The organism is Nonomuraea sp. B5E05 (assembly GCF_039880665.1).
In the GTDB taxonomy this organism is placed as follows: domain Bacteria; phylum Actinomycetota; class Actinomycetes; order Streptosporangiales; family Streptosporangiaceae; genus Nonomuraea.
Genome location: NZ_JBDPMJ010000016.1, coordinates 110848 through 167645 on the forward strand (window position 1 = coordinate 110848; position 56798 = coordinate 167645).

At 69.7% G+C, this 56798-nt stretch carries 57 protein-coding genes (2 of these 57 only partly in view); 47 read left to right on the plus strand and 10 right to left on the minus strand.

Annotation, left to right across the window (positions count from 1 at the left end; translation table 11 throughout):
- The 15 genes from ABGB01_RS27725 to ABGB01_RS27795 all read left to right on the plus strand — a co-directional run.
- Positions 1–179, plus strand: partial view of an NADH-quinone oxidoreductase subunit A gene (locus tag ABGB01_RS27725; RefSeq protein ID WP_132592415.1) — the 3' end only. The gene continues 217 nt to the left of window position 1, outside the view; 179 of the gene's 396 nt are visible here — the last part of the coding sequence; its start codon lies beyond the left edge, outside the window; the stop codon is at positions 177–179.
- Between the two features lie 2 nt (positions 180–181).
- On the plus strand, positions 182–733 hold the full coding sequence (locus ABGB01_RS27730; protein WP_347776454.1) for an NADH-quinone oxidoreductase subunit B family protein: 552 nt from the start codon (positions 182–184) through the stop codon (positions 731–733).
- Complete coding sequence (locus tag ABGB01_RS27735) at positions 730–1434, plus strand: NADH-quinone oxidoreductase subunit C (RefSeq protein WP_347776455.1); 705 nt, start codon at positions 730–732, stop codon at positions 1432–1434. Before ABGB01_RS27730 ends, ABGB01_RS27735 begins: the two co-directional genes overlap by 4 nt.
- Positions 1431–2756, plus strand: a complete 1326-nt coding sequence (locus ABGB01_RS27740; RefSeq protein ID WP_347617216.1) for an NADH-quinone oxidoreductase subunit D — start codon at positions 1431–1433, stop codon at positions 2754–2756. The genes ABGB01_RS27735 and ABGB01_RS27740 overlap by 4 nt, the downstream gene beginning before the upstream one ends.
- A gap of 64 nt (positions 2757–2820) precedes the next feature.
- A complete protein-coding gene (nuoE, locus tag ABGB01_RS27745) occupies positions 2821–3477 on the plus strand; it encodes an NADH-quinone oxidoreductase subunit NuoE (RefSeq protein ID WP_347776456.1) in 657 nt (218 codons plus the stop codon).
- Positions 3474–4763, plus strand: a complete 1290-nt coding sequence (nuoF, locus tag ABGB01_RS27750) for an NADH-quinone oxidoreductase subunit NuoF (protein WP_347776457.1) — start codon at positions 3474–3476, stop codon at positions 4761–4763. The genes nuoE and nuoF overlap by 4 nt, the downstream gene beginning before the upstream one ends.
- Positions 4760–7147 carry an NADH-quinone oxidoreductase subunit G gene (locus ABGB01_RS27755; protein ID WP_347776458.1) on the plus strand — a complete coding sequence of 796 codons (2388 nt, stop codon included), beginning with the start codon at positions 4760–4762 and terminating at the stop codon, positions 7145–7147. Before nuoF ends, ABGB01_RS27755 begins: the two co-directional genes overlap by 4 nt.
- Positions 7144–8445: an NADH-quinone oxidoreductase subunit NuoH gene (gene nuoH / locus ABGB01_RS27760; protein ID WP_347776459.1), complete on the plus strand. Its 1302-nt coding sequence runs from the start codon at positions 7144–7146 to the stop codon at positions 8443–8445. Before ABGB01_RS27755 ends, nuoH begins: the two co-directional genes overlap by 4 nt.
- Complete coding sequence (gene nuoI / locus ABGB01_RS27765) at positions 8432–8947, plus strand: NADH-quinone oxidoreductase subunit NuoI (protein WP_173523209.1); 516 nt, start codon at positions 8432–8434, stop codon at positions 8945–8947. Before nuoH ends, nuoI begins: the two co-directional genes overlap by 14 nt.
- Positions 8940–9734 (plus strand): NADH-quinone oxidoreductase subunit J, encoded by a 795-nt coding sequence (locus tag ABGB01_RS27770; protein WP_347776460.1) that lies wholly within the window; start codon positions 8940–8942, stop codon positions 9732–9734. Before nuoI ends, ABGB01_RS27770 begins: the two co-directional genes overlap by 8 nt.
- The gene (nuoK, locus tag ABGB01_RS27775; RefSeq protein ID WP_132329277.1) at positions 9731–10027 is read left to right on the plus strand and encodes an NADH-quinone oxidoreductase subunit NuoK; all 297 of its coding nucleotides are present in this window, start codon (positions 9731–9733) and stop codon (positions 10025–10027) included. Before ABGB01_RS27770 ends, nuoK begins: the two co-directional genes overlap by 4 nt.
- Positions 10028–10100: 73 nt before the next feature.
- Entirely contained in the window at positions 10101–11948 is a 1848-nt protein-coding gene (gene nuoL / locus ABGB01_RS27780) for an NADH-quinone oxidoreductase subunit L (protein WP_347776551.1), read from the plus strand.
- Positions 11948–13507, plus strand: a complete 1560-nt coding sequence (locus ABGB01_RS27785; RefSeq protein ID WP_347617209.1) for an NADH-quinone oxidoreductase subunit M — start codon at positions 11948–11950, stop codon at positions 13505–13507. Before nuoL ends, ABGB01_RS27785 begins: the two co-directional genes overlap by 1 nt.
- Positions 13504–15087 carry an NADH-quinone oxidoreductase subunit NuoN gene (gene nuoN / locus ABGB01_RS27790; RefSeq protein WP_347776461.1) on the plus strand — a complete coding sequence of 528 codons (1584 nt, stop codon included), beginning with the start codon at positions 13504–13506 and terminating at the stop codon, positions 15085–15087. The genes ABGB01_RS27785 and nuoN overlap by 4 nt, the downstream gene beginning before the upstream one ends.
- Positions 15088–15098: 11 nt before the next feature.
- The gene (locus ABGB01_RS27795; protein WP_347776462.1) at positions 15099–16088 is read left to right on the plus strand and encodes a polyprenyl synthetase family protein; all 990 of its coding nucleotides are present in this window, start codon (positions 15099–15101) and stop codon (positions 16086–16088) included.
- On the opposite strand, the gene rarD is transcribed toward ABGB01_RS27795, so the two are convergent.
- On the minus strand, positions 16064–17035 hold the full coding sequence (gene rarD, locus ABGB01_RS27800; RefSeq protein ID WP_347776463.1) for an EamA family transporter RarD: 972 nt from the start codon (positions 17033–17035) through the stop codon (positions 16064–16066). The two genes, ABGB01_RS27795 and rarD, sit on opposite strands and share 25 nt — an antisense overlap.
- 121 nt (positions 17036–17156) lie before the next feature.
- Between rarD and msrA the strand changes: the two genes are divergently transcribed.
- From msrA to ABGB01_RS27825, 5 genes are all read left to right on the plus strand, one after another.
- Complete coding sequence (gene msrA, locus ABGB01_RS27805; protein WP_347776464.1) at positions 17157–17819, plus strand: peptide-methionine (S)-S-oxide reductase MsrA; 663 nt, start codon at positions 17157–17159, stop codon at positions 17817–17819.
- A 637-nt stretch (positions 17820–18456) separates the two neighbouring features.
- Positions 18457–19554 carry an XRE family transcriptional regulator gene (locus tag ABGB01_RS27810; protein ID WP_347776465.1) on the plus strand — a complete coding sequence of 366 codons (1098 nt, stop codon included), beginning with the start codon at positions 18457–18459 and terminating at the stop codon, positions 19552–19554.
- Positions 19551–19952: a hypothetical protein gene (locus ABGB01_RS27815; RefSeq protein ID WP_347776466.1), complete on the plus strand. Its 402-nt coding sequence runs from the start codon at positions 19551–19553 to the stop codon at positions 19950–19952. Before ABGB01_RS27810 ends, ABGB01_RS27815 begins: the two co-directional genes overlap by 4 nt.
- Before the next feature lie 826 nt (positions 19953–20778).
- Entirely contained in the window at positions 20779–21801 is a 1023-nt protein-coding gene (locus tag ABGB01_RS27820; protein ID WP_347776467.1) for a PqqD family peptide modification chaperone, read from the plus strand.
- Positions 21780–23090, plus strand: coding sequence for a hypothetical protein (locus ABGB01_RS27825; RefSeq protein ID WP_347776468.1), 1311 nt, complete (start codon positions 21780–21782; stop codon positions 23088–23090). Before ABGB01_RS27820 ends, ABGB01_RS27825 begins: the two co-directional genes overlap by 22 nt.
- Before the next feature lie 18 nt (positions 23091–23108).
- Here the strand turns inward: ABGB01_RS27825 and ABGB01_RS27830 are convergent, their stop codons facing one another.
- Together ABGB01_RS27830 and ABGB01_RS27835 are read right to left on the minus strand one after the other, a co-directional pair.
- Positions 23109–24407, minus strand: coding sequence for an aspartyl protease family protein (locus ABGB01_RS27830; protein WP_347776469.1), 1299 nt, complete (start codon positions 24405–24407; stop codon positions 23109–23111).
- Between the two features lie 395 nt (positions 24408–24802).
- Positions 24803–25996 (minus strand): ROK family transcriptional regulator, encoded by a 1194-nt coding sequence (locus tag ABGB01_RS27835; protein ID WP_347776470.1) that lies wholly within the window; start codon positions 25994–25996, stop codon positions 24803–24805.
- A gap of 171 nt (positions 25997–26167) precedes the next feature.
- Here ABGB01_RS27835 and ABGB01_RS27840 point away from each other — a divergent pair, with 171 nt between their 5' ends.
- Complete coding sequence (locus tag ABGB01_RS27840; RefSeq protein WP_347776471.1) at positions 26168–26800, plus strand: TetR/AcrR family transcriptional regulator; 633 nt, start codon at positions 26168–26170, stop codon at positions 26798–26800.
- A gap of 2 nt (positions 26801–26802) precedes the next feature.
- The gene (locus ABGB01_RS27845) at positions 26803–27240 is read left to right on the plus strand and encodes a thioesterase family protein (RefSeq protein ID WP_347776472.1); all 438 of its coding nucleotides are present in this window, start codon (positions 26803–26805) and stop codon (positions 27238–27240) included.
- A gap of 368 nt (positions 27241–27608) precedes the next feature.
- Here ABGB01_RS27845 and ABGB01_RS27850 read toward each other — a convergent pair whose 3' ends face one another.
- Positions 27609–28235 carry a helix-turn-helix domain-containing protein gene (locus ABGB01_RS27850; RefSeq protein ID WP_347776473.1) on the minus strand — a complete coding sequence of 209 codons (627 nt, stop codon included), beginning with the start codon at positions 28233–28235 and terminating at the stop codon, positions 27609–27611.
- Between the two features lie 76 nt (positions 28236–28311).
- Here ABGB01_RS27850 and ABGB01_RS27855 point away from each other — a divergent pair, with 76 nt between their 5' ends.
- From ABGB01_RS27855 to rfbD, 13 genes are all read left to right on the plus strand, one after another.
- A complete protein-coding gene (locus tag ABGB01_RS27855; protein WP_347776474.1) occupies positions 28312–29523 on the plus strand; it encodes a cytochrome P450 in 1212 nt (403 codons plus the stop codon).
- Between the two features lie 123 nt (positions 29524–29646).
- Positions 29647–30417 (plus strand): class I SAM-dependent methyltransferase, encoded by a 771-nt coding sequence (locus ABGB01_RS27860; RefSeq protein WP_347776475.1) that lies wholly within the window; start codon positions 29647–29649, stop codon positions 30415–30417.
- Positions 30418–30795: 378 nt separating this feature from the next.
- The gene (locus tag ABGB01_RS27865) at positions 30796–31215 is read left to right on the plus strand and encodes a VOC family protein (RefSeq protein WP_347776476.1); all 420 of its coding nucleotides are present in this window, start codon (positions 30796–30798) and stop codon (positions 31213–31215) included.
- Between the two features lie 77 nt (positions 31216–31292).
- Positions 31293–31664, plus strand: a complete 372-nt coding sequence (locus ABGB01_RS27870; RefSeq protein WP_347776477.1) for an MmcQ/YjbR family DNA-binding protein — start codon at positions 31293–31295, stop codon at positions 31662–31664.
- Between the two features lie 11 nt (positions 31665–31675).
- Positions 31676–32170, plus strand: coding sequence for a GNAT family protein (locus ABGB01_RS27875; protein WP_347776478.1), 495 nt, complete (start codon positions 31676–31678; stop codon positions 32168–32170).
- A 61-nt stretch (positions 32171–32231) separates the two neighbouring features.
- Entirely contained in the window at positions 32232–32609 is a 378-nt protein-coding gene (locus tag ABGB01_RS27880; RefSeq protein ID WP_347776479.1) for a hypothetical protein, read from the plus strand.
- Positions 32610–32638: 29 nt separating this feature from the next.
- A complete protein-coding gene (locus ABGB01_RS27885) occupies positions 32639–33511 on the plus strand; it encodes an EamA family transporter (protein WP_347776480.1) in 873 nt (290 codons plus the stop codon).
- Positions 33508–34137 (plus strand): GntR family transcriptional regulator, encoded by a 630-nt coding sequence (locus tag ABGB01_RS27890; RefSeq protein ID WP_347776481.1) that lies wholly within the window; start codon positions 33508–33510, stop codon positions 34135–34137. Before ABGB01_RS27885 ends, ABGB01_RS27890 begins: the two co-directional genes overlap by 4 nt.
- Positions 34138–34231: 94 nt before the next feature.
- Positions 34232–34618, plus strand: a complete 387-nt coding sequence (locus ABGB01_RS27895; RefSeq protein WP_347776482.1) for a hypothetical protein — start codon at positions 34232–34234, stop codon at positions 34616–34618.
- Positions 34619–34959: 341 nt separating this feature from the next.
- Positions 34960–36414 carry a sugar transferase gene (locus ABGB01_RS27900; protein WP_347776483.1) on the plus strand — a complete coding sequence of 485 codons (1455 nt, stop codon included), beginning with the start codon at positions 34960–34962 and terminating at the stop codon, positions 36412–36414.
- Positions 36415–36416: 2 nt separating this feature from the next.
- A complete protein-coding gene (locus ABGB01_RS27905) occupies positions 36417–37484 on the plus strand; it encodes a glucose-1-phosphate thymidylyltransferase (protein ID WP_347776484.1) in 1068 nt (355 codons plus the stop codon).
- The gene (rfbB, locus tag ABGB01_RS27910; protein WP_347776486.1) at positions 37481–38404 is read left to right on the plus strand and encodes a dTDP-glucose 4,6-dehydratase; all 924 of its coding nucleotides are present in this window, start codon (positions 37481–37483) and stop codon (positions 38402–38404) included. The genes ABGB01_RS27905 and rfbB overlap by 4 nt, the downstream gene beginning before the upstream one ends.
- An 11-nt stretch (positions 38405–38415) precedes the next feature.
- On the plus strand, positions 38416–39273 hold the full coding sequence (gene rfbD, locus ABGB01_RS27915) for a dTDP-4-dehydrorhamnose reductase (RefSeq protein WP_347776487.1): 858 nt from the start codon (positions 38416–38418) through the stop codon (positions 39271–39273).
- On the opposite strand, the gene rfbC is transcribed toward rfbD, so the two are convergent.
- A complete protein-coding gene (gene rfbC / locus ABGB01_RS27920; RefSeq protein WP_347776488.1) occupies positions 39255–39833 on the minus strand; it encodes a dTDP-4-dehydrorhamnose 3,5-epimerase in 579 nt (192 codons plus the stop codon). The two genes, rfbD and rfbC, sit on opposite strands and share 19 nt — an antisense overlap.
- A 47-nt stretch (positions 39834–39880) precedes the next feature.
- Here rfbC and ABGB01_RS27925 point away from each other — a divergent pair, with 47 nt between their 5' ends.
- The 9 genes from ABGB01_RS27925 (at position 39881) to ABGB01_RS27965 (ending at position 49089) form a co-directional block, all read left to right on the plus strand.
- Positions 39881–41092 (plus strand): class I SAM-dependent methyltransferase, encoded by a 1212-nt coding sequence (locus tag ABGB01_RS27925; protein ID WP_347776552.1) that lies wholly within the window; start codon positions 39881–39883, stop codon positions 41090–41092.
- Entirely contained in the window at positions 41089–41868 is a 780-nt protein-coding gene (locus tag ABGB01_RS27930) for a glucose-1-phosphate cytidylyltransferase (protein WP_347776489.1), read from the plus strand. Before ABGB01_RS27925 ends, ABGB01_RS27930 begins: the two co-directional genes overlap by 4 nt.
- Positions 41865–42515, plus strand: coding sequence for a PIG-L family deacetylase (locus ABGB01_RS27935; RefSeq protein ID WP_347776490.1), 651 nt, complete (start codon positions 41865–41867; stop codon positions 42513–42515). The genes ABGB01_RS27930 and ABGB01_RS27935 overlap by 4 nt, the downstream gene beginning before the upstream one ends.
- A 6-nt stretch (positions 42516–42521) precedes the next feature.
- Positions 42522–43541, plus strand: a complete 1020-nt coding sequence (locus ABGB01_RS27940) for an SDR family oxidoreductase (protein WP_347776491.1) — start codon at positions 42522–42524, stop codon at positions 43539–43541.
- Complete coding sequence (locus ABGB01_RS27945; RefSeq protein WP_347776492.1) at positions 43538–44803, plus strand: DUF4910 domain-containing protein; 1266 nt, start codon at positions 43538–43540, stop codon at positions 44801–44803. Before ABGB01_RS27940 ends, ABGB01_RS27945 begins: the two co-directional genes overlap by 4 nt.
- On the plus strand, positions 44800–45768 hold the full coding sequence (locus ABGB01_RS27950) for a hypothetical protein (protein ID WP_347776493.1): 969 nt from the start codon (positions 44800–44802) through the stop codon (positions 45766–45768). The genes ABGB01_RS27945 and ABGB01_RS27950 overlap by 4 nt, the downstream gene beginning before the upstream one ends.
- Before the next feature lie 22 nt (positions 45769–45790).
- Positions 45791–47239 carry an oligosaccharide flippase family protein gene (locus tag ABGB01_RS27955; protein WP_347776494.1) on the plus strand — a complete coding sequence of 483 codons (1449 nt, stop codon included), beginning with the start codon at positions 45791–45793 and terminating at the stop codon, positions 47237–47239.
- Positions 47226–48101 (plus strand): glycosyltransferase family 2 protein, encoded by an 876-nt coding sequence (locus ABGB01_RS27960; protein ID WP_347776495.1) that lies wholly within the window; start codon positions 47226–47228, stop codon positions 48099–48101. The genes ABGB01_RS27955 and ABGB01_RS27960 overlap by 14 nt, the downstream gene beginning before the upstream one ends.
- A gap of 64 nt (positions 48102–48165) precedes the next feature.
- Complete coding sequence (locus tag ABGB01_RS27965; RefSeq protein WP_347776496.1) at positions 48166–49089, plus strand: hypothetical protein; 924 nt, start codon at positions 48166–48168, stop codon at positions 49087–49089.
- On the opposite strand, the gene ABGB01_RS27970 is transcribed toward ABGB01_RS27965, so the two are convergent.
- Positions 49068–49940, minus strand: a complete 873-nt coding sequence (locus ABGB01_RS27970) for a DUF6492 family protein (protein WP_347776497.1) — start codon at positions 49938–49940, stop codon at positions 49068–49070. The two genes, ABGB01_RS27965 and ABGB01_RS27970, sit on opposite strands and share 22 nt — an antisense overlap.
- A gap of 130 nt (positions 49941–50070) precedes the next feature.
- On the opposite strand from ABGB01_RS27970, the gene ABGB01_RS27975 reads away from it, so the two are divergent.
- Positions 50071–50814, plus strand: a complete 744-nt coding sequence (locus ABGB01_RS27975) for a hypothetical protein (RefSeq protein WP_347776498.1) — start codon at positions 50071–50073, stop codon at positions 50812–50814.
- 3 nt (positions 50815–50817) lie between these two features.
- On the plus strand, positions 50818–52164 hold the full coding sequence (locus ABGB01_RS27980; protein ID WP_347776499.1) for an O-antigen ligase family protein: 1347 nt from the start codon (positions 50818–50820) through the stop codon (positions 52162–52164).
- On the opposite strand, the gene ABGB01_RS27985 is transcribed toward ABGB01_RS27980, so the two are convergent.
- On the minus strand, positions 52113–53024 hold the full coding sequence (locus ABGB01_RS27985; RefSeq protein ID WP_347776500.1) for a hypothetical protein: 912 nt from the start codon (positions 53022–53024) through the stop codon (positions 52113–52115). The two genes, ABGB01_RS27980 and ABGB01_RS27985, sit on opposite strands and share 52 nt — an antisense overlap.
- Positions 53025–53027: 3 nt before the next feature.
- Positions 53028–53576 carry a dTDP-4-dehydrorhamnose 3,5-epimerase family protein gene (locus ABGB01_RS27990; protein WP_347776501.1) on the minus strand — a complete coding sequence of 183 codons (549 nt, stop codon included), beginning with the start codon at positions 53574–53576 and terminating at the stop codon, positions 53028–53030.
- 26 nt (positions 53577–53602) lie between these two features.
- On the opposite strand from ABGB01_RS27990, the gene ABGB01_RS27995 reads away from it, so the two are divergent.
- Entirely contained in the window at positions 53603–54448 is an 846-nt protein-coding gene (locus ABGB01_RS27995) for a glycosyltransferase (RefSeq protein WP_347776502.1), read from the plus strand.
- Here ABGB01_RS27995 and ABGB01_RS28000 read toward each other — a convergent pair.
- Both ABGB01_RS28000 and ABGB01_RS28005 read right to left on the minus strand, forming a co-directional pair.
- Positions 54421–55605 (minus strand): glycosyltransferase family 4 protein, encoded by a 1185-nt coding sequence (locus tag ABGB01_RS28000; RefSeq protein ID WP_347776503.1) that lies wholly within the window; start codon positions 55603–55605, stop codon positions 54421–54423. The genes ABGB01_RS27995 and ABGB01_RS28000 overlap by 28 nt on opposite strands.
- A protein-coding gene (locus ABGB01_RS28005) for a nucleotide sugar dehydrogenase (RefSeq protein ID WP_347776504.1) crosses the window boundary here: on the minus strand, positions 55595–56798 show its 3' portion. The gene runs 104 nt beyond the window's last position; 1204 of the gene's 1308 nt are visible here — the last part of the coding sequence; its start codon lies beyond the right edge, outside the window — the gene reads right to left on this strand; the stop codon is at positions 55595–55597. The genes ABGB01_RS28000 and ABGB01_RS28005 overlap by 11 nt, the downstream gene beginning before the upstream one ends.

The window sequence follows — 56798 nt, forward strand, 5'->3', positions numbered from 1 at the left end:
TCGAGATCATCTTCCTCTATCCGTGGGCGGTCTCGTTCGCGCCGGAGCTGAACGACGCGGGCCAGGCGATCGCCCCGGGCCTGGGGCTGTTCGCCCTGGTGGAGATGCTGCTGTTCATCGTCACCGTGCTCGCCGCCTACGCGTACGTGTGGCGCCGCAAGGGTCTGGACTGGGACTGAAAATGGGACTTGAAGAGAAACTCCCCAGCGGGTTCATCCTCAGCACCGTCGAGGCGGCCGCCGGATGGGCGCGTAAGAGCTCCGTGTGGCCGGCCACGTTCGGCCTCGCCTGTTGCGCCATCGAGCTGATGGCCACCGGTGGCCCCCACTACGACCTGGCGCGCTTCGGCATGGAGCGCGCTTCGGCGTCTCCTCGCCAGGCCGACCTCATGATCGTCGCCGGGCGGGTCTCGCAGAAGATGGCTCCCGTGCTGCGCCAGATCTACGACCAGATGGCGGAGCCCAAGTGGGTCATCTCCATGGGCGTGTGCGCCTCCAGCGGCGGCATGTTCAACAACTACGCCATCGTGCAGGGCGTCGACCACATCGTTCCGGTCGACATCTACCTGCCCGGCTGCCCGCCGCGGCCCGAGATGCTGATCGACGCGATCGTGAAGCTGCACGACAAGATCCAGAACACGAAGTTCGGCGCGCACCGCGCCAAGCAGATCGACGAGCTCGAGCTGCAGGCGCTGCGTACGCTGCCGCTGATCGACCAGGGGGCATCGAAGTGACTTCGCCCGACAACCTCCCTGGCAGCCCGGACAGCGGGCAGACGCCTGAGGCCCAGGTCCCCGCGGTGCCCGAGACGCCCGTCGCCAGGCGCGGCATGTTCGGGGCCGCGGACACCGGCGACACCTCCGGCTACGGCGGCCTCGTCGTACGCCGGCAGCCTCAGATCTCGACGCCCCGCCCGTACGGCGGCTACTTCGACGAGATCGTCGACGCGCTCGCGCTCGACGACGCGATCGAGCGGGTCGTCGTCGACCGCGGCGAGCTCACCCTGCACGTCAAGCGGGAGCGGCTGGTCGAGGTGTGCCAGAAGCTGCGTGACGACCCGGCGCTGCGCTTCGAGCTCTCGCTCGGCGTGTCCGGCGTGCACTACCCGCACCTGACGGGCGAGGAACTGCACTCGGTCATCCACCTGTGCTCGATCACCCACAACAGGCGCGTACGCGTCGAGGCCGCCTGCCCCGACGACGACCCGCACATTCCATCCACCGTAGGCGTTTACCCTGGTCATGACTGGCATGAGCGGGAGACGTACGACTTCTTCGGCATCATCTATGACGGCCATCCGGGCCTGACCCGGATCATGATGCCGGACGACTGGGACGGCCACCCGCAGCGCAAGGACTACCCGCTGGGCGGCATCCCCGTGGAATACCGGGGCGCCACCATTCCCTCGCCCGATCACAGGAGGTCGTACGCGTGAGCACGGCTTATGACGAGGCGACCGAGGGCAAGGTCTACTCGGTCACCGGGGCCGACTGGGACCAGGTCGTGTCCGGCGTGCGCGACTCGCAGGACGAGCGCCTGGTCGTCAACATGGGCCCGCAGCACCCGTCCACGCACGGCGTGCTGCGGCTGGTCCTGACCCTCGACGGTGAGACGGTCACCGAGGCGCGCGGCGTCATCGGCTACCTGCACACCGGCATCGAGAAGAACATGGAATACCGGACGTGGACGCAGGGCACCACGTTCGTGACCCGCATGGACTACCTCTCGCCGATCTTCAACGAGACCGCCTACTGCCTGGGCGTGGAGAAGCTGCTCGGCGTCGAGGACCGCATCCCTGACCGGGCGCAGGCCATCCGCGTGATGATGATGGAGCTCAACCGCATCGCCTCGCACCTGGTGGCCATGGGCACGTTCGGCATGGAGCTGGGCGCGACCACGCCGTTCCTGTTCGGCTACCGTGACCGCGAAATGGTCATGGACCTGTTCGAGTACATCACCGGCCTGCGCATGAACCACGCCTACATCCGGCCGGGCGGCGTGAGCGTCGACCTGCCAGCGGGCGCGGTCGACAAGGTCGGCGAGTTCCTCAAGGAGATGCCCAAGCGGATCAAGGACATCCGCAAGCTCCTCGACGAGAACCCGGTCTACGTCCGCCGCACCCAGGACGTCGCCTACCTCGACCTGACCGGCTGCATGGCGCTGGGCATCACCGGCCCGATCCTGCGCGCCGCGGGCCTGCCGTGGGACCTGCGCAAGTCGCAGCCCTACTGCGGCTACGAGACGTACGAGTTCGACGTCCCCACCGAGCGTGGGTGCGACGTCTACTCGCGCTATCTCGTCCGGATGAAGGAGATGGAGGAGTCCCTCAAGATCGTCGAGCAGGCGCTCGACCGCATCGCGGGGCCGCTCAAGGGCGACCCGGTGATGATCGAGGACAAGAAGATCGGCTGGCCCGCGCAGCTCGCGCTCGGCCCCGACGGGTTCGGCAACTCGCCCGACCACATCGCCCACATCATGGGCACCTCGATGGAGGCCCTCATCCACCACTTCAAGCTGGTGACCGAGGGCTTCAGGGTGCCGGCCGGGCAGGCGTACGCCAGCATCGAGTCGCCGAAGGGCGAGCTCGGCGCGCACGTGGTCAGCGACGGCGGCACGCGCCCCTACCGCGTGCACTTCCGCGAGCCGTCCTTCTGCAACCTGCAGGGCTTCCCCGCGATGGCCGAGGGCGGCCAGGTCGCCGACGTGATCGCCGCGGTGGCATCTATCGACCCTGTCATGGGAGGTGTGGACAGGTGAGTGAGCGCAGCGAACGAACAATGGGACACAGCACGTATGTCACGTGTCCGACGGAGGAGGACGCGTGACCTACTCACCGGATGTCCGTGAGCGTCTCGAACGGGACGCCAAGGAGATCATCGGGCGCTACCCGAAGACGCGGTCGGCGCTGCTGCCGCTGCTCCACCTCGTGCAGTCGGAGGACGGCTACGTCTCCGACCACGGGCAGGAGTTCTGTGCCGAGATGCTCGGCATCAGCAAGGCCGAGGTCACCGGCGTCGCGACCTTCTACACCATGTACAAGCGCAAGCCGGCCGGCGACTATCACGTCGGCGTCTGCATCAACGCGCTGTGCGCGGTCATGGGCGGCGACCAGATCTGGGAGGAGCTGTCGGAGCACGTCGGCGTCGGCCACGACGAGGCGACCCCCGACGGCAAGGTCTCGCTGGAGCGCCTCGAGTGCAACGCGGCCTGCGACTTCGCCCCCGTCATGATGGTCAACTGGGAGTTCTTCGACAACCAGACGCCCGAGTCGGCCAAGCAGCTCGTCGATGACCTGCGCGACGGCAAGGACGTGCGGCCCACGCGCGGCCCGAAGAAGCTCTGCACCTTCAAGGAGGCCTCGCGCGTGCTCGCGGGCCTGCCCGACGGCCTGGCCGGTGACGGCCCGTCGGCCGCCGGCCCCTCGCTGGAGGGCCTGAAGGTCGCCAAGGCCAACGGATGGAAGGCCCCTGAGGCATGAGCGTCACTCTCACCCCGGTCCTGACCGCGAAGTGGGACCAGCCCGACTCCTTCACCCTCGACGGCTACGGCGAATATGAGGCGGCCAAGAAGGCGCTGGGCATGGAGCCCGATGCCGTCATCCAGGCCGTCAAGGACTCCGGGCTGCGCGGCCGCGGCGGCGCGGGCTTCCCGACCGGCATGAAGTGGGGCTTCATCCCGCAGGGGGACGGCAAGCCGCACTATCTCGTCGTCAACGCCGACGAGTCGGAGCCGGGCACCTGCAAGGACATCCCGCTGATGATGGCCAACCCGCACGCGCTGGTCGAGGGCGTCATCATCACGTCGTACGCGATCCGGGCCAGCCACGCCTTCATCTATGTGCGCGGCGAGGTGCTGCACGTGATCAGGCGGGTGCAGGCGGCCGTGCGGGAGGCGTACGCGAAGGGTTATCTCGGCACCGACATCCTCGGCTCCGGATATGACCTGGAGCTGGTCGTGCACAGCGGCGCGGGCGCCTACATCTGCGGCGAGGAGACGGCGCTGCTCGACTCGCTCGAGGGCTTCAGGGGTCAACCGCGGCTCAAGCCTCCGTTCCCGGCCGTGGCGGGTCTCTACGCCTCGCCCACTGTGGTGAACAACGTGGAGTCGATCGCCAGTGTTCCCTCCATCATCGGCAACGGCGCCGACTGGTTCGCCGGGATGGGCACCGAGAAGTCCAAGGGCTTCGGCATCTTCTCGCTGAGCGGCCACGTCACCCGGCCCGGCCAGTACGAAGCGCCGCTCGGCATCACGCTGCGCGAGCTCCTCAGCATGGCCGGCGGCATCCGCGCCGGGCACCGGATCAAGTTCTGGACCCCGGGCGGCTCCTCCACGCCGATCTTCACCGACGAGCATCTCGACGTGCCGCTCGACTTCGAGGCGGTCGGCGCCAAGGGCTCGATGCTCGGCACCCGCGCCCTGCAGATCTTCGACGAGACCACCTGCGTGGTCCGTACGGTGCTGCGCTGGACGGAGTTCTACGCCCACGAGTCGTGCGGCAAGTGCACGCCGTGCCGCGAGGGCACCTACTGGCTCAAGCAGGTGCTCAAGCGGCTGGAGGCGGGCCAGGGCACCGAGGACGACCTGGCCACGATCACCGACATCGCGGACAACATCCTGGGCCGGTCGTTCTGCGCGCTGGGCGACGGCGCCACCAGCCCGATCCACTCCTCGGTGAAGTACTTCCGCGATGAGTACCTCAAGCACTTCGAGATCGGCGGCTGCCCGTTCGACCCGAAGAAGTCCACTCTCTGGGGTGAGCAGTGACCGTCGTAGAGACCGAAACGAACCTGGTGACCCTGACCATCGACGGGTTCCAGGTCAGTGTCCCCAAGGGCACTCTGATCATCAGGGCCGCCGAGCTGCTGGGCATCCAGATCCCGCGGTTCTGTGACCACCCGCTGCTCGATCCGGCGGCCAACTGCCGGCAGTGCCTGGTCGACATCCCCGACGCGGGCAACGGCCGCGGATTCCCCAAGCCGCAGCCGTCCTGCGCGATCGAGGTCGCCGAGGGCATGGTGGTGCAGACGCAGCTCACCTCGCCGGTCGCCGAGAAGGCGCAGCGCGCGGCCATGGAGTTCCTGCTGCTGAACCACCCGCTCGACTGCCCGGTCTGCGACAAGGGCGGTGAGTGCCCGCTGCAGAACCAGGCCATGTCCAACGGCCGCGGCGAGTCCCGGTTCCAGGAGCAGAAGCGCACCTTCCCCAAGCCGCTGCCGCTGTCGACGCAGGTGCTGCTCGACCGCGAGCGCTGCGTGCAGTGCGCGCGCTGCATCCGCTTCTCCGACCAGATCGCCGGTGACCCGCTCATCGAGTTCTTCGAGCGCGGCGCCAAGGAGCAGGTGCGCACGGCCGACGGCAAGCCGTTCAACTCCTACTTCTCCGGCAACACGGTGCAGATCTGCCCGGTCGGCGCGCTGACCGGCGCCGCCTACCGGTTCAGGGCCCGCCCGTTCGACCTGGTTTCCACGCCGAGCGCGTGCGAGCACTGCGCCTCCGGCTGCAGCATGCGCACCGACCACCGGCGCGGCCGGGTCACCCGCCGCCTGGCGGGCAACGACCCGCAGGTGAACGAGGAGTGGAACTGCGACAAGGGCCGCTGGGCGTTCACCTACGCGCAGCAGCCCGACCGGCTGAAGACGCCGCTGGTCCGCAACGAGGAGGGCGTGCTCGTGCCCGCCTCGTGGCCGGAGGCGCTGTCGGTGGCCGCCGAGGGCCTGGCCAGGGCGCGCGGCAGGGCCGGCGTGCTGGTCGGCGGCCGGGCCACGGTCGAGGACGCCTACGCCTACGCCAAGTTCGCCAGGATCGCCCTGAACAGCAACGACGTCGACTTCCGCGCCAGGCCGCACTCCGCCGAGGAGGCGCAGTTCCTGGCCCACGCGGTGGCCGGCAAGGGCATCGAGATCAGCTACACCGAACTCGAGAACGCCCCGCACGTGCTGCTCGTCGGGTTCGAGCCCGAGGAGGAGTCGCCGATCGTCTTCCTGCGCCTGCGCAAGGCGTGGATGAAGAAGGGGCTCAAGGTCACCGCGATCGCGCCGTTCGCGACGCCCGGCCTGGTCAAGATGGGCGGCACGCTCATCCGCACCGCTCCCGGCGCCGAGGCCGACGCCATCGGTGACCTGCTCGGCACGCTTTCCGCGGGCACGATCGTGCTCGCGGGCGAGCGCCTGGCCAGCGTGCCCGGCGCGTTCTCCGCGCTGATCCGGCTGGCCAACGTCTCCGACGCCCGGCTCGCCTGGGTCCCGCGCAGGGCCGGCGAGCGCGGCGCGGTCGAGGCGGGCGCGCTGCCCAACCTGCTGCCGATCGGCCGCCCGGCCGACGACGAGACCGCCAGGGCCGAGGTCGCCAGGGCATGGAACGTGGCCTCGCTGCCTGCCGGGCCGGGCCGCGACACCGCCGCCATCCTCGCCGCCGCCCACGAGGGCGCGCTGGACGCGCTGGTCGTCGGCGGCGTCGACCCCTACGACCTGCCCGACCCCGCGGCGGCGCTCGACGCGCTCGAGCGCACGCCGTTCATCGTCAGCCTGGAAATCCGCGCCAGCGCCGTCACCGACCGCGCCGACGTGGTGCTGCCCGTCGCCGCCGTCCAGGAGAAGGGCGGCACGTTCGTCAACTGGGAGGGCAGGGGCCGCTCGTTCGAGGCGCCGCTCAAGGTGCCCGGGCTGCAGTCCGACCTCGCGGTGATCGGCAACCTGGCCGACCGGATGGACGTGCACCTCGGCCTGCCCGACGCCAAGGCCGTGCGGCGGGAGCTGTCGGGGCTGGGCGCCTGGCGCGGCAGCCGCGTCACCGCCCCGCACACCGCCACCCGCGCCCAGGTCGCCCCGGCGGCCGGCGAGGCGCTGCTGGCCACCTGGCACCTGCTGCTCGACGAGGGCAGGCTGCAGGACGGCGAGCCCTACCTCGCGGGCACCGCTCGCGAGGCCGAGGCGCTGGTCAGCGCGGTCACCGCCGCCGAGATCGGCGTCGCCGACGGCGACAAGCTCGTCATCGGCGGCACGGGCGCCGACACCGTCACGCTGCCGGTGCGCGTCGCCGACCTGCCAGAACGCGTGGTCTGGGTGCCGGCCAACTCCGGCGGCTGCTCGGTCACGCGTGACCTGCGCGCGGCGGCCGGCGACATCGTCACGATCGGGAGCGCCTCATGATGCACCTTCTCGCGGCCGATCCCACCCTCGCCGACTTCGGCAAGGACCCGCTGTGGATCACCATCATCAAGGCCGTGATGCTGTTCGTCTTCCTGATGCTGAGCGTCCTGTTCGGCGTCTGGTACGAGCGCAAGCTGATCTCGCGGATGCAGCACCGCTACGGCCCCAACCGGGCCGGCAAGTTCGGTCTGCTGCAGACCGTGGCCGACGGCCTGAAGATGGGACTGAAGGAGGACCTCTTCCCGCGGACCGTCGACAAGGTCCTCTACCTGCTGGCGCCGGTCATCATGGTGGTGCCCGCGTTCCTGGCCTTCTCGATCGTGCCGTTCGCGCCGATGGTCAACCTGTTCGGCGTGCAGACGCCGCTGCAGCTGGTCGACCTGCCGGTGGCGGTGCTGTTCATGCTCGCCATGGGCGCTGTGTCGGTCTACGGCGTGGTGCTGGCCGGGTGGTCGTCGCGCTCGCCGTACGCGCTGCTGGGCGGGCTGCGGTCGGCGGCCCAGGTGGTCTCGTACGAGATCGCCATGGGGTTGTCGTTCGTGGCCATCTTCCTGTTCGCGGGCACGCTGTCGACGTCGGAGATCGTCAAGGCGCAGGAGCAGACGTGGTTCGCGGTGCTGCTGATCCCGTCGTTCCTGGTCTACGTGGTCTGCATGTTCGGCGAGGCCGCGCGCATCCCGTTCGACCTGCCCGAGGGTGAGGGCGAGCTGGTCGGCGGCTTCCAGACCGAATATTCCTCGTCGCTGAAGTTCGCTCTCATCATGATGGGCGAATATCTGCACACGTTCACCGCCTCCGGCATCGCGGTGACGTTGTTCCTGGGCGGCTGGCGGGCCCCGTGGCCGATCTCGCTGTGGGACGGCGCGAACGTCGGCTGGCTGCCGGTGTTGTGGTTCTTCATCAAGTTCCTGCTGACCTTCAGTTTCATCGTGTGGGTGCGTGCCTCGCTGCCGCGCGTCCGGTACGACCAGCTCATGGCGTTGGGCTGGAAGGTGCTGATCCCGGTGAACCTGGCATGGATCCTGCTGGTGGCCGCGGTGCGCAACGTCGTGATCAACGAGGGCGACAGGATGATCGGCATCGGGCTCGGCGCGGTGATCGTGATCGGGGCGCTGGCCATCTGGATGCGGTTCGACACCGTCAACCAGCGGCGCAGGGAGGCCAGGAAGGCCCAGGTGGAGGCCGAGTTCGAGGAACTGTCCAAGGAGCCGGTGGCGGGCGGCTTCCCGGTGCCGCCGCTCGATCTGCCGCACTACCACGGGGTGCAGCACAAGGAGATTCCCAGTGGGACTAACTGATTGGCTGAACCCCGTCAAGGGTTTCGGGGTCACCTTCCATACGATGTTCAAGAAGCCCGTCACGACGAACTACCCGGAGGAGAAGAAGCCGACGGCTCCGCGCTTCCACGGGCGTCACCAGCTCAACCGCTGGCCTGACGGGCTGGAGAAGTGCGTCGGGTGCGAGTTGTGCGCCTGGGCGTGTCCGGCCGACGCGATCTACGTCGAGGGCGCGGACAACACCGACGAGGAGCGCTTCTCGCCGGGCGAGCGTTACGGGCGCACGTACCAGATCAACTATCTGCGGTGCATCCTGTGCGGCCTGTGCATCGAGGCCTGCCCGACCCGCGCGCTCACCATGACGAACGAGTACGAACTCGCCGACAGCAGCCGCGAGAGCCTCATCTACACCAAGGAGATGCTCCTCGCGCCGCTGACCCAGGGCATGGAGCAGCCTCCGCACCCGATGCGGCTCGGCGAGACCGAAGAGGACTACTACCGCCTGGGACGGACCAATGGGTGAGACCATCACTTTCTGGGTGCTCGCCGTCGTCTCCGTCGGCGCCGCGCTCGGCGTGGTCTTCAACCGGAAGGCCGTCTACTCCGCGCTGATGCTCGGCACCGTGATGCTCTGCCTGGCCGTCCTGTACGCCGTGCAGGACGCGCCCTTCCTGGCCGCGGTGCAGATCATCGTCTACACCGGCGCGATCATGATGTTGTTCCTGTTCGTGCTCATGCTCGTCGGCGTGGACTCCTCGGACTCCTTCGTCGAGACGCTGAAGGGCCAGCGTTTCTGGGCCGCCATCGCGGCGCTCGGCTTCGCGACGCTGATCGTCCTCGCCGTCGGCAACGCGTTCTTCGGCGACCAGGTCGGGCTGGCGCAGGCCACGGCGCAGGGCGGCTACATCCGCTCCATCGCGCTGCTGCTGTTCACCAAGTACGTCTTCGCGTTCGAGATCACCTCGGCGCTGCTGATCACCGCCGCGCTCGGCGCGATGGTGCTGGCGCACCGCGAACGGCTCACCGAGAAGGCCACGCAGAAGGACCTGTCCCGCGCCCGGTTCCAGGGTGACCGCCCGTCGCCGCTGCCCGGCCCCGGCACGTACGCCAGGAACAACGCCATCGACATGCCCGCGCTGCTGCCGGACGGGTCGGTCGCGGAGTCCTCGGTCAACCGCTACATCGCGCGCTACGACGTCGAGCACGGCCACCTGCCCGATGACCCCAAACTTGCCGCGGCCATCAAGCACCGGGCCGATGACGACGGCGCGGACACCGACGCCGACGAGAGCAACGGGGTGACCAAGTGACCACGCACTACCTGATCCTTTCCGGGTTGTTGTTCGCCATCGGCGCGATGGGCGTGCTCATCCGGCGCAACGCGATCGTGGTGTTCATGTGCGTGGAGCTCATGCTCAACGCCTGCAACCTCGCCTTCGTCACCTTCTCCAGGCAGGTCGGCAACCTGGAAGGCCAGATCATCGCGTTCTTCGTGATGGTGGTGGCCGCGGCCGAGGTCGTCGTCGGCCTGGCCATCATCGTGACGATCTTCCGAACCCGCAGGTCCGCGTCCGTCGACGACGCCAACCTGCTGAAGTACTAAGAGGTGACTGGTGGAATCTCATATCGCTGAGATCGCCCAGCACACCGGCGGCGTGATCGGACTGTCCTGGCTGATGATCGCCTTCCCGCTCGTGGGGGCGTTCATCCTGCTGGTGTTCGGCCGGTTCACGAACCGCTGGGGCCATCTGCTGGGCGTGGCCATGTCCGTCGCCTCGTTCGCCGTGGCGGTGCTGGGGTTCTTCGAGCTGATCGGGTTCGGGGAGGAGGAGCGCCGGCGGGCCGTGCACCTCTACGAGTTCATCCCCGGCATGGTCGACATGGGGCTGCTGATCGACCCGCTGTCGATCAGCTTCGCCCTGCTGATCACCGGTGTGGGCTCGCTGATCCACATCTACTCCATCGGCTACATGTCGCACGACGAGCACCGGCGCAGGTTCTTCGCCTACCTCAACCTGTTCGTCTCCGCGATGCTCCTGCTGGTGCTGGCCGACAACTACGTCGGCCTGTTCATCGGCTGGGAGGGCGTGGGCCTGGCCTCGTACCTGCTGATCGGGTTCTGGCAGTTCAAGCCGTCGGCGGCCACCGCGGCGAAGAAGGCGTTCGTCGTCAACCGCGTCGGTGACTTCGGCCTGCTGGTCGGCATGTTCGTCATCTGGACCACGTTCGGGACGCTCACGTTCCAGGGCCTCGGCGAGCAGATCACGCCCGGCACCGAGAACGGCACCATGCTGGCCATCGGCCTGCTGCTGCTCCTCGGCGCGTGCGGCAAGTCGGCGCAGTTGCCGCTGCAGTCCTGGTTGCTCGACGCCATGGAGGGCCCGACCCCCGTGTCGGCCCTGATCCACGCCGCGACCATGGTCACCGCCGGCGTCTACCTCGTGGTGCGCTCGGGGGCGTTCTTCTTCCCCGAGGGCTCGGGGGCCGCGCTCGCCGTGGCCGTCGTCGGTGCGGCCACGCTGCTGGCCGGTGCGATCATCGGTTGCGCGAAGGACGACATCAAGAAGGGCCTGGCCGGCTCGACGATGTCGCAGATCGGCTACATGATGCTCGGCGCGGGCCTCGGCCCCGCGGGCTACGCGTTCGCGATCGGCCACCTGATCACGCACGGCTTCTTCAAGGCCGACCTGTTCCTCGGCGCCGGCTCGGTCATGCACGGCATGAACGACGAAGTCGACATGCGGAAGTACGGCGGGCTGCGCAAGTTCATGCCCATCACCTTCGCCACGTTCTTCATCGGCTACCTGGCGATCATCGGGTTCCCGCTGCTGTCCGGCTACTTCACCAAGGACGGCATCATCGAGACCGCGGTGCACCACCAGCCGATCCTCGGCTGGCTGGCCGTGCTCGGCGCGGGCATCACCGGCTTCTACATGTCGCGGATGGTCTTCATGACCTTCTTCGGCGAGAAGCGCTGGGCCGACGACGCCCACCCGCACGAGTCGCCGTCCGTCATGACCATCCCGCTGATGGTCCTGTCGCTCGGCGCGCTCGGCCTGGGCGCCTACCTCGTCCTGAGCAACCGGCTGATGTTGTTCCTGGCCCCGGCGGTCGGCCGGCCCGAGGAACTGCCCGCCTTCCACTTCACCAGCACCCCCGGCCTGGCGACCCTGGCGCTCGTCGCGGTCGGCGCGGCCTTCGCGTGGATGAGGTACGGCCGGGCCGAGGTTCCGTCCGTGCAGCCGCGCGGCTCCTTCCTCACCACGTTCGCCCGGCGCGACCTGTACGGCGACGCGCTCAACGAGTCGCTCTTCATGCGTCCCGGCCAGTGGCTGACCCGCCTCGCGGTGTTCTTCGACAACCGCGGCATCGACGGGCTGGTCAACGGTCTGGCGGCGGGCATCGGCGGCAGCTCCGGGCGCCTGCGGCGGATCCAGACGGGCTTCGCCAGAACGTACGCGCTGTCCATCCTGATCGGTGCCGCCCTGCTGACCGGCGCCCTGCTCCTCGTTGGGACCATCTGATGTCACCCTGGCTTCCGATACTCATGGCGGTGCCCGTGCTGGGCGCCATCGTGGTGGCCCTGCTTCCCAAGGGCAGAGACAAGCTGGCCAAGCAGGTCACGCTGCTGGTCTCGCTGGCGGTGCTGGTCCTGACGGGCGTCGTGGCCGCCGGGTTCAAGCCGTCGGGCGAGCGCTTCCAGTTCGTCGCCGAGTACGACTGGATCCCGAGCTTCGGCGTGAAGTTCGGGGTCGGCGTCGACGGTGTCGCGCTCGTGCTGATCGCGCTCTCCGCGGTGCTGGTGCCGATCGTGGTGCTGGCCTCGTGGCACGACGCCGACGGCGTCAAGACCGCCGACGGCACGCTCATCACGCCCAAGCGCTCGGTGAAGACGTACTTCTCGCTGCTGCTGGTGCTGGAGACGATGATGATCGGCGTCTTCGCGGCGACCGACATCTTCCTGTTCTACGTCTTCTTCGAAGCCATGCTGATCCCGATGTACTTCATGATCGGCTCGTACGGCGGCGCCCAGCGGTCCTACGCGGCCGTGAAGTTCCTGCTGTACTCGTTGTTCGGCGGCCTGCTCATGCTGGTCGCGGTCATCGGGCTCTACGTGGTCGCGGGCAAGCAGACGTTCATGTTCCCCGAACTCGTCGGGGCCATCCAGGACCCGACGATGCAGAAGTGGCTCTTCGGCGGGTTCTTCATCGCCTTCGCGATCAAGGCGCCGCTGTGGCCGGTGCACACGTGGCTGCCCGACGCGGCCGCGCAGGCTCCGGCCGGAGCCGCCGTGCTGCTGGTCGGCGTCCTGGACAAGGTCGGCACGTTCGGCATGCTCCGCTTCTGCCTGGAGTTGTTCCCCGACGCGGCCAAGACGTTCACGGTGCCGATCATCGTGCTGGCGGTCATCAGCATCATCTACGGCGCCATCGTGGCCATCGGGCAGACCGACATGAAGCGGCTCATCGCGTACACGTCGATCTCGCACTTCGGGTTCATCGTCATGGGCGTGTTCGCCATGTCGTCGGTCGCCCAGTCCGGCGCGGCCCTCTACATGGTCAACCACGGCTTCGCCACCGGCGCGCTGTTCCTGGCCGCCGGGTTCCTGATCGCCAGGCGCGGCTCGCCGTTCATCGGCGACTACGGAGGCGTGCAGAAGGTCGCGCCGGTGCTCGCGGGCTTCTTCCTCGTCGCCGGTCTGGCCGGGCTCTCGCTGCCGGGCCTGTCGTCGTTCGTGAGCGAGTTCATGGTCATGATCGGCACATACTCGAGCCAGGCCCACGGCTCGGGGGCGCTGACGGCGGCCGCGATCGTCTCCGCGGTGGCCGTGATCCTGGCGGCCGTCTACATCCTGTGGATGGTGCAGCGGACCCTGAACGGCCCGACCGCCGAGCCGGTCAAGCCGTTCAAGGACCTGAACGCCCGCGAGGTCTGGGTACTGGCTCCGCTGGTCGCCCTGATCATCGGGTTCGGGTTCTTCCCCAAGCCGCTGCTCGACGTGATCAACCCGTCAGTGCAACAGACGCTGACCAACGTGGGCGTACCCACCTCCACCATCGCTGAGAAGGGGACAGGTCAGTGAACTCCATCCCAGCGCCGACGATCGAATACGGCACGCTCGCGCCGCTGCTGGTGGTCTTCGGCGCGGCCATCATCGGCGTGCTCGTCGAGGCCTTCGTGCCGCGCTACCTGCGCAAGGCGATCCACGTGCCGCTCACCCTGCTCAGCCTGGCCGGCGCGTTCGCGCTGGTCCTCGTGCAGGTCCTGCGCGGCCAGGTGCCCACCACGGCCTCCGCCGTGGGCGCGCTCGCGGTGGACGGGCCCTCGCTGTTCATCTGGGGCGTCATCCTCGTCCTGTCGTTCGTCTGCGTGCTGCTCATCAACGACGAGGGCCACTTCGTCGCCTCGGCCGCGGCCGTGCCGGGCAGCGCCGACGAGGAGGAGGCCGAGTCCGCGGGCGGCGGCCACACCGAGGTCTATCCGCTGGTCCTGTTCGCCGTGGGCGGCATGCTGCTGTTCCCGGCCTCGCACGACCTGCTGATGATGTTCGTGGCCCTCGAGGTCATGTCGCTGCCGCTCTACCTGCTGTGCGGCCTGGCCCGCCGGCGCCGCCTGCTGTCGCAGGAGGCGTCCATGAAGTACTTCCTGCTGGGCGCGTTCTCCTCGGCGTTCTTCCTGTACGGCGCCGCCATGATCTACGGCTTCGCGGGCACCGTCTCGCTGCCGGGCATCAACCAGGCCCTGGCCGGCGGCGGCGCGCTCGACCCGCTGCTGATGATCGGGCTCGCGATGCTCGGCGTCGGCCTGATGTTCAAGATCGGCGCGGCTCCGTTCCAGGCCTGGAAGCCCGACGTCTACCAGGGCGCTCCCACGCCGATCACCGCTCTGATGGCCTCCGGCACGCTCGTCGCGGCCGTGGGCGCCGTGCTGCGGGTGTTCTGGGTGGGTCTGGGCAACCTCGACTGGAACTGGCGGCCGGTCATCTGGGGTGTCGCCGCGCTCACCATGATCGTCGGTTCGATCCTGGCGATCACGCAGACCGACATCAAGCGCATGCTGGCCTACTCGTCCATCGCGCACGCGGGCTTCCTGCTCGTCGGCGTGATGGCCACGTTCGGCACCGCCGCGCAGAACGCGACCTCGCTCAAGGCGATCCTGTTCTACCTGGCGGTCTACGGCATCACCACGGTCGGAGCGTTCGCGGTGGTCACGCTCGTCCGCGACCCGGGCGGCGAGGCGGGGCACCTGTCGCGCTGGGCCGGGCTCGGCAAGCGTGCGCCGATGCTGGCCGGGGTGTTCGCCTTCTTCCTGCTGGCCTTCGCCGGCATCCCGCTGACCAGCGGCTTCTTCGGCAAATACGCCGTGTTCGCGGCCGCGCTGGACAGCGGCACGCAGCCCGGCGACTCGATGGGCGGCTGGATGGCGGCGCTGGTGGTCGTGGGCGTCGTCGCCTCGGCGATCGCGGCGTTCTTCTACGTCCGCGTGATCGTGCTGATGTTCTTCAGCGAGCCCTCGGCCGACGGACCGGCGATCGCAGTGCCCAGTATGGGAACCGTGGCGGTCATCGCCGTCTCCCTGCTGGTTACCGTAGGGGTGGGGCTCTACCCGGAGTCCGTGCTCGGTGTTGCTGACGACGCTGCTCGCAGCCTGTTCATTAGATAAGGGGATCCCGTATGTCCGCGCCTCCCGTGGTTGACCTTCCCATTGAGGACGAGCGGTTGGCGCAGGACGTGGCCAACGGACTGGCCGCGGTCGAGAAGCTGCTGCGCTCGTCCGTGGAGAGCGAGGACGCCTTCGTCACGGAGGCGTCCAAGCATCTCATCGAGGCCGGTGGCAAGCGGTTCAGGACGCTGATGGTGTTGCTGGCCGCGCAGTTCGGCGACCCGTCCGCGCCGGGTGTGGTGCCCGGCGCGGTCGTGATCGAGCTGACCCACCTGGGCTCGCTCTACCACGACGACGTCATGGACGAGGCCCCGGTGCGCCGGGGCACGCCCTCCGCCAACGCCCGGTGGGACAACACCGTGGCGATCCTCACCGGCGACTACCTGTTCGCCCAGGCCTCCGACATCCTGGCCGACCTGGGTCCCGAGCTGATCCGCATCCAGGCCCAGACGTTCTCCCGCCTCGTCCAGGGGCAGATCCGCGAGACCATCGGCCCGCGCGACGACGAGGATCCGGTCGGCCACTACCTCAGCGTGCTGGCCGACAAGACGGGCTCGCTGATCGCCGCCTCGGGCCGCTTCGGCGCGCTGCTGTCCGGGGCTGCCGCGGACGTGGAGGAGCGGCTCAGCCGCGCGTGCGAGGCCATCGGGGTGGCCTGGCAACTCGGCGACGACCTGCTCGACGTGGCCTCCACCGGGGCGGAGTCGGGCAAGACGCCGGGCACCGACCTGCGCGAGGGCGTCAGGACCCTTCCGGTCCTGTACGCGCTGGCCTCGGGGGAGACGTCCCGGCTGACCTCGTTGTTGTCGGGGCCGGTCGCCGAGGAAGAGGTCGAGGAGGCGCTGACGCTGCTGCGGGCGCATCCGGGGATGGCGCGGGCGCGGGCCGAGCTGGAGTCCTGGGTGGACCAGGCCCGTGCCGACATTTTCGGCCTTCCCGACATCCCCGCCAAGAATGCATTTTTGGCGCTATGTGACTACGTGGTGGAGCGCAGCGGCTGATCGCCCGCCGCGCCGCCCGCCGGACCGCCTGCCGGTTCGCCCGCCAGGGCGGCCGATCTCCTGAGCCGGGCGGCCGCACGCGCCGCCCTGAGGCTGTCGTACGTGAAGACCGCCAGCGCCACCCAGACGATCGCGAAGCCGATCCACCTGCTGGGCGGCATGACCTCCTGCACGATCAGCACGCCGCACGCGAACTGCAGGATCGGCGCGATGTACTGCAGCAGCCCGATGGTGCTCAACGGCACACTGATGGCCGCCGCCCCGAAGCAGATCAGCGGCACGGCCGTGACCAGCCCCGCGCTCGCCAGCAGCACCGCGTGCCAGACGCCCTCGGTCCCGAACGTCGCCGCGCCGGTGCCCTGCAGGAAGAGCAGATAGCCGAGGGCAGGCAGGAGCAGGACCAGCGTCTCCACGGCCAGGCTCTCGGTCGCGGCCACGTTGGCCCGCTTCTTGACCAGCCCGTACGCGCCGAAGCTCATCCCCAGCGTCAGGGCGATCCACGGCGGGCGCCCGTAGTCGACCGTCAGCACGAGCACGGCCAGCGCCCCGAACCCGACCGCAGCCCACTGCAACGGCCGTAGCCGCTCCCGCAGCAGCACCACCCCGAACAACACGTTGACGAGAGGGCTGATGAAGTACCCCAGGGCGCTCTCGACCACGTGCCCGGTGTTCACCGCGTAGATGTAGGTGCCCCAGTTGACGGTGATCACGATGGCGGCGAGGCTCAGCAGGCCGAGCTTCCCCGGCCGGCGGGCCAGCTCCCTGAACCACGACCAGTGCCTGCGCACGGCCAGCACGGCGGCGACGGCCACCAGCGACCACACCATCCGGTGCGCCAGGATCTCCACGGCGCCCGAGGGCTTCAGAAGGGGCCAGTAGAGCGGGAACAGACCCCACATGGTGTAGGCGGCGACCCCGAACAGTACGCCGCGCCGAAGGTCAGGCATGTACCCCAGTTTCGGGCATTACCACCTTTAAACACAAACGTGTTCCTCTATAGGGAATTATGCAGGATCTCTTAAGTGTTGGCGGGTATGTAGGCTGAGGGAAGACCTCTGGAGGTGCGTGATGGGCTGGCTGTTCGGCGGCAACAAGACATCGATGGTCCGACCGGAGGACGCCCTGCCGGGACGCGCGGAGCCCATGCCCGTGCCGGACCGCCACGCCGTCCTCGACGCCCCCCTCGCCCCGCCGTACGCACCGGGGCTGGAGGTCGCCGACTTCGGCCTCGGCTGCTTCTGGGGCGCCGAGCGCATCTTCTGGCAGACCCCGGGCGTCGTCACGACGGCCGCCGGCTACCAGGGCGGCCACACCCCCAACCCGACGTACGACGAGGTCTGCAGCGGCCTCACCGGGCACGCCGAGGTCGTCAGGGTCGTCTTCGACCCGGCGAAGGTGTCGTACGAAGAGCTTTTGAAGGTCTTCTGGGAGGCCCACGACCCGACGCAGGGCATGCGCCAGGGCAACGACGTCGGCACCCAATACCGTTCGGCCATCTACTACCACTCCCCGGAGCAGCAGAAGGCCGCCGAGGCGTCGCGCGACGCCTACCAGAAGGTGCTCAAGCAGTCCGGCTACGACGCCATCACGACCGAGCTCGCCCCCGCGGGGCCCTTCTACTTCGCCGAGGACTATCACCAGCAATATCTGTACAAAGTGCCCAACGGATATTGCGGCATCGGCGGCACGGGCGTCACCTGCCCCGTCGGCCTGACCTCAGGGGAGGCGTAGACCCGCGGGGATAGCTAGTCCCTGGCCCATGGTCGCCCGGTAGGTCCGGTGTCGATCATGGGCCAGAGTCGTCTTGGCGACCACCTTCACCACAGGTTCAAGGGCAGCTCGCCTAGATGGTTGATTCCAAGGGATGGAGATCAGCTGTTTGGCTGCGGACATGAGCGAAAGCGTTCACGATCCGTTTGTGACGACAGAACTGAACACCCTCGCGGCTTCCGGAACAGTGCCACTCGCTCACTGTCACCGTTGTCTCCGGGGCTCCATACGGTATCTCCAGTCCCTCGCTGTTCGGGAACGTCCCGACTCCGTTGACGGCGGATGGCTGGGATTTCCCGAACGACGTACCGAGGGCGATCGCCGGCGCGGTGCCGGGGCTCCGTTGTCTGTGGCCAGAAGAGGTATGGCTGCGCTCCGGCGATCAGCGACGAGAGCATGTGAGTCATGCGCAGTTCGGCGTAGCGAAGGGCGACTCGGTGGGCGGCGCGGGCAGGCCAGGTAAAGGGTGCACGCCGACCTGATCGATCAAGCCGGACGGACCCAGGCATGGCAAAGGGAAGGGAGGCAATCGGGGTCATGATGCCCAGGATTCGGCTTCGCCCTCGCACGTTCCCAGCGCCTGTGCGATTATCGCACCATGAAGGATCCGGGAGAGTGGCTGGACGTTGGTGAGCGCGTGCGTGAGTGCCGTATGGCTGCCGACATGTCCCAGGAGGAGCTGGCGTCGGCGCTGAAGCTCGACCGGACCATGATCGCAAAGATCGAGCGAGGCGTTCGCCGTGTCGACGCGCTCGAACTCGCGAAGCTGTCGGCAGTTCTCCAGGTACCCCTGGGCTATCTTCTTAAGCCCCCGCCTTCGGTCGTGTCCCGTCGCGCAGAGTTGGTCGACGACACCGTGACGGACGCGACGCGCCAATCTCACCGCTTGGAAGTCGCTCTCTCGACGTGGTTGACCGACATCCGACAGCTCGTCGAGATGAGAGCGTTCAATCCTCCTGAGATAGAACGTTGCCCAGAGGATGTACGGGACGCATCGAGCGCCCGCCGTGCCGCCGTATGGGCACGAGACCGTCTAGGTCACGGCGTTGAGCCAATCGATTCACTCATGAGCGTCTGCGAACGGCTTGGGCAGATGGTCGCGGTGGTCGAGGCTCCGGGTGATGGAGCCTCGTTGATCGATGACGATCTCGCTGTGGCAGTTGTCAGCAGGCATGGTGATCCTGGTCGCCGGCGCGCGACCGCGGCTCATGAGTTGGGGCACCTAATCGTCGGAGACGAGTACTCCACAGACATAGGAATCCATGTTTCTCGTGATGAAAGAGAATCCGTCATAGACGCGTTCGCTGCGGAGCTTCTTCTCCCGGTCGCGGCGTTCAGCAGCGTCGTTCGCTCAGGCGAGAGGGCGAAGCGCGAGGACTTGGTGGTCGTGGCCGCGCGCTTCAGGACCTCCTGGTCATTGACTGTACGGCAAGCCGTCGCAGCCGAAGTCATCGATAGGAGTGCCGCCAATGAGTTGCGCCGGAGAAATCCGACGCGCGGGGAATTGATGGAAGCGGTGGGATGGGCGCCTCAACCCGACTTGGAAATGGTTCGAGTGCCTCCGAGCTTCGCGCATGCAGTCATGGAATCCTACAAGAGGTCGCTCATAACGGAATCTCGGGCGGTCGAACTCATGCGGGGTCAGATCGTGGCGACCGACCTGCCGGTGTGTGATGATGCGGATCTCGACCTGTGAGCAGCGCTGAGCCAGACCACGTCTTGGTGTTCGACGCCATGTGTTTGAATCATTTCGCTCGCGCGGAACGTTTGGACGTGTTGCGTGATCTTCTCGTGAGCGCCGCGTGCTTGACGACGCACGTCGTTCGGGAAGAGATACGAACGGGAGTGAAGGCGCACCCGCTCCTGCAGGCCGTGCTTGACGCAGACTGGCTTGGGCTGGCGAGGCTCGATTCTCTGGAAGAGATCAGGTGTTTTGCCAAGTGGGTACAGCGCATCGGGTCTTCGGAGCGCGATTTGGGGGAGGCCAGTGTGTTCTCCGCGGCCGAACTCTCCGGGGGGATCGCCATCACAGACGATCGGCAAGCCGTGGCGGTGGGGAGGGCTCATGGCCTGGAGGTCCACGGCACCGTGTAACTTCTTGCCTGTGCGATCCGGGATGGGAAGCTCAGCGAAGTGGCTGCCGGAAACATCGTGGATGCTTTGAGCGCGACAGGAATGCGTTTGCCATGTACAGGCCCGACTTTCGGGCCTTGTATCCGTCGCAACGGTGGCGCTTGATTCTTCTTCAGGTCAGCTCGCCGCGATCGCTGTGTTCGTGGATGGTTCTCATTGTGGCCCGGAAATATACGCGTCGCCCAACCTTCAGAGGAGCCCTTATTGTTGCGGGAAGCGGAGCGCTACCACCAGCAGTACCTATTTGAGGTGCCGTATGCGTGCTGCGGCATCGGCGGCACCGGGGTCTCCTGCCCGGCCGGTCTCACCGTCGGCGACGCGTAGGCATACGTAGCGGCCGGTCCTCACGCGGAGCGGGGATCGGCCTGACGCTGGGCGTCCCCTCGAAACGGGGTGTACGGGAAGCGGTCGGTGGCAGGTCCGTAAGTTACGGAACGTGTTGGATTCGCACCAAACATGATCTATCGCTCAGATCGTCATATAGGTAACATCACTGATCATCGGCAGCTTCCGACCCACATGGGAGGCAGCATGGAGAAGCCTGATCAGGTAACCGACGACAAGAAGGCCACCAAGAAGATCAAGCTCGAGATCAAGCGACTTGAGAAGGTCGAGACGACCGGGCTGCGTGAGGGTGGCTGATCTCTGAGAGATCAGTCGGCCGGTCAGGGCTCTCCTGACCGGCTTCCTACGTCTTGTGACCTGGAAGGTTCTCGTGCGCGTCCCCCGCGTCAAACGCGTTCATCAGCCCATGACCCTGCCTGGTGATCGCATCATGATCGGCCTCATGCAGCAGGGCATATCCTCCGAGATCCAGGATGACGAGGAGGGCTCGATAGCCCGTCTGATCGTCCTGATGGACGGCACGCGCACGGTCGACGAGATCTGCGCCGCCTTCGCCGAAACCCATCCCGACGTCGATGAGCAGGACGTACGCGAGGTCATCGACGGACTGATCGCCAACGGGTTCGTCGAGGACGCCGGCGCGCCGCTGCCGGCGAATCTCACCGAACGCGAGGCCGGGCGCTACGAGCCGGCCAGGAACTACTTCGCCTGGATCGACCCGGTTCCGCGGAGCTCGCCGTACGAGGTCCAGTCAGGGATCAAGGGCGCCACGGTCTGTCTGCTCGGCATCGGCGGCACGGGTTCGGCCGTGGCGGCGGGGCTGGTCTCCAGCGGCATCGGGGCTCTCCACCTGGCCGACTTCGACACCATCGAGGAAGCCAACCTCACGCGCCAGCTTCTCTACACCGAGGCGGACATCGGCCGTCCCAAGCTCGATGTCGCCGTCGAGCGCCTGCGCCAGATGAACAGCCTGGTCAAGGTCACCGGCAGCACCGTCAAGGCCGGCGGATCGAACGACATTGAGAAGCTGATGAACGAGTGTGACGTGTTCGTCCTGTGTGCGGACGAGCCCCACCCGGACATCATGTTCTGGACCAACGACGCCGCGCTGCGTACAGGTACGCCGTGGTTCGTCAGCTTCTACACCGGGCCGATGGCCGTCGTCGGATCCCTGATCCCGCACCAGACCGGGTGCTGGATGTGCCTGCGGCGCCAGGAGGACCAGCGCGAGTTCAAGGCTCACGGTCGCTCGCTCACGGAGGAACGGCCCAACGCCGTGATCGCGGCCAGTGCCAACATCAGCGGGCATCTGTGCGCCCTCGAGGTGATGTACCACCTCGGTGGCCTGCCCACACAGGCCCGCGGCCGTGTCTTCCACTGGAACTACGGCATGTGGGACCACTCGTACCACATCGACATCCCGCACTACGACGACTGCCCGGCGTGCGGAGCCGGACCGTCGTGACCGCGGCGCCGATCACCGCCGAGAGCCTTGTCAGCTTCCACCGGCTGATCATCCGCCCGGACGACGACGATCCGGATGCCGTGGTGGTGGGCAGGGCGGAGATCGGCGAGTTCATCGAACTGCCCGCCGTCTACGGTGAGGCCATCCGGCTCCTGCGCGAGAGCCTGCCGGTCAGCGCCGTGGAGCAGCGTCTGGCGGACGAGCAGGACGTGGAGATCGACGTCGCCGAACTCGTGGAGGCGCTGACGGAGCTGGGCTTCGTGGCGTCCGTGGACGAGCACCGGCTGCCCGATCCCCGTACGGACGCTCCGCCTGTCCATTTCCCGTGGCTGACCGACCGTCACGTGAGCTGGATGTTCAGCCGTCCGATGAAGCTCGCGTGGTTGCTGGTCGTGGGCGCGGCGCTGGTCACGCTGGTGGGCAGGCCCGACCTGCTGCCGCACTACGCGGACTTCTTCTGGGGCGAGTACGTCGGGCTCACGGTGCTGGTCAACACCGCGATGGTGTCGGTGACGCTCAGCACGCACGAGATGATGCACCTCATGGCGGCCCGGTCACTCGGCGTGCCGGGGCGCATCGGTTTCGGTACCCGGCTGCACAACCTCGTCGTCCAGACCGACGTCACCGGGGTGTGGGGGGTGCCCAGACGATCCCGGTACCGCGTCTACCTGGCGGGGATGGCCTGGGACTTCCTCCTCATGGCGTCTCTGACCCTGCTGGTCGCCCACGTGGCCCTGCCGTCACTGGTGCAAGCTCTGTTCCAGGCGCTGGTCGTGGCCGTGCTCATGACCATCCCGTTCCAGCTCCAGGTCTACATGCGCACGGATCTGTACTACGTCCTTCGCGACCTGCTGCGTACCCGCAACCTCTTCGACGACGGACTCGCCTTCGCCCGCTACCTACGCGCGAGGGCGGTCGCGCGCCTGCGCCGGCGCCCTTGCCCGGTCGAGGATCCCACCGGTGAACTCGCGCCTCACGAGCGGCGGGCCACCCGCGTCTATTCCGTCTTCCTGGTCATCGGCGCCACGGTGTCGCTCACCGCGTTCGCGCTGTTCGCCGCCCCGATCGCGATCGTCGCGCTGGTCCGCGCGCTCGGCGCCATCGTCGACGCCTTCAACGGCGGTTCGGTACTGCCGGCGCTGGACTCCGCTCTTCTCCTCCTCATCGAGGGCGCCATTCAGGCCCTCTTCGTGGTGACCTTCGTTCGCAACCATCGGCACTGGTTCCGCCGGCGCCGCTCGGCACCGGCCTCTCCTGAGCCGGCCGGCCTGACCTCCGGCGAGGCGTAGACCTGCGGAGACCCGCGATCAGGTGGCCTTGCCGCGGGCGATGTAGACGTTCATGCCGGTGAAGTCGAGGGTGATGTTGTACGGCTTGTAGAAGCTGTGGAAGAAGGTGACCGGCACGTCGAACCCGAGGGGGGCGAGTGCGGACTCCGGGTGCGTGTTGCAGTAGATGTTGTGGGCGGTGGCGCTGCCGAGGCGGATCTCCTTCGGATAGCAAGGGTAGGTGACCGCTGGGTGGCTGTGAGCGTGAGTCCTGATGGGGCGGTCGTAGTCGGTGCGGATCCGCAACTGTTCGGCCGTATCCCCGTGCATGACCGCGGCGGCCTCGCTGCCTCCGCCGATGGGCAAGGCCACCACGCGCGGGCCTGAGCCGGCGACGCTGCCCCTGCTGTGGACCGTGTGCTCACGGGCCAGCCACAGCGGCAGGGGCTCTGCGCCCGCCCGTTCGGCGGCGGCGCGCGCCTGCCTGGCCGCTTCTGGGGTGTTGCGCCGCAGGATCAGCGATCGGCCCGCGTAGTCGAAGGTGGTCAGCAGGTGGTAGAAGACCCACGTGCCGATCATGCCGTCGTTGCCGGTGTCGACATCTCCGCCCGACTCCGACTCCGACCACGCCACGGGGATGTTACGCAGTTCGATGCCGCCCAGCCTGAACGAGTCCAGCACCCCGAAGTACTGCCATATGGTGCCGTCCAGATAATCGATCTTCTGACTGGCGACGGGGCTCAACCCGGCCTCCCTGGCCACCGTCGAGGACAGGCCCAGCCATGGGGAGCCGGTGTAGAACGTGAAGCGTTTTGACGGTCCACCGTTGACCGAGGCCTCCACCAGCGGTTTCGGGTCCATCTGCTGCCAGGGCAGCCGCGCGATGTCGCCGTGGATCTGGTACGGCTCGTCGCGGACCGCCGCGAACCACGTGGCGAAGACGTCCCTGCCGGCCGCTTGCCAGTGTGGTGCGGCGAGGGCGAACTTGTCCTGCCGGATGTAGCAGTCGGCCAGGAACCGGTTGGCATCCTTGTCGCCGGGTGCGAGCCCGATGGCCATCTTGAGGTATTTCTCGGCTTCGGGGAACCGGTTGGCCAGTAGCCCGACGTAGCCGCGCCGGCGGGCCGCGTTCAGGTTCGCGGGGTCTGCTCTCAGGATCTCCTCGTACGCGCGCCCGGCCTGCTCGAACCTCCCCGCCTTGAACAGCGCGTCCGCGTCACCACTGCGGGCTCGGGCCGTGGCCGCCCCGCCCAGCAGCGGTGCGGTCGCGGTGGCACCGGCCAGCACGGTGGCGCCCCGCAGCAGGGAACGCCGGTCCCATCTTCCGCGTTCAACCACGCCTTTCTCCTTTACGTCGATCGTCGTCCGCTGCGCCTCGCCGTCCGGCGGACGGTCACAGCAGTTCCTGCCGGTTCGGCTCGCCCCGCTCGGTGAGGGCGACGCCGTAGTTGCTGGGGGCGTCCGGGCCGCCGACGTCGACCCGACGCGGGCGGCCCGGGACGGGTGGTCTCGTGCCGGGCCAGCCGGTGCAAGCCCCTCCCACGCCGACGACAGCCCGTCCCGTACTCTCCCGCCGTCAACCCCATCCACTGTCGGCCGGCCGTGTCTCCGCCTCGTGCGCCCGGTGTCATCGTCGGGTCACGGTCGCGGCGTCTCGCCGACCCGCCTGCTGCAGGCTCTGCCTGTCGCGGGCGCTCCCAGAGGCGGGCGATGAGAGGGCCGGTGCGACCGCGTCACCTCGTCGTACGGGTGAGCACGCCCAGCGGGTCGGCCAGCAGGTCGGAGAAGCCGAGCTCGGCGGCGCCGACCAGGGTGGCGTCGTCTCCCAGGGCCGCGGTGCGCAGCCTCACCCTTTCGCGGGCGACGGGCAGCACGTTGGCCGCGATGCGGGCGCGCACCTGGGCCGCCGCGCCCGGATACATGTCGCGCAGCATGCCGCCGAAGACGACCATGCCGGGGTTGAAGAGGTTGATGAGGTTGGCCACGCCGATGCCGAGCCAGTCGCCGACCTGGTGCAGCGCCTCCTGGGCTGCGGGATCGCCTCGGTCGGCGTCGTCCACCACGGCGCGTACGGCGTCGCGGCCGAACAGGTCGGCGGGCCGGCCGGCGGCGTCGAGGAGCGCCCGCTCGCCGGCCTCCGCCTCCAGGCAACCATGGGAGCCGCATCCGCAGGGACGCCCGTTGTACGGGTTCACCACCATGTGCCCTAGCTCGCACCCGTAGCCGCCGTCGCCGTCCAGCAGCTTGCCGCCCACGATGATGCCGCCGCCCACGCCGACGTCCCCGTGGAGATAGATCAGGTTCTGGAGGCCGGTGCCCGCTCCGCGTTGCTGCTCGGCCAGCGCGCCGAGGTGCGCCTCGTTGCCCACGGACACCGGCAGGCCGAGGCCCAGCCGGCGGCCGAGCTCGGTGCCGAACGCCTGGTCCACCCAGCCCATGTCGGGCCCGAAGCGCACCATGCCGTCACCGGGCCGGATCATGCCGCAGTAGGACGCGCCGACGCCGACGCACACGGAGTCCGGAGGCGCCGTACGGTGCAGCTGGCGGCCGAACCGGGCCAGCACCTCGACCACCCGGTCGAGGTCGGCTCCGGCGCGCGGGCGGACCGCCTCCCTGCGGTCCAGCATGATCCCGCCGAGCGCCACCCGGGCGGCGACCAGCCGGTCCACGGCGACGTCGAAGGCGAGCACGTAGACCTGGCCGGAGTCGGGGCGGACCACCAGCGACGGCCGTCCCGCCCGGCCGGTGTCGGCGGGCAGCTCTTCGCGGACCAGGCCTGCCGTGGCGAGCTCGGTGGTCAGCGCCATGATGGTGCTGCGGTTCAGCCTCATCCGCTCGGCCAGCGCCGTGCGGGAGACCGCGCCGCCCAGGTGCACGTGCCGGAGCAGGGTGCCGGCGTTGTGCCGGCGGATCTCCTCCTGGGCCAACCTGACCTCCGGGATCGTCCCGTTCTCTCGGTGTCTGATCTGGACGATACTCCGGACGACGGCCCCAGGGAGCCCGGCCGTCCTGGCGCCCTTCAGGCGTCTTCGAGACGGGTGCGCGGCGCTGTCGTGAGAGATTTAAGTACGATCGGTCGTTAATGTAGTCTGGACGCCATGACGAATGACGGCCGGCGACTGCGCGGATTGCGCAGCCGTGAGGTGATCTTGGCGCAGGCGGTGGGCCTGGCCTCCGTCGAAGGGCTGGACGGGCTCTCCCTGGGGCGGCTGGCGACGGCTACCGGCACCAGCAAGTCCGGGTTCTTCGCCCACTGGCCGGACAAGGAGCATCTGCAGCTCGACGCCGTGGACTGGGCGGCCCGCCAGTGGACCGAGCACGTGGTGGCGCCCGCCCTGCGGGCTCCGGCGGGCGTGCGGCGGCTGTTCGCGCTGCACGAGGCGCGCCTGAAGTTCTACAAGGACGGCGTGCTGCCCGGCGGGTGTTTCTTCTTCACCGCGCAGGTCGAGTTCGACGACCGTCCCGGTCCGGTGCACGACCGCGTCGCCCGGGCCATGGGCGAGTGGCAGGAGTTCATCCGGCGGCAGGTGACGGAGGCGATCGCGCTGGGCGAGCTGGCCCAGGGTGTGGACCCGGCCCAGCTCGCCTACGAGATCGACGCGCTCGGCGAGATGGTCGTCATCCACTCCCGCCTGCTCGAGGGCCAGGAATCCCTCGTCCGCGCCCGCCGCGCCGTCCTGCAGCGCCTACGTGCCCTCTGCCCCGACCCTGAGCTACTCCCGGAGGATTGACGATGATGGAAGCCGGTGTGCACGAGCCCGTCCAGGTGCACTTCGATGATCTCGACGCCATGGGCCTGTTGCACAACTCCCGCTATGCCCTGCTGGTCGAGCGGGCGATCGGCGCCTACTGGCAGCGGCTCGGCTGGGCCCCTGACCCGGGCCGGTCGGCGTTCAAGGACGTGTTCCTGGCCGTACGCGAGTTCAAGGTGACCTACCACGCGCCCATCGCCGGGGCGGGGGACCTGCTGGTGCACTTCTGGATGGACCGCATGGGGCGCACCAGCGGCGTGTACGGCTTCCGCGTGTTGTCGGCCGATCGTGCGGTTGTGCACGCCGACGGCTACCGCGTCAACGTCAACCTGGACCCGGCCACGCTGAGCCCGGCGCCGTTCAGCGCCGAGTTGCGGGCGGCCGCCGAACCCCTCCTCCGCGCGTCCGCGCCGTGCTGAGGTCGCGCTGGATCCCCGGCCCGGACCTCGGAGTCCCCGGCCCGCTGGTGGCCACCCTGACCGACTACCGCACACCGGCTCCTCGACCTGCCCGGCGTCGCCCGCCGAGGCCGGGCTCTGAGCCGGCTGTGGCCCGCCCTGACCGGCGCGGTCGGCATGTGGCTGTGGGCCGACCTGCCGATGAGCCCTGAACGACAGGCGCCGTAGACCGGCCAGCCCACGCCACGATGGCGTCAGGCGCAGGTGTAGCCGGAAGGGAGGGCGGTGTCGCCGTTCGGGCGGCTCGCCTGGAAGCCGATGCCGGCTGGCGGAGGCTCACGCTCGCCGGGTCCGTGCTCAGAAAGGTTTCGTCAAGGCGGTGGTCAGGGTCACTGTGTCGCGGTCGTGAGGTGGCGGGGGAGCCCGGCCATGGCGACGTCGAGGGCGCGGGTGATGTCCTCGACCAGGGCGGCTCCGTGCCGCCCGTTCTCGATGGCGGCCCGGCCGGCGCCGGCCAGCGCTCCGACCATGGCTCCGATGAGGGCGTGCGCGGTGATGTCGTCGAGCTCGGGGAACGCCCTCCGCAGTGCCTTGGCCCACTCGTGCTGGATGTCGAAGAGCCATCTCAGCGCGATCGCCCGCAATGTCGGCACGGAGAGGGCGAGCTGCGTGCGGATCACGATCAGGTCCTGGTCGGGATCTATGCTCCACCGTCCCGGTTCCAGCATCACGGCGAAGGCCCGCCGCAGCAGGCTCTCCAGCGACTCCCCCGGGCGGGGCGCCGAGGTCAGCGCGCTTATGGCGTCGACCCGCTCGGGATAGTCGGCGAAGACGATGTCCTCTTTCGCGGGGAAGTGCTTGTAGAACGTGGCGGGCGACAACTCGGCGGCCGCGCAGATGTCGGCCACGGTGGTCTGGTCGTATCCCCGCTCCGCGAACAGCCGCAACCCTGTGTGGATCAGGCTCTGTCGCGTGCGCCGCCGCTTGCGTTCCCGCAAGCCGATCTGCTCCGCCATGCGCTCAGCATAGTAGACAGCGTATGAAGGTATGTACTATCTAAAAATAGAGAGTCTCTACTTAGGAGGACGTCGCATGACCGCAGGTCCCGAGACCCGTCCCATGCAACTGCCGACCGCGCGGGAGCATCCCTTCGACCCGCCCACCCCGCTTCGCGACCTCGCCGCCGCGGGACCGCTGCACCCGCTGGCCTTCCCCGACGGCCACATCGGATGGGTGGCGACCAGCCGCGACCTCGCCCGTGTCGTACTGGCCGACCAGCGCTTCAGCGCCCGGCAGGACCTACGCCACCTGCCCTTCGAGAACCCGCTCGGTGAGGACACCGCAGCGCCGATGCTCCCGGGGATGTTCCTCCGCCTCGACCCGCCCGACCACACCCGCTACCGCAGGCTGCTGACGGCCCACTTCACCGTGCGCCGGCTCGACCGGCTGACCCCGCGGATCCAGCAGATCGCCGACGAGTGCCTGGACGCGATGGAGCGGGCGGGCTCCCCGGCCGACCTGGTCCAGCACTTCTCGCTGCCGATCCCCTCGCTGGTGATCTGCGAACTGCTCGGCGTGCCGTACGCCGACCGCGCGGAGTTCCAGGGGGCCACGGCGACGATGGCCAGCCTGGGCTCCTCCAAGGAGGAGTTCATGGCCGCCATGAACCGCCTCTATGGATATTTCCGCCGGCTCGTCGCCGCCAAGCGCGCCGAGCCGGGCGAAGATCTACTCAGCGGGCTCGTCGCCGACAGCGACCTGACCGACGAGGAGATCACCGGTATCGGGTTGCTGCTGCTCATCGCCGGACACGAGACGACCGCCAACATGCTGGCTCTCGGGACCTACGCCCTGCTGCGCCACCCTGAACAGCTCGCCGCCCTGCGCGCCGACCCCGCGCTGATCGACGGCGCGGTCGAGGAACTGCTCCGCTACCTGTCGATCATCCAGTTCGGAGCCCAGCGTACCGCGCTGGAGGACGTCGAACTGGAGGGCGTGACGGTCACGAAGGGGCAGACGGTGGTGATCTCCATTCCGCTGGCCAACCGCGACCCTGAACAGTTCCACGACCCCGACACCCTTGACCTGACCAGATCGTCCGCCGGCCATGTGGGGTTCGGCCACGGCGTGCACCAGTGCCTCGGACAGCAACTGGCCCGGATCGAGATGCGCGTCGCGTACGCGGCGCTGTTCCGCCGATTCCCCGGCCTGCGCCTCGCCGTGCCCGAGGAGGAGCTCGCGATGAAGACCGACATGGCCATCTACGGGGTGCACCGGCTGCCGGTGGCCTTCGATCCCGCCTGAGACCGCCCTGCCGGGCGGGTGCCGCGGCCCGGCGGAAATCCGTTCGACGCCGGGCTCGCGGGCTGCCTACTGTTGACCGCCTGAGCACATTGTCACGGACACGAGCGGGATGGGACGTACGGCATGACGGGAGCGGCGGGGCCGGAGTTCGCTCAGGAGCGCATCTGGGACGCCGAGGCCGCCCAGCGCTATGACACGCCGGGCACCGGCATGTTCGCGCCCGAGGTGCTGGAGCCGACCGTAGGCCGCCTCGCCGAGCTCGCGGGCGACGGGCGGGCGCTCGAGTTCGCCATCGGGACCGGCCGCGTGGCCGTGCCGCTCGTCGAGCGTGGGGTGCCCGTCACCGGCATCGAGCTGTCCAGGCCGATGATCGAGCAGCTGCGTACGAAGGTGGACGAGGCGACGATCCCGGTGGTCACCGGCGACATGGCGACCGCTTCGGCCCCGGGCCCCTACTCCCTCGTCTATCTCGTCTTCAACACGATCTCCAACCTGCTCTCCCAGGCCGAACAGGTCGCGTGCTTCCGCAACGCCGCCCGCCACCTCGAGCCCGGCGGCCGGTTCGTGATCGAATTGTGGGTGCCCGAGCTGCGCAAGCTGCCCCCTGGCCAGCAGGCGACGGTCTTCACCGCCGAGCCCGGCTACATCGGCCTGGACACCTACGACGTGCTGCGCCAGCTGGTCGTGTCGCACCACTTCAGGTTCGACGAGAGCAAACGGGCACAGCTGTTCCGCAGCCCGCACCGCTACATCTGGCCGGCCGAGCTCGACCTCATGGCCCAGCTGGCCGGATTCGAGCTGGAGTCCAGGCACGCCGACTGGGCCGGAGCCGAGTTCACCGCGGAGTCACGTTCGCACGTGTCCGTCTACCGCCTCCCGCTCGGCCGGCCCTGAAGGGGCGCATCCGTTCGCGGTGTGGGCGCCTCCTGTGGAGGACGGTCATGCCGGGGAGGAGACGCCGGTGGACGATCTCCTTCAGGCGTCCTTCCGACGGGTGGGACCCGATCGGGCGCGTGCGGGTTCGTGACGGCCGGCCACCTGCCATCCCGTCATGAAGAATCCGAAACCCTGCGTCTATTATTGGCCCCGGTGGCGATGATCTCCATCACACCCTCATTGTGGGCAGGAATGTCGCGGCCGGCTCAACCGTGCAGGTCATCACCACCAACTTGACGTTAACCACGTGTTTCGCGGAGGCGGAAATTCGTTGGCGGGTGGTTCTGCAGGTGGACAAGGAGCGGTGGGCGGCAGATATTGGAGCAGGAGGTTTTCATGGATGTGCGCCTTGACCATCTCGTCTGCTGGGTTTCCGACCAGCGCAGGTCCCTGCATTTCTACGAGCAGGTGCTCGGGCTGCCCGGGGTGCGGACGGAGGAGTTTCGCGATGGAAAGGCGGCCTTTCCCAGCGTGCGGATCTCGGCTGAGACGATCCTCGATCTCATCGCGTACGACGCCTTAAAAGGGGTCGACGAGCACACGGGGGTGAAGGGTAGTTCCGGACATCCGATCAATCATTTCTGTCTGTCGGTCGGCAGGGAGGATTTCGACGCCCTCCAGGTCCGGCTGAAACAGCACGGAGTGGAGATCTCCGGCACCGCGACCAACATCTTCGGCGCCCAGGGCATCGCCCCCGAGGCGATTTACTTTCCTGATCCCGATGGCAACGTGCTGGAAGTCCGCTATTACGATTGATCGTTTCGGGGAGGCGGCCGGCACGTGCGTCCGCCGGGGCCCGGGAAGTGTCGGCCGCGTCTGGTACACAGGCGGGCATGGGTGTGAGCGTCGATGATTTCCTCGAGTTGCTGAACGAGCTGCCCGAGGTCCGGATGAGCCACGGCGGCGAGTGGATCGGGCTCAAGGTGCGTGACAAGGGCTTCGGCTACCTGTGGGAGGCGACCGAGACCGTCGGGCTCAAGGCCACGATCGAGGAGCAGATCGCCCTCGTGGCCGAGCGGCCCGAGGTGTTCGAGGTGCAGTTCACGGCAGGGCGGTTCGGCTGGGTGGTGGTCCACCTCGACAAGATCGACTCTGACGAGCTGTTCGAGCTGGTGGCCGAGGCGTGGTGCCTGACCGCGCCGAAGCAGCTGGTGGCCGATTTCGAAGCCATCCACCATATCGGGCAACAGGTGCAGTCTGGATAATCTCGGGCAGCGTGACCCATGTGAACATGCGGCTGCGGGAGTGGCGCGCCGACGACGCCCCGGCCGTGCTGCGCGCCTTTCAGTCTCCCGATCTGCGGCACCAGGCGCCGTGGCCCGTCGTCACCCTTCAGGACGCCATGGGGTGGATCGCCGCCTGGCCGGGGGCCGGTCACGCCTTCGCCGTGACGGTCGGCGAGCAGGTCGTGGGCAACGTCGCGGTCGCCGGGATCGACGCCCACGGCAACGGCTGGGTGTCCTACTGGGTCGTGCCCGCTTACCGAGGGCGGGGCATCGCGGCGGCGGCCACCGACGAGCTGGCCCGATGGGCGTTCGGCGAGCGTGGCCTCCACCGGCTGGAGCTGGGGCACCGCACGAACAATCCGGCGTCGTGCCGGGTCGCCACCAAAGCGGGCTTCCGGCCCGAGGGGATCGAGCGGGGCAAGCTCTGCTACGAGGGCGTGCGCTACGACGTCGAGCGTCACGCCCGGCTGGCGACCGATCGCTGAGGCGTTGGGCTCCTGAAGGCGTGCCTGGTCACCGACCGGCGTGCTGATCTACCCTTTGCAGGTGGGGAGCGAGAGTCTGGCGGCGGCCGGGCTGCTGGCGGCCCTGACCCGGGCGTCGGAGATTCTCGCGGAGTTACGTCACCCCTTCGTGAGAAGCGAGCGCTTCTCCTACTTCTTCCCTCCCGCGGGCGCCAGGACCGGCGTCACCTTCATCCTGCCCGACGGCCGCGAGGTGCGGTTCGAGGTGTCCATCGCCGCCTCGGACGGCGCCTTCCACGTGGCGGGCGCGATCACGGCGGAGGGTGAGTCCCTGCTCGACCTGCCGCGCAAGAGCCTGCCCGGCGTCTCCGACGCTCTCGCCGTGCTCGACGACTACGCGGGGGAGGTGGTGGCCCCGGCGGGACGGCTGATCGACCGGCTCCTCGACGAAGTTGTCTGATTGTCAGACAGTAAGGCACAATGGCGAGCATGAGGAAGGGTCCGCTCGCCGTCGTCGGCGCGTCCGTGCTCTGGGGCACGGCCGGCACGGCCGGGCTGCTCGTCTCCGCCGACTCCGTGGCGCTGGCCGCCGCGCGGCTCGTCATCGGGGGCACGGCGCTCGCGCTCTACGCCGGAGCCGGCCTCAGGAGCGCGTTCAGGCCGGGGCTCCTGCCGGCCGCCGCCGCGGTGGCCGCCTACCAGCTCTGTTTCTTCGCCGCGGTCGGCCGCACCGGTGTGGCCATCGGGACGGTGGTCGCGATCGGCAGCGGGCCCGTCTTCACCGGGCTGCTCTCCTGGCTCCTGCACGGCCGCAGGCCGAGCGGGCGCTGGACCGTCGCGACCACGGCGGCCATCTGCGGGTCCGCCGCGCTGATCGTCGGCGGCGGGGCGCAGGCGGGTGGGGAGGTGGTGTCGGGGGTGCTGTTCGCGCTGCTGGGCGGGCTGCTGTACGCCTTCTACACCGTCATGGCGGCCCGCGAGATCGGCCGGGGGGTCAGGCCGGACGCCGTGATGGGGGTGATGTTCGGCGGGTCGGCGGTGATCATGTTGCCGATCCTGATGGCGAACGGGGTCTCCTGGCTGGGGGAGCCGCGCGGGCTGGCCGCCGTGCTCTATCTCGGGATCGGCACCACCGCCCTGTCCTACTTCCTGTACGGCCGGGGCCTGCGCACCACCCCCGTGGCCACGGCCGCCACGCTGGCGCTGGCCGAGCCGGCCGTCGCGGCGCTGCTCGGCCTGATCGTGCTGGGCGAGCGGCTGGCCCCGGTGTCGGTCGCCGGGCTCGTCCTGCTGGCCCTGAGCCTCGTCGCGGTGGCCGTACCGGAAAGAAGGCGGGAAAGGGCGTTAGAGTCGCAGCCGTGACGTTGCCGCTCAGACCCGTCTCCACCGTGGGCGCGCTCGCCGACGCCCTGCGCAGCAGGGTGCTGTCCGGCGAGATCGCGCCCGGCACCCCGCTGCCCGAGCAGGAGATCGCCGCGTCCTACGGCGTGGCCAGGCCGACCGTGCGGGAGGCGCTGGCGACGCTGGTGCACGAGGGCCTGCTCAGGCGTGAGCGCAACCGCAGCGCCTACGTCCCGGAAGTGACGCTTTCCGATCTCGACGACCTCATGTACGTCCGGCGGCCGCTGGAGGACCTGATGGCCCAGGCGGTGGCCGGGCGGCGGGTGCCGGAGGCCGACGCGGCCCTGCACCGGATGGCCGCGCTCCCGGCCACGGCGCCGTGGTCGGAGAGCGTGGCCGAGCACATGGCGCTGCACGAGGCGCTGATCGAGGCGGTGGGGAGCCCCCGGCTCGAACGCCTCTACGGCGCCCTGGCCGCCGAGACCAGGCTCGGGCTGGTCCGGCTGCGCGAGGTCTACGAGGACAGGGAAGTGCTGGTGCGCGAGCACCGCGAGCTGCTCGACACGATCGCCGAGGGGCCACAGGACGCGGCCCGGGCGGCGGTGGCGGCGCATCTCAGTCACTCGTGGGGCGGCCGCCACCGCTGAGGTGCCTCGGGGCGGCGAAAGCGTGCCCGGCAAACGCCCTCTATTGCGTACAAACCCTTGCGGGACCAACCCTGAACTCGCAAGAATCGCGCCCATGCACGGCAACCCGATGCCGGACTCCTACGTGTACGTCACGGAAGAGGGCGTCACCCGCCACTACGCTGACGGTAGCGTCGAGGCTCTCGCCTGGGAGGACGTCGTCGAGGTCCGTGTCGCCACGGAAGCCGGCGCGGAAGCCGGCGCGGAAGCCGGCGCGGAAGCCGGCGCGGACGTCCTCTACATCCTGCTCGACCGCGACGGCGAGGGTTGTGTCGTGCCGCGTTCCGCCACGGACGCCGGCTTTCTCGCCCGCCTGCGCTACCTGCCGGACTTCGACCTCGACCGGCTCACCCTGGCCGCCGACTCCACGCGTGACGGGGTGGTGGTCGTGTGGCGCAGCCCGGATCCGCCGTCGGCGCTGCCGGACCTGGAGTACGACTAGCGCAACCGGCTGGACGATTCACGAATTTGTCGCCGTATTTCATCGTTCACTGCCACTTGTGGACCGTTCCGTCAAGCCCTCATGCGGCTCAACAATCGTCCGATTGTGGACATATGCCGTTATTCCCCATGCCCGAATCGATCTTTAATCTTTAGTGGGGGCCGCCGCCCTTGATTGTTCGAGGGACTTGTCAACCCGTGTGGTGCAAGGAACGTCAAGTCCTGATCGGAAACCTGCTGAACGGACTGCCGCTACGGCCTGACCGGAGGAGGCATCGGTGCGGTAGTCGAGGAGCAGGTTTCCTGTCGGGAACAGCGGTGCATCGAGTATCAGGTGGTGTTATGAGGGTGGGGACTGGGGAGTCCGCTGTCGTGCTCCTCGAGGCCGTACCACGTCGTGCGTCGAGCATCTGGACGCGGGCGTACCTGCGGCTCCTGTTATCCGGCGACACGATGTGCGTGCTGCTCGCGTGCGTCTGCGTGCTGGGTGTCCGGCTCGTCGCCGGCGTGTACGTTCCGCCGGCCGAGTATCTGCTGGGTTTCGGCCTCGTCGTCGCCTGGCCCGTCGCGCTCATGATGGGCGGCGCCTACCGCCAGCGCGCCAACGGCGAGGGCACCGACGAGTTCAAGGCCGTCTTCAACGGCGGCGCCGGGCTGATGGCCACGGTCGCCATCATGGCCTATGCCACGCAGACCACGATCGCGCGCAGTTTCGTCATGGCGATGTTGCCGCTCGCGCTGCTCGCCACGCTCTATTTCCGCTATCGCATGCGTAAACGTCTCCACCGGAGAAGAGCGGTGGGCGAGTACATGCGCCAGGTGGTCGCGGTCGGGCACCGGGAGTCGATTCTCGACCTCGTGATGCAGTTCAGGCGCCAGCCCTATCACGGAATGCGCGTGGTGGGGGCGTGCCTTCCCGAGGGAAACATGGACGTCGACCTGGACGGCGTTCCGGTGCTGGGCTCGTTCGGCGACGTGGCGAGCGTGGTGGAGCGCGAGAAGGCCGACGCCGTGGCCGTCCTGGCGTGCCCGGAGCTTGACGGGGCGGCGCTGCGCAGGCTGGCCTGGAGCCTGGAGACCGCGCGCACCGACCTCTTCGTCGCACCCGCCCTCCTCGACGTGGCCGGGCCGCGCATCAGCATCAGGCCGATGGCCGGGATGCCGCTGCTGCACGTGGAACATCCGGAGTTCGACGGCACGAAGCAGCTCGTCAAGAGCGTGTTCGACCGGCTCGTGGCCGGGGCCGCGCTGCTGCTGCTCGCCCTGCCGCTGCTGGCGATCTCGCTGGTGATCCGGCTGACGAGCCCGGGGCCCGCGCTGTTCTTCCAGGTCAGGGTCGGCAAAGGCGGCGAAGAATTCCGCGTCGTGAAATTTCGTACGATGGTGGTGGATGCGGAGCAGCGCAAGCGTGCACTCCTCGACGCGAACGAGTTCGACGGCGTGCTCTTCAAGATGAGGAACGATCCAAGGATCACCCGGGTGGGCGCCTTCCTGCGCCGGTACTCGCTCGACGAGCTGCCCCAGCTGCTCAACGTCATCCGCGGCGAGATGTCCCTCGTCGGCCCCCGCCCGCCGCTGCCGGAAGAGGTCGGCAAGTACGGGGCCGACGTCCGCCGCCGCCTGGTGGTCAAACCGGGCATGACCGGGCTCTGGCAGGTCAGCGGCCGCTCCGACCTGACGTGGGAGGAGTCCGTACGCCTCGACCTGCGGTATGTGGAGAATTGGTCGCTCATCCTCGACCTGCAGATTCTCTGGAAGACCTGGTCCGTCGTCACCCGTGGAGAAGGGGCCTACTAGCTGTGAAAGCACTCGTGCTCGCCGGAGGGTCGGGCACACGGCTGCGGCCCATCACGCACACCTCGGCCAAGCAACTCGTGCCGGTCGCCGGCAAACCGGTCCTGTTCTACGGCCTGGAGGCGATCGCGGCGGCGGGGATCACCGAGCTCGGCATGGTGGTCGGCGACACCCAGGCCGAGATCGAGGCGGCCGTGGGCGACGGGTCGGCGTTCGGGCTGCAGGTGACGTACCTGCGGCAGGAGGCGCCGCTCGGGCTGGCCCACGGCGTGCTGATCGCCCGCGACTTCCTGGGCGACGACGACTTCGTCATGTACCTGGGCGACAACTTCATCGTGGGCGGCATCACCGACCTGGTCGCCCGCTTCGCCCGCGAGCGGCCCGCCGCCCAGATCATGCTCACCGAGGTCGGCGATCCGCGCCAGTTCGGCGTGGCCGAGCTCGACGGCGCCGGGCGGGTCGTCGGCCTGGAGGAGAAGCCCGCGCGTCCCAAGAGCGGTCTGGCGCTCGTCGGCGTCTACCTGTTCAGCCCGGCCGTGCACGCGGCGGTGGCGGAGCTGAAGCCGTCGTGGCGGGGCGAGCTGGAGATCACCGACGCCATCCAGTGGCTCATCGAGGCGGGGCTGCGGGTGGAGTCATCGGTGATCACCGGCTACTGGAAGGACACCGGCAACGTCACCGACATGCTGGAGGTCAACCGGCTGGTGCTGGAGTCGGTGGAGCCGCGCGTGAGCGGGCACGTGGACGCGGCCAGCGACCTGGTGGGCCGGGTCGTGGTCGAGCCGGGCGCGGTGGTCGAGCGCTCGCGGGTGGTCGGTCCGGCGATCATCGCCGGCGGCGCGCGGATCCGCGACAGCTACGTCGGCCCGTTCACCTCCATCGGTGCGTCGTGCACGATCACCGGTAGCGAGATCGAGTATTCGATCGTGTTGCCCAGGGCGTCCATCGAGGGAGTGGGCCGGATCGAGTGGTCGCTGATCGGCCACGACGTCGAGGTCACCCCCGCGCCCCACACACCCAGAGCCCACCGTCTCGTGCTGGGCGATCACAGCAAGGTGCAAATCAGTTCATGAGAATTCTGGTGACGGGTGGCGCGGGGTTCATCGGCTCCCACTTCGTGCACGGCCTCGACGGCGCGTACGTGACCGTGCTGGACAAGCTCACGTACGCGGGCAGCCGGGCCAATCTCGACGGGGCGCGGTACACGTTCGTGCACGGCGACGTCTGCGACGCCGGCCTGCTGGCCGAGGTCGTGCCCGGCCACGACGTAGTGGTGAACTTCGCCGCCGAGTCCCACGTGGACCGGTCGATCGAGGGGGCGGCCGCGTTCGTGCGCACCAACGTGCTGGGCACGCAGACGCTGCTGCAGGCGTGCCTGGAGGCCGGGGTGGCCAGGGTGGTGCAGGTGTCGACCGACGAGGTGTACGGCACGATCGAGTCCGGCTCCTGGACCGAGGACGCGCCGCCGGCGCCGCGCTCGCCGTACGCGGCCTCCAAGGCGGGCGCCGACCTGATCGCCCGCTCCTACGCGATCACCCACGGGATGGACGTCTCCATCACCCGGTGCGGCAACAACTACGGGCCCCGGCAGTACCCCGAGAAGATCATCCCGCTGTTCGTCACGCGGTTGCTGCGCGGCGCGACCGTCCCGCTGTACGGCGACGGCGGCAACGTGCGCGACTGGATCCACGTCCAGGACCACTGCGCGGGCATCCGCCTGGCGATGGAGAAGGGCGAGCCCGGCGAGGTCTACCACATCGCGGGCACGGCCGAGCTGACCAACCTGGAGCTGACCGGCCGCCTGCTGGAGGCCTGCGGCCGGGACTGGGACCTGGTCGAGCACGTCGAGGACCGCAAGGGCCACGACCGCCGGTATTCGCTCGACGACGCGAAGCTGCGTGCCCTGGGCTACCGGCCGGAGATCCCGTTCGAGCAGGGGCTGAAGGACACCGTGCGCTGGTATGCCGAGCACCGGGGCTGGTGGACGGCCTGACAGGAGGCGTCATGAGATGGCTCATCACGGGCGCGGGCGGCATGCTGGCCACCGACGTGCTCGACCGTACGGCGCTGACCGGCGACCCGGTGGTGGCGCTCGCCCGCAGCGAGCTGGACCTGCGCGACCGGCGCGCGGTGCGCGACTTCGTGTGCGCCTACCGCCCCCGAGCGGTGATCAACTGCGCGGGGTGGACCGCCGTGGACGAGGCCGAGTCGCGCGAGGCGGAGGCGCTGGCGGTCAACGGGCACGCGGTGCGCTGGCTGGCCGAGGCGTGCGACCAGGCCGGGTCGCGGCTGGTGCACGTGTCGACCGACTACGTCTTCGACGGCGCGAGCGCGGCGCCGTACCGCGAGGACGCGGCCACCGGACCCGTGAACGCCTACGGGCGAACCAAGCTGGCGGGGGAGCGCGCGGCGCTGGAGCACGGCCATTACGTCGTGCGGACCGCCTGGTTGTACGGCGCTGCCGGCACCGACTTCGTCCGGACCATGATCAGGCTGGCCGGTGAGCGGCCGTTCGTGGACGTGGTCGACGACCAGCGCGGGCAGCCGACGTGGGCGGCCGACCTGGCCGACTTCCTCGTACGGCTGGCGCAGTCGGACCTGCCGCCCGGCGTCTACCACGGCACCTGCTCGGGCGAGACGACGTGGTACGGCCTGGCCAAGGAGGTCTTCACGCTGCTGGGCGCGGACCCCGGGCGGGTGCGGCCGGTGACCAGCGCCGACTGCCCGCGCCCCGCGCGGCGTCCGGCCAGCAGCGTGCTGGCCTGCACCAGAGCGGAGCCGCTGCGCCACTGGCGGGCGGCGCTGCACGCGGCCTGGCCGGTCATCGCCGCGAATGCGGGGCCTCAATGCAACGTGGCGTAGAACTCCTGGCACGCGCGATAGTCCGGCAGCAGCCCGGCCGCGAGCGCCTCGTCGAGCGAGGGAGCCGCGGCGTCCTTCTCCGACAGCACGGGCTCCACCTCGGGCGGCCAGCCGATCGCGAGCGCCGGGTCGAGCGGGTGGACCCCGTGCTCCCGGCCCGGCGCGTACGGCTGCGAGCACAGGTAGACCACCGTGGCCTGCTCGCTCAGCGCCATGAACGCGTGCCCCAGCCCTTCGGCGACGAGCATGCCGCGCCGCGTGCGGTCGTCGAGCGTCCGGGCCTCCCAGCGGCCGAACGTGGGCGAGCCGGCCCGCAGGTCGGCGACCACGTCGAGGACGCTGCCGGACACGCACATCACGTACTTCGCCTGGCCGGGCGGCACGTCGGCGAAGTGCACGCCCCGCAGCACCCCGCGGCCGGACACCGAGCAGTTGACCTGGGCGAGGTCGAACCGCCGCGGCAGGTCGGCCGCGCGGAACGCCTCGAGGAACGAGCCACGGGGGTCGGTGTGGACGCGCGGCGTGTACACCCACGCGCCGTCGATGCCGAGGGGATCCATGGGCCGCACAGTACCAATGAGAAACACCCATCTTTCGGAGCGTGCGAATGACCTCTTGCCGTTTATGCGGCTCCACCGACATGACCGGCGTCGTGGACCTGGGGGCGACGCCCCCGTGCGAGCGGGTCCTCACCGCCGGCCAGCTCGACGAGCCGGAGCTCACCTTTCCGCTGCACCTGCGCGTGTGCACGTCGTGCTGGCTGGCGCAGATCCCGCCGCTGATCTCCCCCGAGGAGACCTTCACCGACTACGCCTACTACTCCTCCTACTCCACCTCGTGGGTGGAGCACGCCCGCTCCTTCGTGGCCGGGCTCGACCTCGGGCCCGACTCCTTCGTGGTCGAGGTGGCCAGCAACGACGGCTACCTTCTGCGCCACGTGGTCGATCGGGGGGTGCGCTGCCTGGGCGTCGAGCCGTCGGTGAACGTGGGCGCCGCGGCGAGGGAGCGCGGCGTGCCGACGGTGACGGCGTTCCTGACGCCGGAGAGCGCGCGGGCGATCGTGCGGGAGCACGGGCGCGCCGACCACGTCGTGGCCAACAACGTCTACGCGCACATCCCCGACGTGATCGGCTTCACCGAAGGGCTGCGCACGCTGGTCGCCGACGACGGGCTGGTCTCCATCGAGGTGCAGCACCTGCTCACGCTGATCGAGCGCAACCAGTACGACACGATCTACCACGAGCACTTCCAGTACTACACCGTCGCCTCGGCGCAGCGGGCGCTGGCGAGCGGCGGCCTGGCGGTGGTGGACGTCGAGCTGCTGGACACCCACGGCGGCTCCATCCGGTTGTGGGCCAGGCCCGTGGAGGCCGGCGTCGCGCCGTCGCCGCGCGTCGCCGACGTCCTGGCCCTGGAGAAGGCGGCCGGACTGCACGAGATCGCGGGTTACGCCGAGTTCGCGGGGCGGGTGACGCGGGTCCGGCGTGACCTGCTGCGCTTCCTGGTCAGCGCCGCGGACGCGGGCCGGACGGTGGTCGGGTACGGGGCTCCCGGCAAGGGCAACACCCTGCTCAACCACTGCGGTGTCCGGCCCGACCTGCTCGCCTACACGGTGGACCGCAACCCGTACAAGCACGGCAAGTTCACGCCGGGCGCCCGTATCCCGATCTTCCCGCCGGACCGGATCGCCGCCGATCGGCCGGACTACGTGCTCGTCCTGCCGTGGAACCTGCGCGATGAGCTGGTCGAGCAGCTCGCGTACGTCCATGACTGGGGTGGCCGGCTGGTCTTCCCCATCCCCATGTTGGAGGTCGTGTGAAGGTCGTCCTCTTCTGCGGCGGGTACGGCACGCGGATGCGCACCGGAGCGCCGGGCGACGTGCCCAAGCCCATGCAGCTCGTCGGCCCGAGGCCGCTGCTCTGGCACGTCATGCGCTACTACGCGCACTTCGGTCACAAGGACTTCGTGCTCTGCCTCGGCTACGGCGCGGAGCACATCAAAAGTTTCTTCCTCACGTACGAGGAGACCGCCTCCAACGACTTCGTGCTGCGCGGCGGCGACATCGAGTTGCTGGGCAACGACATCTCCGACTGGACGGTCTCCTTCGTGCACACCGGGATCGAGTCGTCGATCGGCGAGCGGCTGCGCCGCGTGCGCGACCACCTCGGCGGGGACGAGATTTTCCTGGCGAACTACGCGGACGTGCTCACGGACGCGCCGCTGCCGGAGATCATCGACAGGTTCGCCGGGTCGGACGCGGGCGGCTCGCTGATGGCCGTGCCGCCGCCGGGGACCTTCCACTGTGTGGGGATCACCCCGGACGGGCTGGTCGACCAGATCACGGCGGTCACCGAGATGCCGTTATGGGTCAACGGCGGATATTTCGTGTTACGCCAGGAAATCTTCGACTACATCCCGGAGAATGGCGACCTGCTCGTCGACGGGTGCAAGGAACTGGCCAAACGCGGACGGTTGCTCGCCTACCCGTACCGCGGCTACTGGCGGCCCACCGACACCGTCAACCAGCGGATCGAGCTCGACCGCGCCTACGCGCGCGGCGACCGCCCGTGGGCCCTGTGGGAGCGTACGGCGTGAACCGGCTCGTGCCCGCAGGGCTGCGCCGGGTCGCCGCGCTGGCCGCGCACTGCGACGACATCGCCATCGGCGCGGGCGGCACCCTGCTCGCCATCTGCACGTCGCACCCAGGCGTGCAGGTCGACGTCCTGGTGTTGTCGGGCGGCGGCACCGAGCGCGAGCACGAGGAGCGCGCGGCGCTGGCCGCCTTCTGTCCCGGCGCGGACCTGCGGATCACCGTGGCCAAGGTGCCCGACGGGCGGCTGCCGGCCCACTGGGACGAGGCCAAGACGGCGGTCGAGGAGCTGCGCCTGCGCACCGAGCCCGACCTGATCCTCGCGCCCCACGCCTGCGACGCCCACCAGGACCACAGAGGGCTGGCGCGACTGGTGCCCACCGCCTTCCGCGACCACCTCACGCTCGGCTACGAGATCCTCAAATGGGACGGCGATCTCGGCCGGCCCAACGCGTACCAGCCGCTCGACCTCGCGCTCGCCGAGCGCAAGGTCGCCCTGCTGCAGGAGCACTATCCGTCGCAGCGCCGGCGCACCTGGTTCGACAGGGAGGCGTTCCTCGGTCTGGCCAGGATCCGCGGCGTCCAATGCCACGCACGCTACGCCGAGGCCTTCTACCTCGACAAACTCTCGCTCGACCTAGCAGGAGGCTGAAACGACATGCGTGTTCTGCTCACCGGGCACCAGGGCTACCTCGGCACCGTCATGGCCCGGCGACTCGCCGCGGCGGGCCACGACGTGACCGGCCTGGACTCCGGGCTGTTCGCCACCTGCGTGCTCGGCCCGGCGCCCGCCGACCCGCCCGGCCACCGCCTCGACCTGCGCGACGTACGAGCCGAGCTGCTGGAAGGCGTCGACGCGGTCATCCACCTGGCCGCGCTCTCCAACGACCCGCTCGGCGCGCTGGCGCCCGAGCTGACCCACGCCATCAACCACCACGCCTCCGTACGGCTGGCCAGACTGGCCCGCGACGCCGGCGTACGCCGTTTCCTGTACGCCTCCACGTGCTCGGTGTACGGCGCCTCCGGCGGGGACGACCTGCTCGGCGAGGACGCCCCGCTCCGGCCCGTCACCCCCTACGCCGAGTCGAAGGTCCGGGTCGAGGACGAACTGGTGGAACTGGCCGACGACCGCTTCACCCCGGTGTTCCTGCGCAACGCCACCGCGTTCGGGTTCTCGCCGCGGCTGCGGGCCGACATCGTGCTCAACAACCTCGTCGGCCACGCCCACCTGACCGGCGAGGTGCGGGTGTTGTCCGACGGCACCCCGTGGCGGCCGCTCGTGCACGTGGCCGACATCGCCGACGCCTTCGCAGCCATGCTCGACGCCCCCCGCGAGGCCGTGCACGCCAGGGCATTCAACGTCGGCGGCGAGCAGAACAACCTCACTGTGGCCGACATCGCCGGGCACGTCGTGGAGGCGGTGCCCGGCTCGCGGCTGCTCATCACGGGCGAGACCGGGGCCGACCCGCGCTCGTACCGGGTGGACTTCTCCCGGATCAGGCAGGCGCTGCCCGGCTTCCACGCCCGCTGGGCGGTGAAGGCGGGCGCGGTCGAACTGGCCGAGGCGTACCGGGCCCACGGGCTGACCGAGGCCGGCTTCCAGCGGCGCTTCACCCGGCTCGCCTGGCTGGCCGAGCGGCGGGCCGCCGGCACGGTCTCCGCGGAGCTGCGGCCGTGACGGGAGAGGAGATGCACGCCCTGGTGGCGCGGCTCTACCCGCTGTGCCGCTCCATAACGGGCGACGGGGTGCGCGCCACGCTCGCCATCCTCGGCGAGCACCTGGACCTGGACGTCCACGAGGTGCCGACCGGCACGCCGGTGCTCGACTGGACGGTCCCCAAGGAGTGGAACGTCCGCGACGCGTACATCATGGACGCGGCCGGCCACAGGGTCGTCGACTTCCGGCGCTCCAACCTGCACGTCGTCGGCTACAGCGTCCCCGTGTCGGCCACGATGACGCTGGCGGAGCTGCGGCCCCACCTGCACACGCTGCCCGAGCAGCCCGACCTGGTCCCCTACCGGACCGGCTACTACTCCGAGACGTGGGGGTTCTGCCTCAGTCAGCGCGCACTCGACGGCCTCGGCGAGGGGCCGTACACGGTGGTGATCGACTCGACGCTGGCCGACGGACACCTGACGTACGCCGAGCACGTGGTGCGGGGGCGCACGACGGACGAGGTCCTCATCTCGTGCCACACGTGCCACCCGTCGCTGGCCAACGACAACCTCGCCGCCATCGCCGTGGCGGCCGCGCTGGCATCCCGGCTGGATCGGCCGCGCCTGACGTACCGCTTCGTGTTCGCGCCGGGCACCATCGGCGCCATCACCTGGCTGGCGCGCAACCGCGACCGCGTCTCCAGGATCAGGCACGGGCTCACGCTGGCCTGCGCGGGCGACCGCGGCCCGCTGACCTACAAACGCAGCAGGCGCGGGGACGCCGGGATCGACCGGGTGATGGCGCACGTGCTGCGGGACCGGCCGCACACGGTCACGGACTTCTCGCCGTACGGCTACGACGAGCGCCAATACTGCTCGCCCGGCTTCGACCTGCCCGTCGGCAGCCTCACCAGGACGCCGTACGCGGGCTACCCGGAATACCACACCTCGGGCGACGACCTGGGCTTCGTCTCGCCGGAGTCCATGGCGGGCACGCTGGAGGCGCTGTGGTCGGCTGTGCAGGTGCTGGAGGGCGACGGCCGCTACCTCAACCTGAGCCCGTACGGCGAGCCGCAGCTCGGCAGGCGCGGCCTGTACGGATCACTCGGCGGGCGGAGCGACACGGAACAGGCGCAGATGGCGATGCTCTGGGTGCTGAACCTGTCGGACGGCGCGCACAGCCTGCTGGACGTCGCCGACCGGTCAGGGCTGCCCTTCGGCGTGGTGGCCGAGGCGGCGGGGGCACTGGAGGCGGCGGGGCTGCTGAAGAGGGAGGACGCGTGAACCTGCGGGTGGGCGATCTCGTCGAGGTGCGCAGCGAGGCGGAGATCCTGGCCACGCTGGACGAGCGGGGCGAGCTGGAGAGCCTGCCGTTCATGCCGGAGATGGCGCGCTTCTGCGGCCGGCGGATGACGGTGCACAAGGTCGCGCACAAACTCTGCGACACGATCAGCCGCAGCGGCATGCGCCGGATGGAAAGGGCCGTGCACCTGACCGGAGCACGCTGCGACGGCGGGGCGCACGGCGGTTGCCAGACGGCCTGCTCGCTGTACTGGAAAGAAGCCTGGCTCAAACGGGTGGAACCGGACGAACCGCAGGCCCCGCCCAGGCCCGAGCCGGAGTTGCTGCCGCTCCTGCGGATCAACACCCGCAAGGACGCCGACCACTACTCGTGCCAGGCCACCGAGCTGCTCAGGGCGGCGCCGTCCTGCCTGCCGTTCCGCGACCTCGGCCAGTACGTCACCGACGTGCGCAGCGGCAACGCCCGCGTGGCGGCGGTGGCGCGTGCGTTCCTCGTCGGGCTGTTCAACCGGTTCCAGGAGCTCAGCAAGAAGGTCCTGCCGCGACGCCTGTGGATCAGGCGCGGGCTGCGCTGGGGCTTCGTCGAGGGACGGGCCGGCCGGGTCACTCCGACGGAGGAGCTCGGCCTGAAGCCGGGCGAGCTGGTCAGGATCCGGTCGAAGAAGGAGATCCTCGACACCCTCAACGCTGACCTGCTCAACCGCGGGCTGGGCTTCGAGGAGGAGATGGCCCGCTACTGCGGCAGGACGGCACTGGTGCGCGCCCGGGTCGAGCGCTGCCTGGACGAGCGGACCGGCCGCATGCTCAGCATGAAGAGCCCGTGCATCGTCCTCGACGACCTCGTCTGCGAAGGCGTCTACAACGCCAACTGCCCGCGCGAGTTCGTGCCGTTCTGGCGGGAGATCTGGCTGGAGAGGCTGCCGCCGGGCGACGGGGACGCCCTATGAGCGCCGGGCGACGGGGACGCCCATGAGCGAGGCCGGCGAGATCGGCAGGAAGGCGGGGCGCGGGCTGCGCTGGAGCCTGCTCGGCAACCTGGTCATGAAGGCGGGCTCGTTCGTGATGAGCCTGGTCCTGGCCAGGCTGCTGGTGCCCGAGGACTTCGGCGTGTTCGCCATCGCCCTGGCCGCCAGCCAGTTCGTCATCTACGTCAACGACGCCGGGGTGATCTCGGCGACCGTGCAGTGGCGCGGCAGGCTGGAGGAGGTCGCGCCCACGGCCACGGTGGTGGCCATCCTGTCCAGCGCCGGCCTGTACGCGCTGTTCTGGGTCATCGCGCCGTTCTACGCCCGGCTGGCCGGCAGCGAGGACGCCACCTGGGTGATCCGCATCCTCATGGCCACCAACCTCGTCTACGGGCTGACCGCGGTCCGCAGCGCCGCGCTGATGCGCACGTTCCGGCAGGACAGGCTGGCCTGGGCCAACCTCGCCGGGTTCGCCGCCAACGCCGGCGTCTCCATCACCCTGGCCGCGAACGGCGCCGGCGCCTACAGCTTCGCCTGGGGCCAGCTCAGCGGGGCGGTGCTCACCGGAGTGCTGGTCGCCGTCCTGGCCGGGGTGAGGTTCGAGCTCGGCTTCGACCGCGCGGTGGCCGCCAGGCTGCTGCGCTTCGGGCTGCCGCTCTGCGCCGGCCTCGGCATCGAGGGGCTGCTGCTCAACGTCGACGCGGTCATCGTCGGCGACGTGCTCGGGCCCGCCATGCTCGGCTTCTACCTGCTGGCCTTCAACATCTCCAGTTGGGTCCCCGGGCTCATCGGCACGGCCATCCGCTACGTCGCGCTGCCCAGCTTCTCGCGCTTGGCCGAGGAGGGCGCCGAGCCGTTGCGGGCCGGCGTGCGGCAGGCGGTGCCGCTGCTGGCGACGCTGGTGCTGCCGGTCGCGGTGCTCATGGGCACGCTCGCGCCCGCCATCGTGGAATTCCTCTACGGCGCCCGCTGGTCGCCGTCGGCCGAGGTGCTGCGCTTCCTCGCGGTCGTCATGGCCGTGCGCATGCTGACCCTGCTGATCACCGACGTGCTGGCCGCGACCGGCTCGACCAAGTCGCCCATGTGGGTGAACCTGGCCTGGGCGCTCGCGCTCGTGCCCGCGCTCATGGCCGGAGCCCGGCTCGGCGGCATCGAGGGCGCCGCCGTGGCGCACGCGGTCATCGCCGTGGTGGTGGCGCTGCCGCTGCTGGGGATGGCGCTGCACCGGTCCGGCGTGCCGCTGCGGCTGTTCGGCGCGGGGCTGGCCCGCCCGCTCGCGGCCGCTGTGCCGGCCGGACTCGTCATGGCAGGGCTGTCCGCGCTCGTTGACGGCGCGTTCGCCGAGCTGTGCGTGGCGGGCGGCGCGGGGGTGCTGGTCTTCGTGCTCGTGGCGGTGCCGCGTGCCGTGCTGGAGCGACTCGTACGTCAAGGGAGAGCACATGCCGGAACCTGAACTCGTCTCGATCGCCCTGCCCGTGCGCAACGGCGCCGACCGGCTCGAAGGCGTGATCGGTTCGGTGCTGGCCCAGGACTATCCGCGCATCGAGCTGGTCGTCTCCGACAACGCCTCCACGGACGGCACCGAGGAGCTCTGCCGCGACCTGGCGGCCGGCGACCCCAGGATCGTCTATCACCGGCATCCGCACAACGTCGGCCTGCTGGGCAACTTCACGCACGCGGCGCGGATCTCGCGCGGTGCGTACGTCCGGTGGATCGGCGACGACGACCGGCTGGAGCCCGCCTGCGTCTCGCGCGCGATGGCGGCATTCGCGGCCGACGAGCGGATCATTCTGGTCACCAACCAGGTCTCCTACAGCCGGCCGGACGGCACGCTCACCACCACCGCCTATGAAGGTACGGGTTTGGGCTCCGACGACCCGGTGGAACGGTTCACCGAGATGCTCAGGCTGCTCAACGAGAGCCCGTTCCTCATCGATCCGCTCTACGGCCTGCTGCGCCGCGAGCCGGCGGTCGGCATCCCGCGCAGGAACATGCTGCGCGAGGACGAGGTGTTCGCCGCCAAGCTGGCGCTGGCCGGGCCGTGGGCGCACGTGCCCGAGGTGCTGTCGCACCGCAACTGGCGCCTCGAACGCATCTCCGGCCTGGCCCGCCGCCTCGACGTGCCGTCCTGGCAGTCGCACGCGGCGAACACGCTGCAGTGCGGGGAACTGCTCCGATGGGTGCGCGACGCCGGCCTCACCGGCGACGAGCGCCGCCGGGCGCGCTCCGCGGTGCTGCGCATGTACGCCCGCCGCCAGCGCCGGACGATCTCCCACCGGAGCCGCAAGCTGCTGTCCATGGCCCGGTTGGTGTAACGGCGTTCGCGAAAAGGGCGATTTCCACTTTGCAACGGTACAAAAGTCGACGGGGGCGGAAATAGTGCGCTTCTGGACAACCGTCTGGGGTCTGGCCCGGAAGAAGATGATCGGGCCGCCTGTCGCCGTCGTGGCGATCGGTCTCGCCCTGGCCGCGTACTTCCTGGTCCCGAGCCGCTACGTCTCCACGGCCTCCATGGTGCTCACCGTGCCCGCCACGGGCGGGACGCTGGAGACCGGCCCCCAGCAGCGGCCCGGGCTGACCAACCCGCTGCTGCAGTTCAACGACGCCCTGCGGACGACCGCCGGCATCCTCATCCTGTCCACCAACACGCCCGAGGTCGCCGCCGAGCTGGGCGTGACGGAGGACGGCCCGACCGTCCTGACCGTCAACGACGGTCGTACCAACCCGGACCTGCTCGGCATCAGCACCAACGGGCCGTTCGTCTACGTCGAGGTGGAGAGCACCTCTCCGGCCGTGGTCAGGGAGGTCATGCGCAAGGCGCGGCTACGCATCAGGGTGGAGCTGGCCAGGCGGCAGACGGCGCTGGGCGCGCCGGTGAGCACGCACATCGGGATCCTCGACGTGATGCCCGCCACGGTGCCCCGGCTCGTCGTGACGGACCGCCTCCTGGGCGCGGCCTCGGGTGGCCTGCTCGGGGTGGTGGCGGGGCTGGGCGTGGCCTATGGCGTCCAGCGCCCGCGCGCCGCCCGCCGTGCCGCCGAGCCCGGCCATCCGGAGCCTGTCGCCGAGCACACGTCTGAGCCTGTCATCGAGCCCGTCCCGCGACCCGTCACCGGGCCCGCCCTTGAGCCGGTCACCGGGCCTGTCGCCGAGCCGGGGCGGGAGAACGGTGCCGGGCCGCGTAACGGCGCTCGGCCGGACGCCGGCGACCGGCCCGTCTCGCCCAGGACCGCCGATGACGACGACACCGGCCCCATCCCGGCGGTCGAGCGGGAGGGTGATCAGCTCGACTCGACGACCTGAGCACACCGCCGGATCGCGGCCATCCTGGCCTCGTGCGGGGTGCGCGACTTCGCGGAGATCATCATGCCCACCGCGTCAGGGGGCAGCCGGTCGGCGAAGGCGACCGCCTGGGCCTCGTCCCACGGCTCGTGGTGGTAGCTGAGGTGGCAGATCGTCGTGTTGACCGGCGGCGACGCCTTCAGCACCTCGTCGACGAACACGCCGTACAACACGAACTCCGAGACGTGCAGCCGCCCGTTGAACGCGTCGAGCCAGTCGCGGCCGGTGACCTCGGTGACGCGGCGCCGCATGGCGAGCACGATGTGCGGGTCCCAGAACGTCAGCGCGGTCACGTAGTCGGGCAGCGGCGGGGGCGGCGGAGGCGGCAGGCCGAGCAGTTCGCGGGCGACCCGGTGCCACAGGAGGTGCCGCTCCATGTCGGCGGTCACGGCGTTCTCGACCCGGTGGAGGCAGAGCCGCCCGTCCACGCTGAACGACTCGGCCGTGGTCGGGCGGACGAGTACGGCGTCGGAGTCGACGATGAGCAGGGCGTCGGCGTCGATCAGCCCGGCGGAGGCGATCTTGACGGTCTGCTGCATGACCCAGCCGCGCAGCGGGGGCCACGGGCGGCGGCAGTTGACGTGCACGTCGGTGAAGGGCACGCGGACGTACCTGCGGGGCAGCAGCTCCGAGCGCAGCCACAGGCGGCAGCGCGGGCCCTCGAACCCGGCGAAGATCGGCCGGTCGCGGTCGGGCACGAAGACGTGGTGGACGGTGTCGTCCGAGGTGTGGCGGAGCACGGAGCGGTGCAGCTCGGCGAAGAGGGCGGCGTCGGGGGCGTAGGAGGGTGTGATGACCGCCAGCTTGCTCACGGGCCGACTCCCATCATGAAACGCCTCTGCCTTCCCTTATCGGGCAGCCCGAGGCGGTGTTACACGGTTTATGTAACGCTCCACCCCATTCGCGGCGACATCCATGAGGCAGGACTCGCAGGGAGGGCACGTGGATTTCTGGGGGACCGTCCTCGTCCTGACGCGACGCTGGCTCGTCGCGATCCCGGCCTTCCTGCTGGCCGTCGGCGCCGCGTTCTACGCCTACTCCACGATCCCCGTCACCTACACCGTCTCCGCGGTCCTCGTGCTCACCGCGCCGACCAGCGGCGGGACCGTGCCACCCGACCCCGGCCAGCCCGTCCCGCAGGTCAACCCGCTGCTCAACTTCGACCACGGGCTCGACGTCGCCGCGTCGATGCTGATCAACGTCATGAGCACGCCGGACATGGTGGTCGAGATGGGCGTGCGCCCCGACGGCGACACCACCTACGCCGTCACCAACGGCACCAACAACCTGGAGTCGCTGGCGACGGGCCCCCTGGTCTTCGTCGAGGGTGAGAGCCGTACGCCCGAGGCGGCCACGCGGATGGCCCGCGCGGTCATCGAGCGGGTCCGGCAGGAGCTGGACGTGCGCCAGCGGCAGGTGCAGGCGCCACGCGAGACCTACATCACGATCAGCGAGACGGTGCCGCCCACCACACCAGTGCCGCAGGAGGGCAGGAAGCTGCGTTCCGCCGCCGCGGCGCTCGGTCTGGGGGTGATCGCCGCCCTGTGCGCCGCGTTCGCCGCGGAGAGCCTCTCAGCGGCGCGCAGGGCAGGTTTCCCCCGGCTGCCGGGAGCCAGCCGCGAACGGGAGCCCGAACCGGCGGGCGGCGGGCAGGAACTGGTCACGGCCAGGAAGCCGGGGTCGTAACCGGTGGCCGCCGCGACCTCCGGCGCCCCGCCGCTGCCGGGGCGTGCCGACGGCGCCACCGTCGCCGCCGTCTTCACCGTGGTCCTGCTGGTCGTGCCCGCCCGGCTGGTGCTCAAGTATCTTCCGCTCTCCCTCACCCCCGCGAACGTGGTCAGCCTCGCGGCGGCGCTGCTCTGGTTGTGCGCGCAGCTCACGCTCACCCTGGGCGCCGCGAAGGGGCGCAATCCCGTGCGCACGGTCCTGTTCGCCTACTTCACCGCGATGCTGGCGACCTTCGGGTTCACCACGTACGGGTACATGGACTCCGACGAGCTGAACCTGAGCGACCACTCCTTCGTTCTGGTGATCGCGACCGTCGGCATCGCGCTCACGGTCTGCGACGGCGTGCGGGGCCTGCGCCGGCTCGACTTCGTGCTGAAGACGCTGGTGGTGGCCGGCGCGGTGATCTCGGTGGTCGGCGCCTTCCAGTTCCTGTTCTCGGTGGACCTGACCAGGTTCATGGAGCTGCCGATCCTGCGCTACAGCACCGAGGGCGACTCGTTCGTCCTGGAGCGGGCCGACCTGCGCCGCGTCGCGGCCACCACCGGCCACCCCATCGAGTTCGGCGTCACCTGCGCCATGCTGCTCCCGCTGGCCGCCCACCTCGCCGTCAAGGCGCGCCTGCGCGGTGAGCCGGCGTTGCGCTGGTGGGCGTGCACGCTCCTCATCGGGCTCGGCCTGATGTTCTCCGTGTCGCGCTCCGCCATGCTGAGCCTGTTCGTGGCCGGCGTGGTGCTGTTCATCGGCTGGCCCGCGCGGCAGCGGCTGCGGGCGCTGCTGGCGGGCGCCGGGTTCGTGGCGGTCATCTGGGCCGCGGTGCCCGGCCTGCTCGGGGCCATCGCCGGGCTGTTCACCGACCTCGGCAACGACGAGAGCATCCAGTACAGGACCCACGACTACGCCGTCGCCGGCCAGGAGATCGGCCGGCACTTCTGGCTCGGCCGCGGCCTGGGCACGTGGTACGCCCCCAAGCACCAGATCTTCGACAACCAGTACATCCTGTCGATGGTGGAGACCGGGCTGATCGGCACCGTGGCGTACGCGTCGGTGTTCGTGGTGGCCTGCTACGCGGCGCTGAGGGCCCGGCACCTGAGCGCCGACCCCGGCGACCGCGACCTCGGGCTCACCGTCGCCGCCTGCCTGCTCGTGCCGCTCGCCGGGTCGTTCACCTTCGACCTGCTGTCGTTCGCGACCGTGACCGGGATCGCGTTCGTGCTCGTCGGCGCGGCCGGCGCGCTGCTGCGGGCCGCGCGGGCCGATCAGCTCTCACCCTCGCAGACCAGCGGGCCGACGATCGAGGTGACCCGATAGCTCTCGTCGATGGTGACCAGCTCGTTGCCGGACCACTCCGTCCTGCCGCACTCGGAGTCGACCGGCCCGTACACCCACGACTTGTCGACCAGCTTGTTGCCGCGCACGACCTGCTTGCCGCGGGCGTTGCGCACCTGCACGCTGTACGTGCCGCCCATGACGAGGTTGTCGGTGACGATCACGTCCTGCGACTTCTCGTCGACCAGGAAGACGGGCGCGGTGATGTGCTTCGCCTCGCGCTGGTCGACGGTGTTGTGGTGGAACAACAACCCCTTGCCGCCGTTGTAGGCCTGGATGCCGTCGGAGTGGTCGCCGGGGTTCGAGCAGAGCTTCACGAACGAGTCGCGGATCTCGACGTCGTCGCCGGAGACGCGGAAGCCGTCGCTGTGCCCCTGGACCAGCACCCTGGTCGCCGTGTACTTGTCGTAGCCGATCCCGGGCAGCGGCTCGCACTTGTCCGTGGTGCCCACCGTGGTGTCGGTGATGGTGAACCGGAACGACTCGGGGCCGTCGGAGTTGATCACGTCACCGTCGATCACGCTGTTCCTGACGGTCACGTCGTCGGCGTGGATCAGCAGGTGGCCGGGCACGTGGACGCCGTCGAGCACGGTGCCGGGCCTCCTGACGCGGTAGGCGACGTTCTCCGTGTCGAGCCGCATCTTGGTCAGCTTGATCCCGCGGGGCGCGCCCGTGCAGGCCGGGGTGGGATGGTCAGGGCAGGACGAGCCGTCGGACCTGGTGATGCTCGGCGTGGGGGTGGGGCTCGGCGGCGGCTCGGCGGGCGCGGCCTGGCAGGCCGTGGCCAGCACGATCACGGCCAGCACGATCACGACCAGCGGCAGGCGGAGAGCTTTGCGCATCGCTCAGCCGCCCAGCCGCCGCAGCAGGCCGGCCCACGAGCCCGCCTCCCGGTCGCGCCGGCTGACCTCGGTGACGGGCAGCGGCCAGGCGATCCGCAGATCCGGGTCGTCGTAGCGGACCGCCAGGTCCTCGGAGGGATCGTGCGACCTGTCGATGCGGTAGCAGGTGTCGGCGGGCTCGGTGAGCGCCTGGAAACCGTGCAGCAGGCCCGGGGGCACGTACAGCGTGACGAAGTCCTCGTCGTCGAGCCGCACCGCCATGCTGCGCCCGAACGTCGGCGAGTGCGGCCTGATGTCCACCAGCACGTCGTGGACCGCGCCGCGGGCGCACCTGACGAGCTTCGCCTCGCCCTGGCCCGACCGCCCGTGCAGGCCGCGTACGGTGCCGCGCCGCGAGCGCGACTGGCTGTCCTGGACGAAGGTCTCGGGGGCCAGGCCGGCCTCGGCGGCGACGGCCGCGTCGAAGGTCCTGGTGAACAGGCCGCGGCTGTCGTGGTGCGGCGTCGGCCTGAACAGCACGACTCCGTCGAGCTCGCCCTGCTCTGCTTTCATGTGTCGTCCTTCCTGGAGGCGGTCCGATGAAGCCGGTGGTCAGCGTCGTCATCCCGGCGCACAACGAGGAGCCGGTCGTCGCGGAAGGGCTGGACCTGCTGCTCGCCGGGACCGCGCCCGGCGAGTTCGACGTCGTCGTGGTGGCCAACGCCTGCACCGACCGCACCGCGCGGGCCGCGGCCCGGCCGGGCGTGCGGGTCCTGGAGACCGCGACCCCCGGCAAGGCCCATGCGCTGCGCCTGGGCGACGCGGCGTGCGCGACCTTCCCGCGCGTCTACCTCGACGCGGACGTGCGGATCGACGCCGGCTCCGTGCGGGCGCTCGCCGCCGCGGCCGCCCGGCCGGGCGTGCTCGCCTGCGCGCCCGCGCCGGAGTGGGACCTGACCGGTACGGGCCCCGTGGTCCGTCGCGTGCACCGCGTGCACGACCGGCTCATCGCGCCGGCCAGGGCGCTCGCGGGCGTCGGCGTCTACGTGCTGAACGAGCGCGGGCACGCGCGGGCCTTCCCGCTGCCCGACGTGATTTCCGACGACGGCTGGGTGGACGGCTGCTTCACCGGCGACGAGCGGGTCGTGGTGGCGCGGGCACGCTCCGTCGTGCGTCCCGCCCGCACGGTCCGCGCCCACCTGCGCCGGCGGGTCAGGGTCAGGCAGGGCAACCGGCAACTCGCCGGGCTGGGCGTGCCCGACCGCCCGCTGCGCCCGCGTGCCCTGGGCGCGCTGCTGGCCTCGCGTACGGTCGGCCCGCTCGACGCCGCCTGCTATCTGGCCGTCCTGGCCCTGGACCGGCTGCTCACCAGGCTCCGCGGCGGCAGGACGAGCTGGGGCACCGACGCCGGCAGCCGTCACCGCGACCCCACGGCAGCCTCGTAGGCCGCCAGTAACGCCGCCTTCGAGTGCTGCCAGGACAGCGGGCCCGCGACCCTGGCACGGCCGATCTCGCCCATCCGCCGCCGCTCGTCCGGGTCGTCGAGCAGGCGCGCGATCAGCTTGGCGAACTCCGACTCGTCGTTCGCGGGCGCGTACAGGGCCGCCTCGCCCGCCGACACCCGCGCCTCGCGCAGTTCGAACGAGACGATGGGCCTGGCCATGGCCATGTACTCCATGATCTTGTTCATGGTCGAGACGTCGTTGAGCGGGTTGAGCGGGTCGGGCGACAGGCACACGTCGGCCGTGGACAGATAACGCAGCAGGTCCTCGTCGGGGATCCTGCCGGTGAACTCGACGGCGTCCGCCAGGCCCAGCTCGCGGGAGAGCGCCACCATCGCGTCGAAGGTGTCGCCGCCGCCGACGAACACCGCGTGCCAGTCCGTACGCCCATGCTCGTCGCGCAGCCGCGCCAGGCTGCGCAGCGCGTAGTCCACGCCGTCCTGCGGCCCCATCACGCCCAGGTAGCACAGCAGGTACGGCTTGCCGCGCCGCAGGCTCTCGTCGGGCGGCACCTGGCGGAACCGCTCGACCGCCGGGGCGCTGCGCACCACGAAGACGTCCTCGGGACGTTTGCCGCCCCGCGACAGCGCCACCTGCTTGTAGCTCTCGTTCGTCGCGATCACCACGTGCGCGGCCCGGTACGTCATCCGCTCCAGCCGGCGCACCGCCCGGTACAGCAGGTCCTCACCCCGGTCGAAGCGGGACAGGTAGAGCTCGGGCACCAGGTCGTGCTGGTCGAAGACGAACCGCGTGCCCTTGCCCCGCATGGCCCGTGCCACCAGGAAGAACAGGTCGGGCGGGTTGCAGCCGTGCACCACGTCGAACGTGCCGAGCCGCCTCGACAGGCGGACGGTGTGCCACAGCGCCGAGCCGTATTCGCGCAGGTAGCCGAGAGGGCCGCCGGTGGCGGCGCGCAGCGGGTAGCGGTGGATGCGGATGCCGTCGATGACGGCCTCGGGCTCGGTGTCCTGCTTGACGCCACGAGGGCAGACGACGTGCACCTCCCAGCCTGCCTGGTGCAGGGCCGTGCACTCCTGCCAGACGCGCCGGTCCATCGGTACGGACAGATTCTCGACGAGGATGAGCGCTCTACCACGCAATGCCTGTGTAGTCCCTTCTGCCCCGCTGGGCCTCCGCGTCAGGAACGCGTACGAGGTCGACGATCCTTCGCTCGCCCGCGCGGCTCAGCGCGTCGAGCACCGTGGGGTCCGCACATCCGATCACGCACACCTCGGCGTGCCGGAGCACCTCGTCCACCGAGTCGGCGAGCAGCTCGCCCAGGTGGGGAAGGCGTTCGGCGATGTAGGCGCGGTTGGCGCCCACCAGCCGCGACAGGGTCACGTTGGCGTCGTAGATGCGCAGGTCGTAGCCCTTGCCGAGGAGCCGTTCCGCGAGTTCGACGAGAGGGCTCTCGCGCAGGTCGTCCGTGCCGGGTTTGAACGACAGCCCGAACAGGCCGATCCTGCGCCGGCCCGCGGCGGTGACCAGGTCGAAGGCGCGCTGGAGGTGCGCCTCGTTGGCGGGGAGCACGTGGGAGAGCAGCGGGACGGACACGTCGGCCTTGCGGGCCGCGTAGACGAGGCCGCGCAGGTCCTTGGGCAGGCAGGAGCCGCCGAAGGCGAAGCCGGGCCGCAGGTAGGCGGGGCTGATGTTGAGCTTGCGGTCGGCCAGGAACACGTCCATCACCCGGTGCGAGTCGAGGTCCATGGCCTGGCAGATCGCGCCCAGCTCGTTGGCGAACCCAATCTTCACCGCATGGAAGGCGTTGTCCGCATATTTGGCCATTTCGGCGACAGGGATCGGCACCCTGAAGACGTCGCCGGGCAGCCCGTCGTACAGCGCGGCGACCACGTCGCCCGCGGCCTCGTCCGACTCGCCGATCACCGTCTTGGGCGGCGCGAAGAAGTCGCGCACGCTGGTGCCCTCGCGCAGGAACTCGGGGTTGACCGCCACCCCGAAGTCCACCCCCGCCCGCAGCCCCGACGACAGCTCCAGGATCGGGACGAGCAGGTCGGCGCAGGTGCCCGGCAGCATGGTGCTGCGGAAGACCACCACGTGACCCGGGGCCAGCGAGCGGCCGATCTGCTCGGCCACCCGCTCCAGGAAGGTCGTCGACAGGCTGCCGTTGGGCGCCGACGGGGTGCCCACGCAGACCAGCGACACCTCGCTGTCCCTGACGGCCTGGGCGGCGTCCGTGGTGGCGCGCAGCGCGCCGCCGGCGACGGACGTCGCGACCAGTTCCCCGATGCGCTCCTCTACGATCGGCGCGCGGCCGTCGTTGATGAGATCGACC

Excerpts from the sequence above, each read along its gene's own strand:
- ABGB01_RS27730 (WP_347776454.1), top strand. The coding sequence starts at position 182 with ATGGGACTTGAAGAGAAACTCCCCAGCGGGTTCATCCTCAGCACCGTC.
- nuoF (WP_347776457.1), top strand. The coding sequence starts at position 3,474 with ATGAGCGTCACTCTCACCCCGGTCCTGACCGCGAAGTGGGACCAGCCC.
- nuoH (WP_347776459.1), top strand. The coding sequence starts at position 7,144 with ATGATGCACCTTCTCGCGGCCGATCCCACCCTCGCCGACTTCGGCAAG.
- ABGB01_RS27770 (WP_347776460.1), top strand. The coding sequence starts at position 8,940 with ATGGGTGAGACCATCACTTTCTGGGTGCTCGCCGTCGTCTCCGTCGGC.
- nuoL (WP_347776551.1), top strand. The coding sequence starts at position 10,101 with ATGATCGCCTTCCCGCTCGTGGGGGCGTTCATCCTGCTGGTGTTCGGC.
- ABGB01_RS27785 (WP_347617209.1), top strand. The coding sequence starts at position 11,948 with ATGTCACCCTGGCTTCCGATACTCATGGCGGTGCCCGTGCTGGGCGCC.
- ABGB01_RS27795 (WP_347776462.1), top strand. The coding sequence starts at position 15,099 with ATGTCCGCGCCTCCCGTGGTTGACCTTCCCATTGAGGACGAGCGGTTG.
- rarD (WP_347776463.1), bottom strand. The coding sequence starts at position 17,035 with ATGCCTGACCTTCGGCGCGGCGTACTGTTCGGGGTCGCCGCCTACACC.
- msrA (WP_347776464.1), top strand. The coding sequence starts at position 17,157 with ATGGGCTGGCTGTTCGGCGGCAACAAGACATCGATGGTCCGACCGGAG.
- ABGB01_RS27810 (WP_347776465.1), top strand. The coding sequence starts at position 18,457 with ATGAAGGATCCGGGAGAGTGGCTGGACGTTGGTGAGCGCGTGCGTGAG.
- ABGB01_RS27820 (WP_347776467.1), top strand. The coding sequence starts at position 20,779 with ATGCAGCAGGGCATATCCTCCGAGATCCAGGATGACGAGGAGGGCTCG.
- ABGB01_RS27840 (WP_347776471.1), top strand. The coding sequence starts at position 26,168 with ATGACGAATGACGGCCGGCGACTGCGCGGATTGCGCAGCCGTGAGGTG.
- ABGB01_RS27845 (WP_347776472.1), top strand. The coding sequence starts at position 26,803 with ATGATGGAAGCCGGTGTGCACGAGCCCGTCCAGGTGCACTTCGATGAT.
- ABGB01_RS27850 (WP_347776473.1), bottom strand. The coding sequence starts at position 28,235 with ATGGCGGAGCAGATCGGCTTGCGGGAACGCAAGCGGCGGCGCACGCGA.
- ABGB01_RS27855 (WP_347776474.1), top strand. The coding sequence starts at position 28,312 with ATGACCGCAGGTCCCGAGACCCGTCCCATGCAACTGCCGACCGCGCGG.
- ABGB01_RS27860 (WP_347776475.1), top strand. The coding sequence starts at position 29,647 with ATGACGGGAGCGGCGGGGCCGGAGTTCGCTCAGGAGCGCATCTGGGAC.
- ABGB01_RS27865 (WP_347776476.1), top strand. The coding sequence starts at position 30,796 with ATGGATGTGCGCCTTGACCATCTCGTCTGCTGGGTTTCCGACCAGCGC.
- ABGB01_RS27870 (WP_347776477.1), top strand. The coding sequence starts at position 31,293 with ATGGGTGTGAGCGTCGATGATTTCCTCGAGTTGCTGAACGAGCTGCCC.
- ABGB01_RS27885 (WP_347776480.1), top strand. The coding sequence starts at position 32,639 with ATGAGGAAGGGTCCGCTCGCCGTCGTCGGCGCGTCCGTGCTCTGGGGC.
- ABGB01_RS27895 (WP_347776482.1), top strand. The coding sequence starts at position 34,232 with ATGCACGGCAACCCGATGCCGGACTCCTACGTGTACGTCACGGAAGAG.
- ABGB01_RS27900 (WP_347776483.1), top strand. The coding sequence starts at position 34,960 with ATGAGGGTGGGGACTGGGGAGTCCGCTGTCGTGCTCCTCGAGGCCGTA.
- rfbB (WP_347776486.1), top strand. The coding sequence starts at position 37,481 with ATGAGAATTCTGGTGACGGGTGGCGCGGGGTTCATCGGCTCCCACTTC.
- rfbD (WP_347776487.1), top strand. The coding sequence starts at position 38,416 with ATGAGATGGCTCATCACGGGCGCGGGCGGCATGCTGGCCACCGACGTG.
- rfbC (WP_347776488.1), bottom strand. The coding sequence starts at position 39,833 with ATGGATCCCCTCGGCATCGACGGCGCGTGGGTGTACACGCCGCGCGTC.
- ABGB01_RS27925 (WP_347776552.1), top strand. The coding sequence starts at position 39,881 with ATGACCTCTTGCCGTTTATGCGGCTCCACCGACATGACCGGCGTCGTG.
- ABGB01_RS27940 (WP_347776491.1), top strand. The coding sequence starts at position 42,522 with ATGCGTGTTCTGCTCACCGGGCACCAGGGCTACCTCGGCACCGTCATG.
- ABGB01_RS27955 (WP_347776494.1), top strand. The coding sequence starts at position 45,791 with ATGAGCGAGGCCGGCGAGATCGGCAGGAAGGCGGGGCGCGGGCTGCGC.
- ABGB01_RS27960 (WP_347776495.1), top strand. The coding sequence starts at position 47,226 with ATGCCGGAACCTGAACTCGTCTCGATCGCCCTGCCCGTGCGCAACGGC.
- ABGB01_RS27985 (WP_347776500.1), bottom strand. The coding sequence starts at position 53,024 with ATGCGCAAAGCTCTCCGCCTGCCGCTGGTCGTGATCGTGCTGGCCGTG.
- ABGB01_RS27990 (WP_347776501.1), bottom strand. The coding sequence starts at position 53,576 with ATGAAAGCAGAGCAGGGCGAGCTCGACGGAGTCGTGCTGTTCAGGCCG.
- ABGB01_RS27995 (WP_347776502.1), top strand. The coding sequence starts at position 53,603 with ATGAAGCCGGTGGTCAGCGTCGTCATCCCGGCGCACAACGAGGAGCCG.